Source organism: Thermoanaerobaculum aquaticum (genome assembly GCF_000687145.1).
Classification (GTDB): Bacteria; Acidobacteriota; Thermoanaerobaculia; order Thermoanaerobaculales; family Thermoanaerobaculaceae; genus Thermoanaerobaculum; species Thermoanaerobaculum aquaticum.
In genome coordinates, this window is sequence record NZ_JMFG01000037.1 from 1 (window position 1) to 40,525 (window position 40,525).

The 40,525-nt window shown below is 65.0% G+C and carries 39 protein-coding genes, 4 tRNA genes and 1 pseudogene; 5 read left to right on the forward strand and 39 right to left on the reverse strand.

Translation table 11 applies throughout. The features are described 5' to 3' along the window. Positions 1 to 97 precede the first annotated feature (97 nt). From EG19_RS11220 to EG19_RS12920, 15 genes are all read right to left on the reverse strand, one after another. A tRNA-Thr gene (locus EG19_RS11220) sits at positions 98 to 173 on the reverse strand. A 23-nt stretch (positions 174 to 196) separates the two neighbouring features. After that, positions 197 to 271 (reverse strand) — tRNA-Gly (locus tag EG19_RS11225). Positions 272 to 278: 7 nt separating this feature from the next. Beyond that, positions 279 to 365 (reverse strand) — tRNA-Tyr (locus tag EG19_RS11230). A 47-nt stretch (positions 366 to 412) separates the two neighbouring features. After that, positions 413 to 488, reverse strand: a tRNA-Thr gene (locus EG19_RS11235). A gap of 200 nt (positions 489 to 688) precedes the next feature. Further along, the gene (locus tag EG19_RS11240) at positions 689 to 1,417 is read right to left on the reverse strand and encodes a TrmH family RNA methyltransferase (RefSeq protein ID WP_081800144.1); all 729 of its coding nucleotides are present in this window, start codon (positions 1,415 to 1,417) and stop codon (positions 689 to 691) included. Then, positions 1,404 to 2,546 (reverse strand): bifunctional 2-C-methyl-D-erythritol 4-phosphate cytidylyltransferase/2-C-methyl-D-erythritol 2,4-cyclodiphosphate synthase, encoded by a 1,143-nt coding sequence (locus EG19_RS14325; protein ID WP_038050419.1) that lies wholly within the window; start codon positions 2,544 to 2,546, stop codon positions 1,404 to 1,406. Before EG19_RS14325 ends, EG19_RS11240 begins: the two co-directional genes overlap by 14 nt. A gap of 20 nt (positions 2,547 to 2,566) precedes the next feature. Then, positions 2,567 to 3,121 carry a ribosome recycling factor gene (gene frr / locus EG19_RS11250; protein ID WP_038050420.1) on the reverse strand — a complete coding sequence of 185 codons (555 nt, stop codon included), beginning with the start codon at positions 3,119 to 3,121 and terminating at the stop codon, positions 2,567 to 2,569. A 38-nt stretch (positions 3,122 to 3,159) separates the two neighbouring features. After that, positions 3,160 to 3,900, reverse strand: coding sequence for a UMP kinase (gene pyrH / locus EG19_RS11255; protein WP_038050421.1), 741 nt, complete (start codon positions 3,898 to 3,900; stop codon positions 3,160 to 3,162). Then, on the reverse strand, positions 3,900 to 4,757 hold the full coding sequence (tsf, locus tag EG19_RS11260; protein WP_038050423.1) for a translation elongation factor Ts: 858 nt from the start codon (positions 4,755 to 4,757) through the stop codon (positions 3,900 to 3,902). Before tsf ends, pyrH begins: the two co-directional genes overlap by 1 nt. Before the next feature lie 75 nt (positions 4,758 to 4,832). Next, positions 4,833 to 5,657, reverse strand: coding sequence for a 30S ribosomal protein S2 (rpsB, locus tag EG19_RS11265; RefSeq protein WP_038050425.1), 825 nt, complete (start codon positions 5,655 to 5,657; stop codon positions 4,833 to 4,835). A 20-nt stretch (positions 5,658 to 5,677) separates the two neighbouring features. After that, entirely contained in the window at positions 5,678 to 6,064 is a 387-nt protein-coding gene (gene rpsI / locus EG19_RS11270; RefSeq protein ID WP_038050426.1) for a 30S ribosomal protein S9, read from the reverse strand. Between the two features lie 16 nt (positions 6,065 to 6,080). Further along, complete coding sequence (gene rplM / locus EG19_RS11275) at positions 6,081 to 6,515, reverse strand: 50S ribosomal protein L13 (protein ID WP_038050427.1); 435 nt, start codon at positions 6,513 to 6,515, stop codon at positions 6,081 to 6,083. Between the two features lie 192 nt (positions 6,516 to 6,707). Next, entirely contained in the window at positions 6,708 to 9,839 is a 3,132-nt protein-coding gene (locus tag EG19_RS11280) for an efflux RND transporter permease subunit (protein ID WP_053335261.1), read from the reverse strand. Then, positions 9,836 to 10,861 carry an efflux RND transporter periplasmic adaptor subunit gene (locus EG19_RS11285; RefSeq protein WP_038050428.1) on the reverse strand — a complete coding sequence of 342 codons (1,026 nt, stop codon included), beginning with the start codon at positions 10,859 to 10,861 and terminating at the stop codon, positions 9,836 to 9,838. Before EG19_RS11285 ends, EG19_RS11280 begins: the two co-directional genes overlap by 4 nt. A gap of 80 nt (positions 10,862 to 10,941) precedes the next feature. After that, entirely contained in the window at positions 10,942 to 12,342 is a 1,401-nt protein-coding gene (locus tag EG19_RS12920; protein ID WP_161685591.1) for an RsmB/NOP family class I SAM-dependent RNA methyltransferase, read from the reverse strand. Between the two features lie 52 nt (positions 12,343 to 12,394). Between EG19_RS12920 and malQ the strand changes: the two genes are divergently transcribed. The 4 genes from malQ (at position 12,395) to serC (ending at position 17,233) form a co-directional block, all read left to right on the forward strand. Next, entirely contained in the window at positions 12,395 to 13,867 is a 1,473-nt protein-coding gene (gene malQ, locus EG19_RS11295; RefSeq protein WP_038050429.1) for a 4-alpha-glucanotransferase, read from the forward strand. Positions 13,868 to 13,968: 101 nt separating this feature from the next. After that, positions 13,969 to 15,207, forward strand: a complete 1,239-nt coding sequence (locus EG19_RS11300; RefSeq protein ID WP_038050430.1) for a DUF1015 domain-containing protein — start codon at positions 13,969 to 13,971, stop codon at positions 15,205 to 15,207. Between the two features lie 33 nt (positions 15,208 to 15,240). Next, positions 15,241 to 16,125: a hydroxyacid dehydrogenase gene (locus tag EG19_RS11305; RefSeq protein WP_038050431.1), complete on the forward strand. Its 885-nt coding sequence runs from the start codon at positions 15,241 to 15,243 to the stop codon at positions 16,123 to 16,125. 19 nt (positions 16,126 to 16,144) lie between these two features. Then, positions 16,145 to 17,233, forward strand: a complete 1,089-nt coding sequence (gene serC / locus EG19_RS11310; protein ID WP_038050432.1) for a 3-phosphoserine/phosphohydroxythreonine transaminase — start codon at positions 16,145 to 16,147, stop codon at positions 17,231 to 17,233. 46 nt (positions 17,234 to 17,279) lie between these two features. Here serC and EG19_RS11315 read toward each other — a convergent pair whose 3' ends face one another. Beyond that, positions 17,280 to 18,083 carry a hypothetical protein gene (locus EG19_RS11315; RefSeq protein ID WP_038050433.1) on the reverse strand — a complete coding sequence of 268 codons (804 nt, stop codon included), beginning with the start codon at positions 18,081 to 18,083 and terminating at the stop codon, positions 17,280 to 17,282. 58 nt (positions 18,084 to 18,141) lie between these two features. Here EG19_RS11315 and EG19_RS11320 point away from each other — a divergent pair, with 58 nt between their 5' ends. Continuing rightward, positions 18,142 to 18,603: a PaaI family thioesterase gene (locus EG19_RS11320; RefSeq protein WP_200867155.1), complete on the forward strand. Its 462-nt coding sequence runs from the start codon at positions 18,142 to 18,144 to the stop codon at positions 18,601 to 18,603. A gap of 79 nt (positions 18,604 to 18,682) precedes the next feature. On the opposite strand, the gene EG19_RS11325 is transcribed toward EG19_RS11320, so the two are convergent. The 23 genes and pseudogenes from EG19_RS11325 to EG19_RS12940 form a co-directional block, all read right to left on the reverse strand. Next, positions 18,683 to 19,573, reverse strand: coding sequence for a glycosyltransferase family 2 protein (locus tag EG19_RS11325; protein ID WP_038050435.1), 891 nt, complete (start codon positions 19,571 to 19,573; stop codon positions 18,683 to 18,685). A gap of 5 nt (positions 19,574 to 19,578) precedes the next feature. Next, positions 19,579 to 20,892: a hypothetical protein gene (locus EG19_RS11330; protein WP_152544050.1), complete on the reverse strand. Its 1,314-nt coding sequence runs from the start codon at positions 20,890 to 20,892 to the stop codon at positions 19,579 to 19,581. Positions 20,893 to 20,997: 105 nt separating this feature from the next. Beyond that, positions 20,998 to 21,822, reverse strand: coding sequence for an alpha/beta fold hydrolase (locus EG19_RS11335; RefSeq protein WP_038050437.1), 825 nt, complete (start codon positions 21,820 to 21,822; stop codon positions 20,998 to 21,000). Beyond that, entirely contained in the window at positions 21,822 to 22,712 is an 891-nt protein-coding gene (locus EG19_RS11340; RefSeq protein WP_038050438.1) for an Ig-like domain-containing protein, read from the reverse strand. Before EG19_RS11340 ends, EG19_RS11335 begins: the two co-directional genes overlap by 1 nt. After that, complete coding sequence (locus EG19_RS11345; RefSeq protein WP_038050439.1) at positions 22,709 to 24,742, reverse strand: protein kinase domain-containing protein; 2,034 nt, start codon at positions 24,740 to 24,742, stop codon at positions 22,709 to 22,711. The genes EG19_RS11340 and EG19_RS11345 overlap by 4 nt, the downstream gene beginning before the upstream one ends. 40 nt (positions 24,743 to 24,782) lie before the next feature. Next, a complete protein-coding gene (gene trpA / locus EG19_RS11350; protein ID WP_038050440.1) occupies positions 24,783 to 25,586 on the reverse strand; it encodes a tryptophan synthase subunit alpha in 804 nt (267 codons plus the stop codon). Next, positions 25,583 to 26,776, reverse strand: coding sequence for a tryptophan synthase subunit beta (gene trpB / locus EG19_RS11355; RefSeq protein WP_235208738.1), 1,194 nt, complete (start codon positions 26,774 to 26,776; stop codon positions 25,583 to 25,585). The genes trpA and trpB overlap by 4 nt, the downstream gene beginning before the upstream one ends. Beyond that, on the reverse strand, positions 26,757 to 27,377 hold the full coding sequence (locus tag EG19_RS11360; protein WP_200867156.1) for a phosphoribosylanthranilate isomerase: 621 nt from the start codon (positions 27,375 to 27,377) through the stop codon (positions 26,757 to 26,759). The genes trpB and EG19_RS11360 overlap by 20 nt, the downstream gene beginning before the upstream one ends. Beyond that, positions 27,374 to 28,135, reverse strand: a complete 762-nt coding sequence (locus tag EG19_RS11365) for an indole-3-glycerol phosphate synthase TrpC (RefSeq protein WP_038050443.1) — start codon at positions 28,133 to 28,135, stop codon at positions 27,374 to 27,376. The genes EG19_RS11360 and EG19_RS11365 overlap by 4 nt, the downstream gene beginning before the upstream one ends. Next, positions 28,128 to 29,150: an anthranilate phosphoribosyltransferase gene (gene trpD / locus EG19_RS11370; RefSeq protein WP_038050445.1), complete on the reverse strand. Its 1,023-nt coding sequence runs from the start codon at positions 29,148 to 29,150 to the stop codon at positions 28,128 to 28,130. The genes EG19_RS11365 and trpD overlap by 8 nt, the downstream gene beginning before the upstream one ends. Positions 29,151 to 29,162: 12 nt before the next feature. Further along, complete coding sequence (locus tag EG19_RS11375; RefSeq protein ID WP_038050447.1) at positions 29,163 to 29,735, reverse strand: anthranilate synthase component II; 573 nt, start codon at positions 29,733 to 29,735, stop codon at positions 29,163 to 29,165. Continuing rightward, positions 29,732 to 31,207 (reverse strand): anthranilate synthase component I family protein, encoded by a 1,476-nt coding sequence (locus tag EG19_RS11380; protein ID WP_038050449.1) that lies wholly within the window; start codon positions 31,205 to 31,207, stop codon positions 29,732 to 29,734. The genes EG19_RS11375 and EG19_RS11380 overlap by 4 nt, the downstream gene beginning before the upstream one ends. Beyond that, complete coding sequence (hisIE, locus tag EG19_RS11385; RefSeq protein ID WP_200867157.1) at positions 31,204 to 31,827, reverse strand: bifunctional phosphoribosyl-AMP cyclohydrolase/phosphoribosyl-ATP diphosphatase HisIE; 624 nt, start codon at positions 31,825 to 31,827, stop codon at positions 31,204 to 31,206. Before hisIE ends, EG19_RS11380 begins: the two co-directional genes overlap by 4 nt. Beyond that, positions 31,818 to 32,585, reverse strand: coding sequence for an imidazole glycerol phosphate synthase subunit HisF (hisF, locus tag EG19_RS11390; RefSeq protein WP_038050451.1), 768 nt, complete (start codon positions 32,583 to 32,585; stop codon positions 31,818 to 31,820). Before hisF ends, hisIE begins: the two co-directional genes overlap by 10 nt. Position 32,586: 1 nt before the next feature. After that, positions 32,587 to 33,321 (reverse strand): 1-(5-phosphoribosyl)-5-[(5-phosphoribosylamino)methylideneamino] imidazole-4-carboxamide isomerase, encoded by a 735-nt coding sequence (locus EG19_RS11395; protein ID WP_038050454.1) that lies wholly within the window; start codon positions 33,319 to 33,321, stop codon positions 32,587 to 32,589. Further along, positions 33,318 to 33,917, reverse strand: a complete 600-nt coding sequence (gene hisH, locus EG19_RS11400; protein ID WP_038050456.1) for an imidazole glycerol phosphate synthase subunit HisH — start codon at positions 33,915 to 33,917, stop codon at positions 33,318 to 33,320. The genes EG19_RS11395 and hisH overlap by 4 nt, the downstream gene beginning before the upstream one ends. After that, complete coding sequence (gene hisB / locus EG19_RS11405; RefSeq protein WP_053335263.1) at positions 33,914 to 34,510, reverse strand: imidazoleglycerol-phosphate dehydratase HisB; 597 nt, start codon at positions 34,508 to 34,510, stop codon at positions 33,914 to 33,916. The genes hisH and hisB overlap by 4 nt, the downstream gene beginning before the upstream one ends. After that, entirely contained in the window at positions 34,500 to 35,531 is a 1,032-nt protein-coding gene (locus tag EG19_RS12925) for an aminotransferase class I/II-fold pyridoxal phosphate-dependent enzyme (protein WP_053335264.1), read from the reverse strand. The genes hisB and EG19_RS12925 overlap by 11 nt, the downstream gene beginning before the upstream one ends. Beyond that, positions 35,528 to 36,352, reverse strand: a complete 825-nt coding sequence (gene hisD, locus EG19_RS14490; protein WP_407702158.1) for a histidinol dehydrogenase — start codon at positions 36,350 to 36,352, stop codon at positions 35,528 to 35,530. Before hisD ends, EG19_RS12925 begins: the two co-directional genes overlap by 4 nt. Before the next feature lie 12 nt (positions 36,353 to 36,364). Further along, a pseudogene (locus EG19_RS14495) lies at positions 36,365 to 36,827 on the reverse strand (histidinol dehydrogenase); the annotation flags it as partial. After that, positions 36,805 to 37,440 carry an ATP phosphoribosyltransferase gene (gene hisG, locus EG19_RS11420; protein WP_038050459.1) on the reverse strand — a complete coding sequence of 212 codons (636 nt, stop codon included), beginning with the start codon at positions 37,438 to 37,440 and terminating at the stop codon, positions 36,805 to 36,807. The gene hisG and the pseudogene EG19_RS14495, both read right to left, overlap by 23 nt. After that, on the reverse strand, positions 37,434 to 38,312 hold the full coding sequence (locus EG19_RS11425) for an ATP phosphoribosyltransferase regulatory subunit (RefSeq protein ID WP_081800148.1): 879 nt from the start codon (positions 38,310 to 38,312) through the stop codon (positions 37,434 to 37,436). Before EG19_RS11425 ends, hisG begins: the two co-directional genes overlap by 7 nt. Beyond that, positions 38,309 to 39,799: a type I 3-dehydroquinate dehydratase gene (locus EG19_RS12940; RefSeq protein WP_053335267.1), complete on the reverse strand. Its 1,491-nt coding sequence runs from the start codon at positions 39,797 to 39,799 to the stop codon at positions 38,309 to 38,311. The genes EG19_RS11425 and EG19_RS12940 overlap by 4 nt, the downstream gene beginning before the upstream one ends. Between the last annotated feature and the right edge of the window lie 726 nt (positions 39,800 to 40,525).

Sequence of the window (40,525 nt, forward strand, 5' to 3'; positions counted from 1 at the left end):
TCAAACTTCTGCTTGGCCATTGTCCTTGCCTCCTTTTTTGTTTCCCTTCCTCATCCTCGGCGGCTTTTTAGCCAGCCATCTTGCTCCCGAACGTCAATGGAGCCCACGACCAGACTTGAACTGGTGACCCCGTCCTTACCAAGGACGTGCTCTACCGCCTGAGCTACGTGGGCCCAACCGCTCGTTGCCCTCACAATGGAGCGGGAGACGGGATTCGAACCCGCGACCAACAGCTTGGAAGGCTGTGACTCTACCCCTGAGTTACTCCCGCCAGAAAATGGTGCAGGCGGATGGATTCGAACCACCGTAGGGCTTAGCCCGGCAGATTTACAGTCTGCTGCCTTTGACCGCTCGGCCACGCCTGCACCTACCAAAGTCCCAAACCTTCCCCGCGGGATGCGACCGCAAACACTGGAGCTGGCGAGGGGACTCGAACCCGTAACCTGCGGATTACAAATCCGCTGCTCTACCAGTTGAGCTACGCCAGCGCTTGCGCTCACGCCTCCGCCTCCGACACTACCAAAGATCTCCCGCGGTGCACACCTACACCGACAGGGACGAAGACTTTACCACCGGGCTTGGGAAAAATCAAGAGCCTAGAGCTGGGGTGCGGTCCGAACTTCCGCCGGGAGCTGGCTCTGGCAGCGTCGCCGCCGTGGATCGACAAACCTTTGGGTTTTTCGCCAGGTCATGTCTCGCCCCAGCGGCGGCGCCACTCCCAAGCCAGGATGCCGCAGGCGACGGCCAGGTTGAGGGACTCCACCTCCCGGGCAATGGGAATGGCCACCACGCCGTCCAAAAAGCGCTGGGTTTTGGCCCGCAGGCCTTCCTCCCCGCCCAAGCACAGGAGCAACCGGTCCGGCAACTCCACCCGGTGCACGGGCTCACCCCGGGCATCGGCCCCCAGCACCGTAAACCCGGCCTCCTGAGCCTGCCGCGCGAAATCGCCCAGCGCCCCCACCCGCGCCACCCGAACAAGCGGCAAGGTGCCGGCAGCAACTTTGGCCGCCGCCCCACCCAACGGCGGTGGGTGGGGACCGGCCACCACCACCCCGCCCAGGGAGAAAGCCGCTGCCACCCGAATCACCGCCCCCAGGTTGTGGGGGTCTTGCACCCCATCCAGCCCCAAGAGGCAAACGGGAGAGGCGGTCGCCAGCAAGGCTTCGGCGTCAGCGAGCGGCGCCGGCGCCAGGCGGGCCGCAAAACCGTTGTGCGCCGCCCCTTCGGCCACCCTGTCCAGCTCCCGGCGCGGTACCACCGCAAACCGCACCCCGGCCTGGCGCGCCAGCTCCAAAACCGTGCGCGCGCGGCTGCCACCCACCCCCTCTCCCAGCCACACCACCTCCACCCGCGCCGGCTCCCGCTCCAAAGCCGCCGCCACCGCGTGGAAGCCCACAACCCAGTTAGTCCCCGACAAGCAACACCACCGCTAGTGCGGCAACCCCCTCCCCCCGACCCACAAAACCCAGGTGTTCGGTGGTGGTTGCCTTGATGTTCACCGCAGCCGGCAAAACGCCGAGAATGCCGGCAAGGTTTTCGCGCATGGCCTCCCTAAACGGGGCCAGCCGTGGCTCCTCCGCCAGCACGGTAACGTCACAGTTGGCCACCGAAAGCCCCGCCTCCCGGGCTCTGGCCACCGCAAACTCCAAGAACACCCGGGAAGGGCCTCCCGCCCACTGGGGATCCGAGGGGGGGAAGTGCTGGCCAATGTCACCGCCGCCGCAGGCCCCCAACACGGCGTCGGTGACGGCGTGGAGGACCACATCGGCATCGGAATGCCCGGCCAAACCCTTCCCGTGGGGAATGGTGACACCAGCCAAAATCAACGGCCGCCCCTCCACCAGCGGGTGCACGTCAAAACCCTGCCCCACCCGCATGGCAGGCGGGAAAACCCCCCGCAAAAACGCCAGATCTTGGGGCTGCGTAACCTTGAGGTTTCTGGGGTCCCCGGGCACCGCCTTTACCCCCACACCGAGGCTTTCCAGCAGGGAAGCCTCGTCGGTCCACAGGGACGGCCCCGTCTGCTGCCAGGCTTTTCGCAACAAACCCACGCGGAAGACCTGAGGGGTGAGGGAACGCACCAGCCGCTCCCGGGGGAGGGTCCGGAGCACACGCCCGTGGGGGTCCACTTCCTTGACGGTATCGGCCACCGGCGCCGCCAGCACCGCCGCCCCTGTCTCTTCGGCTGCGGCCACCACCTGCCGCAGGTCCTCAGCTGGAACAAAGGGCCTGGCCCCGTCGTGAATGGCCACCAGCGCCTCGTCCCCCAGTGGCAACGCCTCCACGCCAGCCCGCACCGAGTCCTGGCGGTGCTCCCCTCCCGGCACAAATGCGCTTACGCCCAACTCCCGAAGCTCCGCGGCCCTGGCCTCCAGCTCCTCGCCCCGCACCACCACCACCAGCGGCGCCTGGGGAAAAACCGCGCGCAGACACCCCACCGCCCGTTGCAGGATGGTTCGGCCCCCCAAACGCACGCTGAGCTTATCTGAACCGAAGCGGCGGGAAGACCCCGCCGCCACCACCACAAGCCCAAGGGAAGGGCTCACGTTCGTTTTCGCCGAAGTACTCACACTTCGAGGATTTCCTTTTCCTTGGCTTCGAGGATCTTGTTGATGGCCTCAATGTGCTCGTCGGTGAGCTTTTGCACCTCGTCCATGCCCCGACGCATGTCGTCTTCGGAAATCTTCTTGTCCTTTTCCAGCTTCTTGATGGCCTCGTTGGCGTCGCGACGGACGTTGCGCACCGCCAGGCGGGCCCGCTCGGCGTACTCGTGGGCCAACTTCACCAGCTCCTTCCGCCGCTCCTGGGTGGGCGGCGGCACCGGCAGACGGATCACCTTCCCGTCGTCCACCGGGTTCAACCCCAGGTTGGACTTCTGAATGGCGTGAACGATGGCCGAAAGCACCGAAGGATCCCAGGGCTGGATGAGGATGAGCGTGGGCTCCGGGATTGACAGCGTGGCCAGCTCGTTAAGAGGGGTGGGCGTGCCGTAGTAGTCCACGCGGATGTGGTCCAGGATCCCCAGGTTAGCCCGACCGGTCCGCAGGGTCTTGAGCTCGTCCTTGAAGACCTCCACCGCTTTGTCCATATGGGTTTTGGCGTCCTTGATTACTTCCTTCATCCTCAAGGCCCTCCATTCCCGCCTTGCGCCTTACGCGCTCATTCTATCGGCCCCGAAGAGGTATCGGAAACCGTGGAGCCCACGTCCTCGCCCAGCACCACCCGCTTGATGTTTCCGGGAACCCGGATGTTGAAGATGCGGATGGGGATGTTGGCGTTTTGGCAAAGCGAAACCGCCGCTGCGTCCATGATCGAAAGCCCCCGCTCCAGGAGGTACTGGTAGGTGGCTTGCTTGACCAGGCAGGCGCCCACGTCCCGCACCGGATCGGCGGTGTACAGGCCGTCCACCTTGGTGCCCTTCAGCAGCGCGTCGGCGTGGATTTCGCTGGCCCGCAACGCGGCTGCCGAATCGGTGGTAAAGAAGGGGTTGCCGGTCCCCGCGGCAAAGATCACCACCCGCCCTTTTTCCAAATGGCGAATGGCCCGCCGGCGGATGAAAGGCTCCGCCACCTGCCGCATTTCAATGGCGGTGAGCACCCGAGTTTGGCAGCCTTTCTTTTCCAAAGCGTCTTGCAGCGCCAGGGCGTTGATGACGGTGGCCAGCATCCCCATGTAATCACCGGTGACCCGCTCCAGACCCTGCTCGGTAGCGGCAATGCCGCGGATGATGTTGCCGCCGCCGATGACGATGGCCACATCCACCCCCAAAGCCCGCACCTCGGCCACCTCCTGCGCCAGCTGCGGCAGCACCTCCGGGGCGATGCCAAAGGGCTGGCTGCCCATGAGCACCTCCCCGGAGAGCTTGAGCAGGATCCGACGGTACACCGGCGTTGGCGCCATCACTCCTCCTGGCTCACCGCCTCACCCAGCCGGAAACGGGCAAAGCGGGCCACCACCACCTTGCCGCGCTCGGCCAGCACGTCCTTGACCTTGCGGTTGGGGTCTTTTACGAAGGGCTGCTCCACCAGGCACACCTGCTCGTAAAACTTGGCGAGCTTGCCCTCGGCGATTTTTTCCTGCACCGCTTCCGGCTTGCCGGCCGCAGCCGCTTGAGCCTTGGCAATTTCCTTTTCCTCGCGGATCACATCGGCCGGAACCGAAGCGGGATCCACGAAGCGCGGCTCCGCCGCCGCCACCTGCATGGCGATGTCCTTTACGGTTTCCTCATCCGCCGAAGCGGAAACCTCAACGACCACCCCAATCTTGCCACCCATGTGCAGGTAAGAGCCGAGCTTCATGCCCTCGCCGGCTTCCCAATGGAGGGCCCGGGAAAGCACGATGTTCTCGCCAATGGTGGCGATGTTGGCGGCAATCACCTCGGCCACCGTGTGCCCGGGGTCCCCCACAAAGGGGCGTGCGGCCAAGGCCGCAGCATCCGCCACCGCCTCGTTCATGGCTTGCTCGGCAAGCGTCTTGACCAGCTTTTGGTACTGCTCGGTGCGAGCCACAAAGTCGGTTTCGCAGTTGAGCTCCACCATGCCGGCCTTCTTGCCGTCCGGGGAAACCGCAATGGCCACCAAACCGTCCTTGGCGACCCGTCCCGCCTTCTTGGCCGCTGCCGCCAGCCCCTTCTTGCGAAGGATCTTGATGGCCTCTTCCATATCGCCGCCGGCTTCCACCAGCGCCCTTTGGCAGTCCATCATCCCCGCTCCGGTCTTTTCCCGAAGCTCCTTTACCGCTTGTGCCGAAACGCTCATTGTCCCCTCCGTGTCTTCGCCAAAAAGCCCTGCTTAAAGCAGGGCCTCTTGTTCTTCCGTTACCAAGCGCCGCCCTTAGCGCTCGTAAAGCTCCGTCTCGTCGTACTCGTCCAGCGTGTCATCCAAGGAAGGCAGGACGGCTTCCGCCACCTCCTCTTCCTTGACGGTCACCGGGCGCGCCGCCAGCTTCGCCCGCACCTCCTCCTCCTCCCGCCCCTCGATCATGGCCAAGCCCTCGAGGATCGAATCGGCTATGCGGGAGGTGAAGAGCTTGATGGCGCGGATGGCGTCGTCGTTCCCAGGTATTGGGTAATCCACAAGCTCCGGATCGCAGTTGGTGTCCACCAGCGCCACCACGGGGATCCCCAGCTTGGCCGCTTCCTTCACGGCGTTGTGCTCCTGGTTGGTGTCAATGACGTACAGGGCGTCCGGCAAGCGCTCCATTTCCCGGATGCCGCCCAGGTTCTTTTCCATCTTGGCCCGGAGCCGCTCCAGGCGGATTCGCTCCTTCTTGGTCATCTGCGAATCCTCGGAGGCCAGCTGCCGCTCGATTTCCTTGAACTTCTCGATGGAGCGACGAATGGTGGTGAAGTTGGTGAGGGTCCCGCCCAGCCAGCGGTTGGTGACATAAAACATCCCGCAGCGGGTGGCCTCTTCCCGCACCACATCCTGGGCCTGCCTCTTGGTACCCACAAACAGCACGGTACCGCCGGAAGCCGCCAAATCACGCACAAACGCCGAGGCTTCTTCAAAGAGCTGCAGCGTCTTTTGCAGGTCCACGATGTAAATCCCGTTGCGCTTCCCAAAGATGTACGGACGCATCTTGGGGTTCCAGCGCCGGGTCTGGTGGCCAAAGTGAACGCCAGCCTCGAGCAGCTCTTTCATGGAAACTGATGCCACGTCTCTCTCCTTTCCTCGCCTTAACGCTTGGAGAACTGGAACCGACGGCGGGCCTTGCGCTGACCGTACTTCTTGCGCTCCACCTCGCGGGCATCCCGGGTGAGGAACCCAGCCGCCTTAAGCCGCGGCCGCAGCTCCGGGTTGAACTCCACCAGCGCCCGGGAGAGCCCGTGGCGGATGGCACCAGCTTGACCGGAAATGCCCCCGCCCGCCACATTCACGTAAATATCGAACTTGTCAGCCGTCTCGGTGATCAAAAGCGGCTGCTTGATGATCATCTTTAAGGTACGGCTGGGGAAGTAATCGTCAAAATCGCGCTTGTTGACCGTGATCTTTCCCGTACCCGGGCGCAGGTACACCCGCGCCGTGGCTGTCTTTCGTCGTCCGGTTCCGTAGTACTGGATCATCGCTTCCCACTCCCTCTTACGCCTTCACCTTGATGGGCTGAGGTTGCTGCGCCTGGTGGGGGTGCTCAGGCCCGGCGTACACCTTCAGCTTGGACAAGAGCTTGCGCCCCAAGCGGTTCTTAGGCAGCATCCCCCACACCGCGTAACGAATCAGACGCTCAGGCGTCTTTTCCCGCAACTCGCGGGCGGTAGCTTCCTTGAGATGGCCGGGGTCGCCGGTATGGCGGTAGTAGCGCTTGTCTTCCCACTTCCGGCCGGTCAACTTAACCCGCGAAGCGTTCACCACCACCACAAAGTCCCCCACATCCATCCCGGGGGTAAACTCCGGCTTGTGCTTTCCCCGCAACAGGCGGGCCACCAGCGTGGATAACCGCCCCAACACCACATCCGTGGCGTCCACTACGTACCAGCTCTGCTTGACTTCGCCTTCTTTCGGCACGTACGTTTTCATCCGTCGCTCCTCACCTTACAACCGCATAGCCCGACTGTGGTTCCCCCACAGGGGGACGCTATCTTAGGCCACCCCGCCCTGCTTGTCAACAACGCGCGCTTAAAGCCTTCCTTGGGAGGGAGGCCACAGGGCGCAAACTGCGGCGCCGCTCGGGTCCCCTAAGCGGGTGCTTCAACCGCTCCCCTTTGGCGCTCACCCCAGCCAGCGCCGGCTGAAAGCTTCGCGCATGCGGAACAACTCCAGGTACAAGCTGGGAACCACAAAAAGCGTGAGCGCGGTGGAAACCGTAAGCCCGCCAATCACCGCCACCGCCAGCGGGCTCATGAGCTCCGCACCTTCGGCCGGATTTAGGGCCAAGGGGAGCATGCCCACCACGGTGGTGCCCACGGTCATGAGGATGGGACGCACCCGCAGGGGAGCGGCCTCGAGGATGGCGGCCACCGGCTCCAGGCCGGTCTTGCGCCGCAGCTCGATGTACTCCACCAGCAGAATGCCGTTGTTCACCACAATCCCCGCCAAAAGGATCATGCCCAGCATGACCGGGGCGGATATCGGCAGGCCTGCCAGCGCCAGAGCACCCACCACCCCCACCAGCGCCAGGGGAATGGCGCCCATGATGGCCAACGGCAGCGAAAACGACTCGTACTGCACCGCCATCACCGCAAACACCAAAAACACTGCCAGGCCAATCATAGTGAGGAAGATCCGCCGGTTTTCGGCAATGGTTTCCTCCTGCCCGCCAAAGCGCACCGTGTACCCCTCGGGCAAGGCAAAGCCCGCGAGCACCTTTCGCACGGCGGCCGTGGCCTCGCCGGTGGACCACACCGAAGGCAGCGCTTGCGCGGTGACCCTCACCAGGCGGTTTTGGTTTTCCCGGAGGATGGTCTGCGGGGAGGAGCTTTCGTAAATTCTGGCCACGTCCCTTACCCGCACCGGCACGCCGGTACGGGGAAACAGCGGCACCGAGCCCAGCTCCGAGGCGGACTGCACCAGCTCCCGGGGGAAGCGCACGCGCACGTCGAACTCCCGGTCCTGCTCGGTGAGCCGGGTGGCCACCGTGCCGCCCACCGCAGTGCGCACCGTGCGCCCCACCTCCCCCACGTCCAAACCGAGGGTGGTAGCCCGTACCCGGTCCACTTCCACCCGCAGCTCCGGGGCCGTGCGCTGGTAGGAGCTGTCCACGTTTACGAGCCCTGGCAGGCGGGCCAGCTGCGCCGCCAAATCGTTCCCCAACCGCTCCAGAGTGGCCAAATCCTCGCCGAAGATCTTCACCTCGATGTCCTCGGTGGAGGTGCCGGTGCGCAGACCCCGAATCCGCGGCGGGGACACCCGCACCTGGGCGTCCTTCAGGGCTGGCAGCTCCTTGAGCCTTTCCTGGGCCATTTGCACCCACTGCGCCGCCGACATGGACCGCTTCCGCCGGGGAGTGAGCTCCACCACCATGGACCCCACGGCGGGGTTGACGTTGACGCCCCGCCCCCAAATGCCGCCACCGGCCACCGCAAAGACCTGCTTTACCTCCGGCAAGCTTGACACCAGCCGTTCCGCTTCCTTCACCGCCCTGTTGGTTACCTCCACCGAGGTATCCGGCGGAAAACGCAAGAACACCCGCACTCGACCGTCATCCACCGGGGGAAGGAACTCGTTGCCCAACTGGCCCATGCCCCACAGGCTCAGGAAAAACGCAAGAAAAGCCCCGGCGAGTACCCATCCACGGTGTCGCAAGACCCACGGCAGCTGCCGCCGGTACAGGCCCTCCAGGCGCTCCACCACCGCAGGCACCCAGCGCAAAAACGCCACCTCCTCCAGGCGCGAGCGGCGCGCCTTCAGCCGGAACAGCTGGCCTGAAAGCATGGGCACCAGCGTCAAAGCCACCAGCAGCGACACCAAAATGGCAAAAGAAATCGTCAACAAAAGCTCGCGGAAAATGAGAGCCGCCAACCCGGAAATCAAAAGGAACGGCACCACCGCCGCCAGGTTGGTCAGGGTGGAGGCGGCCACCGCCGAGGCCACCTCCGCTGCCCCCTGGTGGGTAGCCTCCAGCGCGTCCTCACCCCTGCGCTGGTGGCGGTCAATGTTTTCCAGCATCACGATGGCGTTGTCCACCAGCATGCCAATGCCCAGGGCCAGGCCCCCCAGGGACATGAGGTTTAAGGTCATGCCCGAAACACCCATGAGCGCCAGGCACCCGAGGATGGAAAGGGGGATGGCCAGACCGATGATGACGGTGCGGCGCAGGGAGCGCAAGAAGAGGAACACCACCACCATGGCCAAAGCACCGCCCACCAGCGCAGCGTTGCCCACGCCGGAAACCGCGGCACGCACGTAAAAGGCCTGGTCCTCCACCACCTGGGATGTCACGTCGGGGGGGAAGAAACCCTCGGCGTGGAGCCGGGCCAACACCCGGTTGCAGCCATCCACCACCGCCACGGTGTTGGCGTCAGGCTGCTTGGAAATCGCCACCTGCACCGCGGGTTTGCCGTTCAAGCGCACGTACACGCGGTTGTCGCGGTGGGTGTCCAGGACCCGGGCAATATCGGTGAGCGCCACCTCGCCCCCCGACCGCAGGGGGATGCGCACCCGCTCGATGTCCGCCACCGACCGGAACTTCCCCTTGGTCTTGGTGAGCACCTCCCGGGTTGCCGAGGAAACCCGGCCACCGGAGATGTCCACGTTTTCCTCCTGGATGCGGCTTAGAAGCTCGGAAACCGTGAGACCGTAAGAGCGCAGCCGCTCGGGGTCCACCACCACTTGAATTTCGCGGTCAAGACCCCCGGCCACGTCCACGGAAGCCACCCCTTCCACGGTGAGCAGCTGCTTGGCCAGGGCGTCCTCGCACCAGCGCTTGAGCCAGGCCTCATCGCGGGTGGGTGAGGAAACCGCAAACTGCAGCACGGGGATTTGCGACGGGTCAAACTTGAAGATGACCGGCGGGTCCACATCCCGGGGCAACGCGCCCCGCGCCTGGTCCAGCTTGGTGGAGGCGTCCCGCAGGGCAAAGTCCACATTGGTGCCATAGGAGAAGTGCAGGTCAACGCCGGAGCGTCCCTCCGAGGATTCCGAGGTAATGAGGATGGCGTTTTCGGTGGTGGCCAAGCGGGTTTCCAAAGGCTTGGTGACGGTTTGCTCCATCACCTCGGGGTCCACCCCCGGATAGGTCACCGAAGCCCGCACCTGCGGGTAGATGATCTTGGGCAGGAGGTCCACCGCCAAGTTGGTCCCCAGGGCCAGACCCACCACGCAAATCCCCAGCGAAATGGTGATGGTCCCCACCGGGTGGGTAATGGCCCAATGCACCAACCCCCGACGCTCCTGGGCTTTCATTGCTCACCCTCCACGATCACCGGTTGTCCATCCCGCAACAACGAAGCCCCCTCCACCACCACCCGCTCGCCGGGCGTCAACCCCGAGCTCACCAGCGCCTTGCCCCCCTGGCGCAGGCCCACCTGCACCGGCCGCACCCGGGCCACATCGCCTTCCACCACGTACACAAAAGACGGAAACTCCGAGCCGCGCATGACCACGGTTTCAGGCAGCAGCAAAGCGTTGGGGATGCGCTCCAACAGCAGCTCGGCGCGGGCCAGAAAGCCCGGGCGCAGCCCGGCGGGGACCTCTTCCAGCACCAGCTCCACCGTCACCTGACGCGAGGCGGGATCGGCCGCCGGGAAGATGCGCTCGATGCGCGCGGAAAGGGGCGTGGCCGCCAGGGCATCCACCACCACGCTGGCGCGGTCCCCCACCTTCAGCTTCACCACATCCAGCTCCGAGACCGGCACCCGCAACACCATGCGACCCGCCGCCAGCTCCACCACCGGGGAGCGGCTAGCCACCAGGCTGCCAATTTCCACGTGCCGAGCCGTCACCACACCGTCCACCGGCGCGGTAATGCGGGTAAACGAGAGGCGGGTCCGCAGCGCACTGACCCGGGCCTGCGCCACCTGGAAGCTGGCGCGGGCGGCGTCGGCTTCCGCAGCGGTAATAAGCCCCTCCTTAACCAGCGACTGCGCTCGCTGCCACTGGCCGGAAGCTTCGGAAAGCCGCGCTTCCGCCTCCTCCAGTTGTGCCAAGAGCTCCCGGTCGTCCAGCCTGGCCAGGAGCTGCCCTTTTCTGACCCGATCCCCTTCCCGCACCAACAGCTCGGTCACCACCCCTTCTTCCTGGGCGGCCACCAGCACCCTGTGCTCCGGCTCCACGGTGCCCACCGCCGTTGCCCGCACCTCCAGCACCTCGGGCTTTACCGCGGTGACCTTCACCCGAACCGCCTGGGGGCCCCTGGGGGCTCCCTCCCGTCCACCCCCGCAGGCCACGAGGCCCACAAGTCCCAGAACTGGCCAAAAACGACCCATGCCCTCCTCCGACCTTCTAGCGTACGCGCAAGCCAGGCAAAGGTTAATGCGGCCAAACGCGGCCCTGGGAAAACCGACTCTCAGCCCACCTGCACCTGCAGGGCCTTGGGCATCAGCGAGTGCAGCTGACCTCGACCGTAAAGCCCGCAGCCCAGGGCAAAGGCACCAAAGCGCACCAGCACGTAACCGGGGCTAACCCCTTCCGCCACCAGGTTTTGGCTTTGTCCCGAAACGAACCGCCAGGCGGCGGCTTCATCGGCAAGCTCCACCACCGAGGCTCGAATCCGCGGCGCCAGGAACTGCAAAGCAAAGGTCTTGGGCTTGGGACCCCGGGGGGTGTGCTGCAGCAAGGGCATGCCGAGCCCTTCCACGGTGACCCCTTCGAGAGGCCGCACGTGGGGAAGCGCCACCCAAAGCAGGCGGTTGCCCCGCTGCCAAAAGCGATAGCGCTGGAGGAGCTCGGGTTCAATACCAAAGCGTTGGGCCAGGGTGTCCACCGGCTCCCAGGACGCGGGAGCAAAGGCCGGGGTTTTCCTTGAAAGCGGGCGGGTCTCCGTGGCCAGCGGTACATCGGTGCGGCGAATGCGGGCTACGAAAAACCCGCCGGTGTCGTTGAGGTGCGGCCAGAACCGCTTGGCGTGAACCACATCGGGGCGGAAGCTTTTCCCCTGCCAGGCCGTGATCCCCGGGGCGGATTGCAACCCGGGGATCTCAAAGGGCTCCACGTAGCCCCAGTCACCCAGGGCCGCATCCAAAACCGCCTCGTTTTCGTCGGGGGAAAAGGTGCAGGTGCTGTAAACCACCACGCCTCCCGGCTTGGCCAAAGCCAGAGCCCGCTGGAGGAGCTTTTTTTGCAGCGCCTGCACCGTCCGGCGAAAGCCCTCCGGCGCCGCCTTAAAGCTCTTCACCGGCTTGCGCACGGTACCCTCTCCGGTGCACGGCGCATCCAGAAGCACCCGGTCCCATTGCCCTTCGGCCAGCGGCACCCAGCGGCCATCCCCCCAGGTAACCACCACGTTTAAAAGCCCCATGCGATCCACGGTGGCGCGCAAACCGGAAAGGCGATCCATTTGCGCTTCGTTGGCCACCACCAGGCCCTGGGGCCCTACCTTTAAGGCAATTTGCGCGGTTTTGCCCCCAGGGGAGGCGCAGAGGTCCACGATCCTCTCGCCCGGTTGCGGGTCCAGGGCCACCACTGCGGTGAGCGCAATTTCCTCCTGCACGTAGTACCACCCGGCCAAAAAGGCCAGCGTTGCCCCAGGACGCTCCCAGCCCCGCACCCGGTAAGCGCCGGGATACCAGCTCACCGGCTCGGGAACAACGCCCACGCTTTGCAGGTAGGCAAGACAGACTTCGGGTTGCGCCTTCAGCGGGTTAACCCAAAAGCTCACCGGCAACGGCGAAGAAAGCGCCGAAAGGAAAGCCGAAGGATCATCCACCAACGGCAGGTACTGGGCAAAGGTCTCAGCCCACGAAGCCAAAGGAGCTCCCCTCTTCTGCCAGCCACGCTGGCGGCAAATGCTAGCATCGGGCATGCGCTGGACCCGTTCTTTTGGGGTGCTTTTGCCGGTAACCTCGCTGCCAGCAAGCCCCCTCTTTGGCGATTTTGGCCCTCAGGCCCGCAACTTCGGGTCGTTCCTTAAAAGCGCGGGAGCCCGCTTTTGGCAGGTGCTCCCTCTAAACCCGCCAGGACCGGGGTTTTCGCCTTACTCTTCCCCTTCGAGCTTTGCCGGAAACCCCCTTTTGGTGAGCCCCGAGCTGCTCTGCCGGGAGGGCCTGCTGGCGCCGGAAGAGCTGGAAGGCATGCCCGCCGGCACCCGCTGGGCCCAGTACGAGCTTTCTCCGCTGCGCCAGCGGCTTTTGGACCTGGCTTTTGCCCGTTTTCAAAAAACAGGCTGGCGTGCCGCGGAATTTACCGCTTTTGGGGAGCGGGAGGCCTGGTGGCTGGAGGATTGGGCGCTCTTTTCGGTAGCAAAAAAGGCCTTTGGCGACCAGCCCTTCTGGCTCTGGCCCGAGGAGCTGGCCCACCGTAAGCCTGCCGCTCTCCAGCGCTTTGCCGCCCAAAACTCCCAGCGCATCGAGCAGGTGAAGTTTGAGCAGTTGCTCTTTGAGCTGCAGTGGCAGGCGCTGCGGAGGGAGCTTTCCCCCATCCAGATCATCGGCGATGTGCCGTTCTACGTGGCCCTGGACTCCGCCGACGTATGGGCCCACCCGGAGCTTTTCAAGCTGGGCCCTGACCTTCGTCCTCTGGCGGTGGCCGGCGTCCCCCCGGACTACTTTTCCCCCGACGGCCAGCTGTGGGGAAACCCCACCTACCGCTGGGAAGCCCATCAGGAAAGCGGCTTTGCCTGGTGGCGTGCCCGCCTGCAGCGGGCCCTGGCGCTTTACGACCTGGTGCGCCTGGATCACTTCCGGGGTTTTGCGGCGGCCTGGGAGGTGCCCGCCGGAGAACCCACAGCCCGCCACGGAGCGTGGGTGCCCAGCCCCGGGGAGGAGCTCTTCCGCTCCCTGGGACACGATCTTCCCCTCATTGCCGAAGATTTGGGGCACATCACCGAGGACGTGGAAAAACTGCGGGACTGCCTGGGCATTCCGGGCATGGCGGTGCTGCAGTTTGCCTTTGACCCCGGGAGCCGCTCCAGGTTTCTCCCGCACTTTCACCGGCAAAACCTGGTGGTTTACACCGGCACCCACGACAACAACACCGCCCAGGGCTGGTGGGAAGAGGAAGCAACCGAGGAAGTGCGCGCCTTTTTCCGCGTTTATGCCGGCAACGATGAGCCGCCCCACCGGGCTTTGATCCGCCTGGCGATGGCTTCGGTGGCCAACCTCGCCATCCTCCCCATGCAGGACGTTTTGGGCTTGCCTTCATCCTGCCGGCTGAACCGGCCGGGGACCGCCTCCGGCAACTGGCGCTTCCGTCTGCTGGAAGAGGAGCTCCATCCGGACCCCGCTGCGTGGCTGCGGCACTTGGCCTGGGTTTACGATCGGCTCGCCGACGTTTAGCGCCGCCGTTTCCGGGCTAGGAGACCCCAAAAGCCCTTGTAGCACCTGGGAACTTCGTGATAGATTTCGCAAGCGACGGGGATCCGTCGGGAGGTGTGCTTATGTCCGATGTTCGACCGTTTCGCGCGCTACGTCCCCGCCCGGAGCTGGCAGCCCAAGTGGCGGCGCCTCCGTACGACGTGGTTTCCTCCGAAGAAGCGCGAAAGCTCGCGGAAGGCAAGCCCTACTCGTTTTTGCACATCAACAAGCCGGAAATTGACCTCCCTCCTGACGTGGACCTCTACGACGACCGGGTGTACGCCCAGGGGGCCAGCAACCTGCGAAAGTTCATGGCCGAAGGGGTGTTTTTCCGGGAACAGGAGCCCCGCTTTTACGTGTACCAGCAGAAGATGGGCAACCACGTGCAGGCCGGCGTGGTGGCAGCGGTGAGCGTGGCCGAGTACGATGCCGGGCTCATCAAGCGCCATGAGCTCACCCGCAAGGATAAGGAAGACGACCGCACCCGGCACGTGGACGAACTGAACGCCAACGACGAGCCGGTTTTCCTCACCTACCGCCAGCTTGCAGCCATTGATGCCCTGGTGGATCAGGTGCGGGCCGGTGCGCCGCTTTACGATTTCGTGGCGGAGGATGGCATTGGCCACACGGTGTGGGTGGTGCCGTCCGAGCTCGCCGCAAACCTGCAACAGGCTTTCCAGCAGGTGCCGGCCCTTTACGTGGCCGATGGCCATCACCGTACCGCGGCGGCAGCCCGGGTGGGGCGGGAACGCAAGGCCAAGAACCCCCAGCACCGCGGGGACGAGCCCTACAACTACTTCATGGCCGTGCTTTTCCCCCACAACCAGCTGCAAATCTTGGACTACAACCGCGTGGTGAAAGACCTGGGCGGGCTTTCGCCTGAGGCTTTTCTCAGCAAAGTGGCAGAAAAATTCAGGGTGGAAAAGGCCAGCAGTGGGCGTCCCGAAAAGCGGCACCAGTTTGGCATGTACCTCCAAGGGCAGTGGTACCGTCTTGAAGCCGTTCCCGGAAGCTTCCGGGAGGACGACCCCATCGGCAGCCTGGACGTTTCCATCCTGCAGGAAAACCTCCTGGCGCCGGTTTTGGGGATCACCGACCCGCGTACCGACAAGCGCATTGACTTCATCGGCGGCATCCGGGGCCTTTCCGCCCTGGAGCAACGGGTGGCGGAAGGCTGGGCGGTGGCTTTTGCCCTCTACCCCACATCCTTGGAGCAAGTGATGGCGGTGGCCGATGCCGGCCTCATCATGCCGCCCAAGTCCACATGGTTTGAACCCAAGCTGCGGTCCGGGCTTTTGGTCCGCACCTTGGACACCTGGTAATTGCCGGTTCGCCGGCAGGAAAGGAGAAGCACCATGCTCATCCTCATCTGTGATGCGTTTGATCCCTCCTTGCCCGACAAGCTCCGCCGTTTTGGCGAGGTCACCGAAGACCCCAACCGCTTGCCGGAAGCGGAGGTGGCCCTCGTGCGGTCCAAGACCAAGTGCACCGCCGAGTGGATGGCCCAGGCCCGCAAGCTCAAGCTCATCATCCGTGGGGGCGTGGGCATGGACAACATTGACCTGGAAGCCGCCAAGGCCCGCGGCATCAAGGCGGTGAACACCCCGAAGGCTTCCGCCGTGGCGGTGGCTGAGCTCACCATGGCCCTCATGCTGGCGTTGCCCAACCGCCTGGTGGAGGCCCATAACTCCATGAAGGAAGGTAAGTTCCTCAAAAAGGAGATCAAGCGCACCGAGCTTTTGGGCAAGACCCTGGGGCTTGTGGGCATCGGCAACATCGGTCACGAGGTGGCGGTGCGGGCGCGGGCCTTTGGCATGCGGGTTTTGGCCTACGACCCTTACGTGAAGCAATCCCAATCGGCCATCTTGGTGGCAAGCCTCAAGGAGCTTTTGCCGCAGGCAGATTACGTGTCGCTCCATGTGCCGCTCACCGAAGAAACCAAGGGCCTCATCAACAAGCAGACGCTTTCTCTCATGAAAGACGGGGCCTACCTCATCAACACCGGACGGGGCAAGTGCGTGGTGGAGGAAGACGTGGCCGAAGCGCTGCGTAGCGGCAAGCTCGCCGGCTATGCCACCGACGTGTACTCTTCCGAGCCCCCGGAACCCGGAAACCCGCTTTTGTCCGCGCCAAACACCCTGCTCACACCGCACATTGGCGCCTCTTCCAAGGAAAACCTTTTGCGCATCGGTGACGAAGTGGTCAAGATTCTGGAGGAATACACCGGCAAGCGGGCGTAAGCTTGCCAAGGAGGCCGATATGAACCGTGCCCACAACTTCAACCCAGGTCCTGCCGCCCTCCCCCTGGAGGTGCTGCAAAAAGTCCAAAGCGAGCTTTTGGATTTTGCCGGTACCGGCATGTCCATTTTGGAGGTGTCCCACCGCTCCAAGGACTACGAAGCGGTGCACAACGCCGCCCAAAGCTTGATGCGCGAGCTCTTGGGAATCCCCGAAAACTACCACATCCTGTTCCTCGGCGGAGGCGCCTCGCTGCAGTTTTCCATGGTGCCCATGAACCTCCTGGGCCCTGGGGTGTCCGCGGACTACGTGATCACCGGTGCCTGGTCGCAAAAGGCTTTTAAGGAAGCCAAGCTGGTGGGAAACCCGCGAGTTGCCGCTACCACCGAGGAAGACGGCAAGTTCACCCGCATCCCCAAGCAGGAAGAGCTGCAACTGGACCCCCAGGCTCGTTATGTGCACATCACCTCCAACAACACCATCTTCGGCACGCAGTGGCACACCTTCCCCAACACCGGCAACGTCCCCATCGTCGCCGATATGTCCTCCGATTTCCTCTGGCGCCCCTTCGACATCAAACCCTTCGGCCTCATTTACGGCGGGGCGCAAAAGAACCTGGGGCCGGCGGGTGTCACGGTGGTCATCATCCGCGATGACCTCCTTGCCCTCTGCCGCGAAGACATTCCCATCATCCTGCGTTTCAAAACCCACGCCAAGGACAATTCGCTGTACAACACCCCACCGGTTTTTGCCATTTACATCGTCAAGCTGGTTCTGGAATGGATCAAGGAAAAGGGCGGCCTGGCCTGGATGGAGCAAGAAAACCGGGCCAAAGCCGCGAGAATTTACGGGGTCATTGACTCCTACCCCGAGTTTTACCGCGCTCCGGTGGCCAAGGACTCCCGTTCCTTTATGAACGCGGTGTTCCGCTTGCCCAGTGAGGAACTGGAAAACAAGTTCCTGGAAGGCGCCAAGGCCCACCGCTTCGTAGGGCTGAAAGGCCACCGCTCGGTGGGGGGAATCCGCGTTTCCATGTACAACTACGTGCCGAAAAGCTCGGTGGAAGAGCTGGCCCGCTACATGGAGGAGTTCGCCCGGGCCCATGCCTGACCCTGCCAGAAGAAATCACCAGGGGCGGGATTGCTCCCGCCCTTTTTTATTTGGCCTCTTTTGTCCAGTCAATTTCGCTGCCAAGCGCCGAATGGGGAATGGCAAAAACCGCCAAGGTCAGCACCGCCGCCACCAGCACCGGCCAGCGACGCGCCCCCTGGCTGCGAACGGCCGCCCAAACCCAGGCCAGCACCACCGCCAACGTCTTGGTGTCGGTGAGGTCCTGGCCCACGGGAAAACCCGTCCAGTAGGCACCAAACGCTGCCTTTTGCACCAGCGGACCCATCACCAGCCCACCAAAAGCCAAAAGCAAAAGCGTTGGCCAAACGTACCGCCGGGGCTCCTCCTCACCGAAAACCACGGCAAAACCGGCACGGTTGGCGGTGAGCATCCCCAAAAACATCGCCACAATATGGGGGAGCAAAAGCCCCAGGGGCACATGACCCTTAAACCGCACCACCACGGGCTCGGGAGGCACCGCCGACCTGCCCCCCATGATCCCATCCCGCGCCAGCATGAACTGGTAAGCCAGCTTCCCCGCCGGGGGTTGTTCGGGGAGAAACGCCGAAAGCTCGTTCCCCTCCCGGGCCAGGGCCAGAAGCTGCCAGTCATCGTGGCTGGGCACCCGCCGGCAGCGCACAAAGCCGGTCACCGGCCCCCCTTCAACGGTCACCGAAACTTGCAGGTCTTTGCCTACCTCGGCAGAACGGGGCAAGCGAAACCGCACCTTCTCTCCGGTTAAAATCGTCACCTCGCCCTTGATCGGCCAGGTAGGCCCGGAAAGGCGTTGCCACACCGCTGCGGCTGCCGTCAGCAGAAATGCCAAAACCCAAAGCGCGGTCTTCTTCATAGCGGCGCATTCTGCCACGAACACCGCCGCAGTGGCTACAATGCCGCCGGGAGGGAGCATGGAGCAGGCACTGCAGGACAAATTCGCACCGGAAACCCGCTGTTTTGGCTGTGGTCCTTCCAACCCCAAGGGCTTGCACATCAAAAGCTTTCCCGAAGGCGATGGGCTTGTATGCCGGTTCACCCCCGAAGAGCACCACGAGGGCTTTCCGGGCTTTCTCAACGGCGGCATCATCGGCACCCTCTTCGACTGCCACATGAACTGGACCGCCGCTTACTTCCTCATGAAGCGGGACAACCTCCCCTCGCCCGCCCCCACCGTCACCGCCGAGTTTTCCGTGCAGCTTCTAAAACCCACACCTTCCCGCCAAGAGCTCCTCATTCGCGCCAGGGTTGTGGAGGCCCAAGGCCGGCGGGTCAAGGTGGAAGGGGAGCTTGTGGCCTCCGGCGAGGTCACCGCCCGCGCCTCCGGCACCTTCGTAGCCGTCAAGCAAGGCCACCCCGCCTGGGGGAGGTGGTGAAAGGGCAGGCGCAACGTTGCTGTGAGAAGCGATTCTAGACGGCGATTTGGCTACCGCTCCGGCTGTGTTACCCGATCTTCTAAGCAGTCTTGCGCCCTCGCACCATGCCCACGAGGTAATTCCAGCGAAAATCAAAATCCCAAAGCTTCTGGCGGTAGCTCTTGGCGGGTAGCAGCAACGTCAAAGCCCGGGCGGCGCAGGCCAGCAGCGGCTTGACCATGAAGATCCACACGAGCTCCGGGTGCCGGCGGACCACCAGCCTGGCCCCCGCTCCCGCCATGCGTGCACGGGACCGGAAGTCCTTCGGCCCCGTGTACGGGTGGTCGTGAAAGCAAACAGCGTCGGGGAGGTACAGGATTTTCCATCCCCGCCGCCAAAGGCGATAGCCCCACTCGCTGTCCTCCGCTGCCGCCCCTGGGAAGCCCTCATCCAGCGGCTCGTCCAAGACCCACGACCGCGGAACCGAAAGGTTGGTTGTCCAACAGGCATCCCAGGGGATGACTTCGTAAGGCTTGAGCCTGGAGAAGTTGAACTGATGTCCGGCAGGGGCCAGCCACCGCATGTAGGGAGTTACGGGGGCCTCCGGGTCCCAAACCGTGAACCCAAGGGCGCCCGCTGGACCAAACTTCACATGCGCCTCCCAGTGGGCGCGCAAACACGCCGGGTGCGGCCTGGTATCGTCGTTAACAAACAAAACCGTCGGTGCATGAGCCACCCGGCAGCCCAAATTGCGGGCGGCAGCAGCACCAAGCCGTGGCTGGGCCACAACCACCAATGGAAAAGACCACGGCCTTTTCAAAGCTTCGCGGGTTGCTGGGTCCTCGCCGTCCAGAACCACCACCACCTCGAAAGATGGCGTTCCCTCAGCCATTTCTCCTAGAGCTTGCAGTGTGCTGGCGAGCTTGGCGGCCCTCCCGGCCGTTGGAATCACCACGCTGAGTTCCACACCACCGTTAGCCATTTCCGGCATAACTTTCAGCTTTTTGCCCCTGATCTTCCGTCCACCCCTTTCCCAATTTGCGGGAACAGACCAGCTGCCAGCACACAGATCGCCGGCGCTAGCGGATAGCGGTAACGGTCCATTACCCCCGCGATCAGGAATGGTGCCGAGTAGGCCAACGAGAAGGCGACTACTAGCCACCACGCCGGAGTTTTACGGAGAAAGCCCACCACCGCACCCACCAACAACAAACAACCCGGTACAAACCAAAGGACCCTTTTAGCCCACAAACGAGCACCGGGCCGATCCCAACTCTTCGTATCGTACAAAAAATAGAACGAAAGCATCCGCCGCATCGTATTCCCAAGGAACTTGGCCGTGGAGAAATTTGCAAGCATCTCCCTCAACTTTGACCGCACGTACCTTACCTCACCCAGGTCTCGATATTTACGGAACTCACTTGCACTTTGGCTGGGGTGATACTTGGCGAGAACCCGCTCGGTAAGAATCCCGCCTGCCTCTGGCGCGTTTCCCAAATACAACTCAAATCCAGCGTTCGACTTAACCGGAACCCAAATACCCAGCCAACCCCTTTGCCACAGGACGTATGGGGCCACCAACGCCCCTGCCACAAAACACACAACACATAGGTCCAATCCCTGCTTGCTTGTTCTTTTCGATAGCGCTGTAACCAACCAGGCACCAAGCGCGCACAGAATGAACCCCGGGAAAAGCAGGATAGAGGCTCCTGCAACGGCTCCAAGAATTGCCGCCTTTGGCACCCCGGGACGGCGGTAGTACAAAACAGAGGCCGCCAATAGCATGGCAAAGCCTAAGGTAACAAAGTTAAAGTCAAGGTGTCCGGTTACGCGGAAAATCCAGGCATCGTAGGGCAGAACCGCAAACAACAGCGCTGCCATAAGCGCCCTATCGACGGATCCAAAAAGCACCTTCGTAACCCAGTAGACCGTTAAGCAGATGAGTGCGGAACATAACAAAGAAACCATGAAGACAGCGAAAATTGATTCAAAAGAAAAACATCCAAACACTGCAAACGCCGCAGCGAAAGGAACAACGACACCTGGAGCAATCCAAGCTGTAGGCCCCGATTGCGCACCAAAGGGATCGGAAAAGCCTCGATCTTTGCAAACCAGGGCGCAAGCTATACTAGAGGCTTCCCAGCCAAAAGGGTGTAAATAGGGCTCATCGCTCTGAACGAAACGGTCCAGGAGCTCTTGTCGTTTCGGAAAAAAATAACCGTAATGCTCAGGAATTGAATAGGACAGGAAGAGGAGACGAACGAGAACTGCCAGCGCCGTTATCGCAAAAATGGAAACCCTTGCGCGCACGTTGCAATATTACTCCATTTGATGGGTTATGGGCCCATCACTATGATGAGCCCAAGAAACTCGCAAGACCTGTGCCGGACGAAAGCGCTGGTAACGGTGGTTGGGCTAAAGCGAGCTATGTCTTATCCGGACAGACTCAAAAAAGCGTAGCAGCAAGGCGGTCAGGCGATCCGGTTGTTCCAACGGCACCAAGTGACCGGATTGGGGGACGGTTTCCAGGTGAGCCTGGGGGAGTTTGTTTGCTACAAACTCTGCCATTTGGTGAAATTCCGGGATGTCGTGTTCGCCGCGAATCACCAGCACCGGGCAGGAAATGTCCTGCAGGCGTTCGGTGAGCTTCCAGTCGCGATCGGGGGCGTCTTTTTCGGTGGCGAGGTACTCGCCAGCCGGAAAATTAAAAACAATTGTTTCGAGTTTTTCGCGGGATTTGGGGTTTTCCCAGGCGGAACGCAAAAGCGGATGGGAAAGCCAGAGCTCCTGGGCTGCGTGCTTGACGCCTTTTTCGCGAATGGCTTGAGCCAAGCGCTTGAAAAAAGCCCAGAATTCGCCAGGCAAAGGGTAGTCAGGTACCAGCGGGCCCACCAGCACCAGGGAACGCACGAGGCTGGAAAAGCGCAGGGCCGCTTCCAGCGCAATGCCGCCGCCTTTGGAAAGCCCCACCACGTGCGCCGGGACGGCGTCTAGCTTTTCCAAAACCACCCGCAGATCGGCGGCGTGGTCACCCCAACGGTAGCCCCCCGGCGGTGACGAGGAACGGCCATGCCCGCGCTGGTCGTACCGAACGACGCGAAAGCCGGCGTCCACAAGCGCCGGCACAAGGTCGTCAAAAACCGTCAGGTCCAGGGAATGGCCGTGGAGCAAGACCACTGGCTCTCCCTGCCCTTCCACGACCACCCGCAAACGCACCCCGGGGGCAACGTCCAGGTCCATCACCGCACCCAGAAGGAAAAGCTTACCGCCCGCTCCAGCTCGTTGCCGGAGGCATCCTCCACGGCATCGGCATCCAGGGTGGCGTGCACCTTTTCACCGCTTACCTGCGTTTGGCTTTCCCACACCACCCACCAGCGGCTCGCATCGTAGCTGGCCACTCCCGGAATGAGGCCGGAGCGCTCGCCCAAAACCCGCAGCTTTTGCGGGTCGAGAGAAGTGGGAGACAAACGTTCAGAAAAAACCCAGACGAGCTTCAGGCGCCCCGGGGGCACCTGGGCGCCCGCCGCCGGAAAGTGGGAGGTCACCACCGGTGCGGCGCGGTCGGCAGCTTCCGGGTAAGCGGCGGCCCATTCCCAGGTGAGGTGAAAGGCCACATCCACAAGCTCCGGTGGGGGCAAGGGCGGCTCGGGGAGGTCCGCATCCTTCAGCCACTTGGAAAGGGCCACGGCCACCACTGCCACCACCACTACGCCAGCCACCACCAAAGCCACCGGCATGTGCTCCAGCACCGCCTGCACCTGCACCATTTCCCCGGCCTGGAGGTTGAACTTCTTGGGCTTTTCCGAAAGCGGGACCACCCTGCCAGCTTCGTCCAGGCGGGCGGGGAAGCGCAGGCGGTAGCGCCCCGGGGGAAGGCCGGTGAGCGACCAGCGGGGGGCCAAGGAGCGAAAAACCGGCTGCCAGCGCCCGTGCTCCCGCCGCTCCAGCTCGGATAAAACCCCCGCCGGACCGGGTTCGCCCTTCCGCCGGGCAGCATCGTCGACAAACACCACCACCGCGACTCCGGCTTCCGGGCGTCGTCCCTTTTGGCTTTGGGTTTGCACGGAAAGGCAACCGGAAAGCTGAAAGGCCAAAAAGACCGCCAGAACACGGGCGGCCAAGGGCCTCACACCCCCTCCCGAATTACCTCCACCTCGCCTGGCAAAACCAGCTTTTCTTCCGGCTGCCACACCCGCCGCACCCCCACCTCCAGGGGAAGCCCTCCCAGCCTCAAGCCCGACGTGGTGGCTTCCACCACCCAACCTTCGGGGGTGGGGTCGGCCAGGCCGCAGTCCCCCACCTCCGGGTGCAGCAGCGAAAGGGGGAGCCGTTGCAGCACCCACAGTGCCTTTTTGCCGGCCGCCACGCCTTCTGCAAACTCCACCCAAAGGGCCAGGACCTCGCCCTCCGGGGATTGCACCAGCCGGTACACCCCCTTGGTGGCACCCCGGGCCACCACCAGGCTTCCCTCCAGGCGGATGGGAGCCGACTCCCCCCGGGCGAGGGTGACGCCGTCCAGGGTGATGCCGTGGGTTCCCAGGCAAAAGGCCTCCAGGCCCTGGGCACCAATGCGGAACTCCACATGCCCGGCGCGGGAGATGCTTTGCGCCAGAAGCAAAAGCGCCGAGTCCTCGGCCACCTTTTCCAGAGGCGGCGCCAGGTCCACGTGGTTGCCAAACTGCGTAAAGCTGCCCCTTCCCAAGCGCATGACCGGTCCCAAAACCACGGTTACCGGCTGATCCTGCACCCGGAAGGTCTCCACCACCTGCAGCTTGCCCTGCGGCTTGACGAAGCCCACCGGGGCCGCCACCACCACCCCGCCCAGCAGGCTTTCCAGGGCCTCCACCACGGTGAGGCGGGCGGCAAAGGAAAGCTCGGGTTTTTTCAAGAAGCCCAAAAGCGCCTTGACCGCCTCCGGGGTTTTTCCGGGGGTGGCTTGGGCGCGCTCCCGCTCCAGCCGCACGTAGTGCTCCACCACCTCCTCCCCGGGGAGCTCCTCGGCCACCCGGTCCAAAAAGCTCTGGGCGGCGGTGAAATCCCGGTCCTCCAAAAGCTTCTTGAAGGTGGACGCCAACCGCTGGCGCAAGCCCGCCTGGGCTCGGTGGGCCAGCTCCGAAAGCTCCCGCTCCAGGCTGGAGCTCAGCGACAACAGCCCCCTTTGCGCTTTGGCCTTTTGCGCCAGCGACAGCACCAGCTCGTAAGGGGGGTAGGTTTGCTCTAAGAGGGTTTCCGCCCATTCCTTGAGCTGCTTTCCGGAAACCTTGTTGCGGGCCTTGCGGTCGCGGACGTTTTGGTCGTAGCCAGCCTCCACGTCCCGCAGCTGGGCCAAAAACTCCAGCGCCGAAGCCGGCCGCAGGTCGGGGTCCCCCAGGCACTTTTGCAAGAGCTCGTCCATGGCCAGTGGCATGTAGTCCACCATGTCGGAAAGGAGATCGGGAGCGGTCCAGCGGGGATAGGGAATGCCGGCAAAGGCTTCGTAGGCCAAAAGCGCCAGCTGGTAGACGTCGGCGTTGGGCTCCACGGTTTCCCCATCGGAAGCCAACCGTTCGGGAGGGGCCCAGGGGGCTGTGGCCCACGCTCCAAAGCCCAGAAGCTCCGTCCGCCGCCGCAGCCGCGGAGGCACGCCAAGGCCAATGAGGGTGGCGTTTTGCTTGCGGTCCAAGACCACCAGGCTGGGGCGCAGCTCCCCGTGCACCACCCCGGTGGCGTGCACCGCCGCCAGGGCCGCCGCCACCTGCCCCACCACGTGAAAGGCTTGCTCCGCCGGCAGGCCCTGCCCTCGACCCTGCAGCATGTGCTTGAGGGTGGCACCCCCCACCCAGGGGCTTTCCGCAAACAGCAGCTCGAAGTTATCGGCGGTCAAGAGGCTTCCCGCCTCCAAAAGGCGCGCCAGGCGGGCGTGCTCCACCCTGGCGCAGGCCTGCGCCCAGGCCAGGAAAAGCTCCCGGTCCGCTTCTTCCGCCGCCAGCTCCGGGCGCAACAGGCGCAGGGCTACTTCCTTGCCCTCGGCGCAGCGGGCCCGCACCACCCATCCGGTGCGGGTGGTGTGCACCGGGCCCAAGAACACAAACCGCCCCTCCTTATCCAGAGGGGCTTCCACCGCCAGGCGCTTGAGCCAAGAGTCAACCTGCGCGCTGGTGAGCTGTGTGGCCAAAACCATAGCCACCTCCTGCTTTTCCTGAAGTTATGTTAGCACGCCCTTAGGACCGGCGGGTGGCTGCGCGTAGCGGTTGCAGAAACCTCTGGATTTCCCCAAAAAGCTCGGGGCGATCGCCGATTTCCGCGATGCGGTTGACGATGGCCGACCCCACCACCACCCCATCCGCCACCTTGGCCACCCGGTTGACCTGCTCCGGCTTGGCCACCCCAAACCCCACAGCCACACGTCTGCCGGTGAGCTTGCGCACCAGACGCACCTGGTCCTCCAGCTCCACCGGCAGCTGCGCTTGCGGGCCGGTGACGCCGGTGTGGGAGACGAAGTACACAAAGCTTTCGGCAAGCTTTTTAGCTTGCTTCACCCGCGCCCGGGTGGAGGTGGGGGCCAGCATGGGGATGAGCTCCACGCCCACCCGCCGCAAGGCCTGGTAATAAGGACCCGCTTCTTCTGCGGGGACATCGGTCAAAAGCACGCCATCAACACCCGCGGTAGCGGCGTCCACGGCAAAACGGGAAAGCCCGTACGCGAGGATGGGGTTGGCGTAGGAGAAAAGCACTATCGGCAGCGAAGAGGAAAAGCGGAGCTCCCGCACGGTTTGCAAAACCCCGGTGAGGGTGGTTCCGGCGGCCAGCGCCCTTTCCGCAGCGGCGCAGTTAATGGGGCCGTCGGCAATGGGGTCAGAAAAGGGAACGCCCAGCTCCACAATATCGGCCCCGCCCCGTTCCAGCGCCCGCAAGACGTCTAGGGTGCGGGCCGGGGAAGGGTCCCCGGCGGTGATGTACGCAATGAAAGCCGCGCGCTTTTCCTTGGCTGCCCGCCGAAAGGCAGCTTCCAGCCGGTTGCTCATAGCCGCACCCCCTCCAAACGCGCCACCTCCGTCACGTCCTTGTCCCCCCGGCCGGAGAGGTTCACCAAAATGGCCTCGGCGGGGGAGTAGCTGCGGGCTACCTTGGTGACGAAGGCCAAAGCGTGGGCGGTTTCCAGGGCCGGCATGATGCCCTCCAGCTCGGAAAGCAGGTGGAAAGCGGAAAGCGCCTCATCGTCGGAAACCTGCACGTACTCCACCCTCCTGGTGTCCTTCCAGAAGGCGTGCTCGGGACCCACCGCCGGGTAGTCCAGCCCCGCCGAAACCGAATGGGTTGGGGCGGTGTTGCCGGAGGCGTCCTGCAGCACGTAGGTGTAGGTGCCGTGCAGCACCCCCGGTGAGCCGCCGGCAAAGCGGGCGGCGTGGTGCCCCAAAAGCGGCCCTCTCCCCCCCGCTTCCACCCCCACCAGCTTCACCTTTTGGTACGGCAAAAAGGCGGAAAAGATGCCAGCCGCGTTGGAGCCGCCGCCCACGCACGCCACCACCAGGCTGGGCAGCGCGCCGTGGGCTTTGCGGATTTGCAGCCAAGCCTCGGCGCCAATGACCGATTGGAACTCCCGCACCATCATGGGGTAAGGATGGGGACCCAGGACCGAGCCCATGACGTAGTGGGTGGTGGCCACGTTGGTGACCCAATCCCGAAGCGCTTCGTTAATAGCGTCTTTAAGGGTCTTGGAGCCGGCATCCACCCCCACCACCTCCGCACCCAAAAGCTTCATGCGGTACACGTTCAGCGACTGCCGGCGCTCGTCTTCGGTACCCATGTAAATCCGGCAGGAAAGCCCCAAAAGCGCAGCGGCGGTGGCCACCGCCACGCCGTGCTGTCCGGCGCCGGTTTCCGCCACCACCCGCACCTTGCCCATGCGCCGGGCCAAGAGGCACTGGGCCAGGGCGTTGTTGATCTTGTGCGCGCCGGTGTGGCAGAGGTCCTCGCGTTTGAGGTAAATGCGGGCACCGCCCAGATGGGCGGAAAGGCGCGCGGCAAAGGTGAGGGGGGTGGGACGGCCGCAGTAGTCCCGGAGCAAGGCCTCCAGCTCCCGACGGAAGCCCTTGTCCCGGGTGGCCTCGCGAAAGGCCTGCTCCAGCTCCTGCAGGGGGGCCATGAGGGTTTCGGGCACAAACCGACCCCCGTAAGGCCCAAAGTAACCGCGTTCATCCGGTAACCGCTTCACGCACCCCTCCCTCACGAACAGCTCGAATAAAGGCCCGAACCTTCACCGGGTCCTTGCGGCCAGGGGACGATTCTACCCCAGAGGACACATCCACCCCCACCGGAGCGCAAACAGCTATGGCTTGCGCCACGTTGCCCGGGGAAAGCCCTCCGGCAATCCAAAAGCGCAGGGCAAGGGGCGGGCTGGCGAGTAGCTCCCAGGGAAAGGTGCGGCCGGAGCCGCCGCCAGCATCGAAGAGGATGCGCGCCACCGGGGCGTAAGTCCTCACCAGCTCCCAGTCCACAGAGGTTTCCACGGTGATGGCTTTGATTACGGCTTTTGGCCCTCCCAGCGCCTGGCAAAGCTCCGGTGGTTCCTGCCCGTGGAGCTGCACTAAGGCAAGCCCGGCCTTTTCCCGCACGGTTTCAATGAAATGCCGGGGTTGATCGCGGAAGACCCCAACCTTGGCGGGAAAAGGCACCGCTTCAATCCACAAACAGTCAGCCACCGAAAGCGTCCGCGGCGAGGAGGGGGCAAACACGAAGCCCAAGTAATCGGCGCCGGCCTCTGCGGCCATGATGGCATCGCCGGCATCGGTAAGGCCGCAGATCTTCACCGTCACCACCGGGCCTCCAAAAGCCCTTTCAGGGCGCGCTCCGGCTCTTCCTGCCGCAGGAGGTACTCGCCAATCAAAAAGCGCCGCACACCTTGGGCCACAAGCTGGGAAAACTGCCCGGGGTCTTTAACCCCCGACTCCAGCACCCCCACCACCCCAGAAGGCAAACCTCGCACCAGAGCTGCTGCCGCTTCTACCTGGACCGTGAACGTCGCCAGGTCTCGCGAGTTGACACCCAAAAGCGTAGCCCCGGCATCCAGCGCCCGCTGCACATCCTCCTCGTTGTGGGTTTCCACCAGCGGCTCCAAACCCAGCTCCCGGCAGCACGCCACCATTTCCGAAAGCAGCGAGCCGGGAAGTACCCGGGCAATGAGCAGCACGGCATCGGCCCCGCTGGCCAGGCCATGGGCCAGGTGTTCAGGGCGGGAAAAGAAGTCCTTCTGCAACACCGGCAAGCTGGTGGCTTGCTTGACCTCAGCCACCCACCGACTGTCCCCGCCAAAGTACCGGGGCTCGGTCACCACCGAAATGGCGGCCGCACCCCCCCGCTGGTACGCCCGGGCCAGCCCCGCGGGATCCATGGGCTCCCGCAGTACGCCGGCGGAGGGGGACTGTCTCTTCACCTCGGCAATGATCCTCACCCCCTCCTCGCTGAGGGCTTGCAGCAAGCTGCGGCGGGGAAACTCGGGATTCGAGGCTTTCGGTGGTTCAGCAAAGCGCGCCGTGCCGGAGGCCACCAAAAGCTCCAGCCAGTTCTTACCCATGGGAAAGCTCCCGCGCCTTGCTCAAAAGCTTTTGCCAAAAGCCCAAAGCGGTGCCGTGCTTTAGCGCCGAGCTGGCCAACTCGTAGCCCTCGGCTACCGTGGCCGCCCGGCCAGCCACCACCAGCGCTGCCGCCGAGGCCAAAGCCACCGCCGGCGCTGCGGGGTCCGCTTCTCCCCCCAGCATGGCCAAAAGCCTCTGGGCGTTCTGGACGGCCTCCCCCCCGAGCAGATCCTCCCGCCCCACCGGGGGAACTCCCAGGGTTTGGGGGTCCAAAAGAAACTCCCGCACCACTGCCCCCTCCCGCACCTCCACCACCCGGGTGGGAACGCTGGGGGAAAGCTCGTCCATGCCGTCCTCGCTGTGCACCACCCACACGTGCTCGGCCCCCAGACGGGCCAACGCCTCCGCCACCAGGTCCTGGGCCGGCAAGGAAAACACCCCCACCACCTGCCGTTGCACCCCCGCGGGATTGGCCAAAGGCCCCAAGAGGTTAAACACCGTGCGCAAACCCAGCTCCCGCCGCACCGGCGCCACCACCTTCATGGCCGGGTGAAACGCGGGCGCAAAGAGGAAGGCAAACCCCTCCTCCTGTAACAACCGCTCCAAAGCTTCCGGCGCCAGGGTCAAAGGCCAGCCCATGGCCTCCAGCACATCGGCGGAACCGCAGCGGGAAGACACCGAGCGGTTGCCGTGCTTGGCCACCGGAACCCCCAGGCTTGCGGTGAGGATAGCGGCAGCGGTGGAGATGTTGAGGGTGCCCGCGCCGTCCCCGCCGGTGCCGCAGGTATCCACCGCCCCCGTTGGGGCGGAAAGGCGCACCGCAAACTCCCGCATGACCCGCGCCGCCTCCGCCACCTCGGAAGCCGTTTCCCCCTTGGCCCGCAGCGCCACCAGAAAAGCCGCCTGCTGGGCGGGCGTGAGCTCGCCCCCCATAAGGGCGGAAAAGGCCTGGCGCATGAGCTCCGGAGCAAGCTCTCGGCCAGAAAGCAGCGTTTCCATGGCAACCTTGAACATCGCTTCCCCCTTTTAGCTTGCCAGCTCCAGGAAGTTGGCCAGCAAGTCCTTGCCGCGGTTGGTGAGATAGGACTCCGGGTGGAACTGCACGCCAAAGTGCGGGCGGCTCCTGTGCTGGAGGCCCATGATGAGCCCGTCCTCGGTCCAGGCGGTCACCAAAAGCTCAGCAGGCAGGCTTTCCCGGCGCACCACCAGCGAGTGGTAGCGCGTGGCCAAGAAAGGGTCCGGCAGCTTCCGGAAGATGCCGACGCCGGCGTGGCGGATTTCCGAGGTCTTGCCGTGGCGCGGCTCGGGAGCCCGCACCACCTCCCCGCCGTAGGCCACCCCCAGCGCCTGATGCCCCAGGCACACCCCCAAAATCGGCACGTGGGGGGCCTTTCGGAAGAGCTCCACGCAAACCCCGGCGTTTTCCGGCCGCCCGGGACCTGGGGAAATCACGATGGCCCGTGGCTTTTTGGCCAGAAGCTCCGGGACCGTGGCTTGGTCGTTGCGCACCACCTGCACCTCTTCCCCGGCGGCCAGCTCCCACAGGTACTGCACCAGGTTGAAGGTGAAGGAGTCGTAGTTGTCCACCATGAGGATCATGGCTCCATCCCTCCGGCCAAAAGGCAGGCCGAAAGCAGCGCCTGCACCTTGTGCCCGCATTCGGAAAGCTCCCGCTCGGGCAGCGAGTCAAACACCACGCCGGCGCCAGCCTGCAGGTGCACCTGTCCACCCGTAGCCACCGCGGTGCGGATGGCAATGCAGGCGTCCATGTCGCCCCCCACGTCAAAGTAGCCCACGGCGCCGCCGTAAATCCCCCGCCGCACCGGCTCCAGCTCCTCAATGAGCTCCATGGCCCGCACCTTGGGGGCACCGGTGAGGGTACCGGCGGGAAAGCAGGAAAAAAGCACGTCCAAAGCGTCTTTTCCGGCCTGCAGGCGGCCGTTTACTTCGCTTACCAAGTGCATGACGTGGGAGTAGCGCTCCACCGCCATGAAGCGCACCACGTTCACGCTACCCGGCCGGCACACCCGCCCTAAATCGTTGCGCCCCAGATCCACCAGCATGAGGTGCTCGGCCCGCTCCTTTTCGTCGTTGCAGAGCTCCCGCTCCAGGGCAGCGTCCTCCTCGGCCGTGCGCCCCCGGGGACGGGTTCCGGCAATGGGACAGGTGGTGGCCACCGCCCCCCGCAGGCGGGCCAGGGTTTCCGGGGAAGAACCCAGCACCTGGGCCTGACCGGTGTCCAGGAAGAACATGTAGGGGGAAGGGTTGGTTAAGCGCAGCGCGCGGTAAAGCGTGTAGGCCGAAGCTTCCAGCGGCAAAGACCAGCGGCGGGAAAGCACAATTTGAAAGATCTCCCCCGCACGGATCGCTTCTTTCGCCTTTTCCACCGCCCGCAGGAACGCCTCATCCTCAGGCACCACGGTAGCCGAAGCAGGAACCGCATCCGCCACCTCGGGAATGGGAGCGGGGGCAGCGGCTTCCAACGGCTTGGCCAGCACCGCGGCCAACTCGTCGAGCTCGGCTAAACCCCTGGCGTAGGCTTGCTCCACCCCTAGCTCCCGGGGGTCCGGGGTGGCCACCAAAAGCAAGCGCTGGCGGACCCGATCCAGGGCAGCCACCACACGGTAGTCGCCAAACCAGGCCTCGGGCAGCGCCAGGGGGTCGGGGAGGCGATCGGGCAGGCGCTCCAGGTAGCGCACGGTGTCGTAGGCCAGGTAGCCCACCGCCCCACCCACAAAGGGAGGGAAAGCCTCCAGCTGCGGGCGCCCGGGGCCCACCAGCAAGCGGTGCAAGCTGGCAACCGGCTCGCCCGGCACGGGCTTGCCGTCCACCGCCACCTGGCCGGCGCGCAGGGTTATGACCCGGCGAGGGTTGGCTCCGGCAAAGGACCACCGCGCCACCCGCTCCCCCCCTTCCACCGACTCCAGGAGAAACGGGTGACACCCCCAGCGGGCCAGGCGCAGCAGCATGCCGTAAGGGGTGACCGTATCGGCGGTGAGCTCCCGCACGATGGGCACCACCGGAAACTCCGCGGCCAAACGGCGGTAGGTGGGCAAATCGGGGACGTTCATGGGCGCCCTCCCAGCCCCCGGGCTTCCAGCTCCCGGTTGACCGCCTCCACCGGAACGCCTTCCGCCACCAGCACCACCGCCAGGTGGTACAGAAGGTCCGCCAGCTCCTGCACCAGCCTCTCAGGCCCCTGGCCGCGGGCGGCCAGCACCACCTCTCCGGCTTCCTCCACCAGCTTTTTCAAAGCCTCATCCGGGGAGGCCAAAAGCCTCGCCGTGTAGGAGCCTTCCGGGGCCTGCTCCTGCCGGGCCCGGATCATGCGCAGCAAGCCCAAAAACGCTGGAACCGGCACCCACCCCTGGCCGTAAACGGGCCGGTGGAAACAGCTCGCTTCCCCGGTGTGACAGGTAGGGCCCTGCGGCACCGCCAGAACCAGCAGCGCGTCGCCGTCACAGTCGGCCACCATCCCCCGCAGCGCCAGCCGGTTCCCGGAGGTTTCCCCCTTTTGCCAAAGCTCGTTGCGGGAACGGGAGAAAAAGTGCACCAGCCCGGTTTCTAGCGTTTTTGCCACCGCTTCGGCGTTCATGAAGCCCAGCATCAGCACCTCCCCAGTTAGGGCGTGCTGCACCACCGCGGGAACCAAGCCCCGCGGGTCGTACCGCAAGCTCTCCTCTACCCCCACGCTTCCTCCCAACGAACCGGGACCCCTGCTGCTGCCAACCTCCGCTTGAGGTCAGCCACCGTCATCTGCTGCTGATGAAAGATGCTGGCCGCCAGGCCGGCATCGGCGCCCGCTTGAAAAGCGGCCACAAAGTGCTCCGGCAAGGTGCCGCCGCCGGAGGCCACAATGGGCACGCTCACCGCCTTTCGCACCGCCGCCAGCAGCTCCACATCGAAGCCCTGGCCGGTGCCGTCACGGTCTATGGAGGTGAGCAAAAGCTCGCCGGCCCCCCGCTCCACCCCCTCCTGCACCCAAGAAACCACATCGCGACCGGTGGGCACCGTGCCGCCGTGGGTGACCACCTCGAAGCCCCAGGGGGCCCGGCGGGCGTCCACCGCCAGCACCACGCTTTGACTACCCAAAAGCGCCGCCAGCTGCGAAAGCAGCTCGGGGTTGGCCACCGCCGCCGAGTTCACCGCCACCTTATCGGCGCCGGCAGCCAGCAGCTTTCGTGCATCCTCCACCGTTCGCACCCCACCTCCCACGCAAAACGGGATGTCCAGCACCTCCGCCACCTGGCCCACCACCCAACGCATGGTTTCCCTTCCCTCCACGGTGGCGGAAATATCGAGAAAAACCAGCTCGTCGGCGCCTTCGTCGCGGTAGCGCTGGGCCAACGCCACAGGATCCCCCATGGTGCGCAGGTCCTGAAAACGCACGCCCTTCACCACCCGGCCGCGGTCCACATCCAAGCACGGAACGACCCGGAAAGCTCCCACCTCAAGCCCCCTGCACCTGGGCGATATCGGCAAAGGTCAGCTGCCCGGTGGCCAAAGCGGTCCCCACCACCACCCCTTCCAGCCCATCCCGGGCCATGGCAGCCAGGAACCGCAGCTCCTCTAACCTCCCCACCCCTCCGGAAGCCAACACCCCCGGGCCAAAGGCATGCAAGACCCTGCGCAGCAAGGGAAAATCCGGTCCATCCCCGGTGCCATCCAGATCCACCGCCGTCACCAGAAGGTGCCGGCACCCCAGCCGCCTGACCTCCCGGGCAAAATCCGCCGGCGACCAGGAGCTGGCCTCCGCCCAGCCGCCGGTGACCACCACGCCCTGGCGGCTGTCCGCCGCCACCACCAGCCCCTCGGGGTCTTCGGCCGCAAGGAGCTGGATGGTCTTGGGCTCCCGCACCGCCAGCGAGCCCACCACCACCCGGGTGGCCCCCAGCGCCCGCAGCTCCCGGTAGGCCTCGGCGGAGCGCACCCCGCCCCCCACCTGCACCGGGACCGAAAGCTCCCGGCACAGCGCCGCCACCACCGGCCGGTTGTGCCCCAAGCCCAAAGCCGCATCCAAATCCACCACGTGCACCCCCGCAACGCCCCCCTCCTGCCAGCGCTGCGCCAGCGCCACCGGATCCTCGCTCACCACCCAGGCGGTTTCGGGTCTGCCCTGGCGCAAGCGCACGGCCTTGCCGCCCAAAAGGTCCACCGCTGCCCAAACGCGAAAGTTGCCGCTCATGAAGCCCGCTCCAAAAACTCACGCAAAAAACGCGCGCCCGCTTCCCCGCTCTTTTCGGGGTGGAACTGCACCCCCACCACCCGCCCCCGCTGGGCCGCCGCGCAAAGGCGCAACCCCTCGTGCTCCACCACCGCCGCCTCATCTTCGGGGCTGGCTTGGGCGGCAAAGGAGTGCACGAAGTAAAACCACTTCCCGTCCAGAGAGCGAAAACCCCGGCGGGTGAGCTCCACCCGCGCCCAGCCCATGTGCGGCACCCGTACCCCGGCGGGCAAAGGCGAAACCACCCCGGAGAGAAACCCCAGGCCGCGATGCACACCGAACTCCGTGAGCTCTTCAAACAACAGCTGGTGCCCGAGGCAAATGCCCAAAAGCCACGCCCCGTTTTCCACCGCCTGCCGGAGGGCTCCCGCAAGCCCGGTTTCCCCGAGCCGGCGCAACGCCGGAGGCGCTGCCCCCACGCCGGGCAGCACCAGGCAGCGGGCCCCGGCTACCTCTCTGGCCTGGGAAACCACCTGCACGTCCGCTCCCAAACGGCGAAAAGCCCGCACTACGTTGGGCAGGTTGCCCACCCCAAGGTCCACCACGGTGACGGTCATAGGTGCAGGGTGCCTTTGGTGGAGGGCACGGTTTCCGAAACCAGCTGCACCGCTTGCCGCAGGGCCAGGGCAAAGGCCTTAAACGCCGCTTCCGCCGCGTGGTGCGGGTCGCGCCCCCGCTCCACGTCCAGATGGAGGGTCAAAAGCCCGCGGCTGGCCAGCGCCTTGAAAAACTCCGCCACCAGCGTGAGCGGAAAGGTGCTGGTCACCAGCGCCAGCTCCAGCCCTTGGGGGAAAGCCACCCAGGCGTAGGGCCGCCCCGATAGGTCCACCACCGCCCGGGCCAGGGCCTCGTCCAGGGGCGCGTAGGCAAAACCGAAGCGCTGGATCCCCCGCCGCTCGCCCAGGGCCTCGGCCAGAGCCTGACCCACCGCCAGCCCCACGTCCTCCACGGTGTGGTGGGCGTCCACCACCAGATCGCCCTCGGCCCGCACCGTCAAGCCCACCCCCGCGTGGTGGGCCAGGGTTGCCAACATGTGGTCAAAAAAACCCACGCCGGTGGTCACCGCGTAACCCTGACCACCCAGCTCCAGCTCCACCACCACGGTGGTTTCACCGGTGAGCCGCTCCACCCGCCCCACTCTAGAGTCCACGGGTCACCTCCTGCAGCACCGCCAGCAAAGTGTCCCCCTCCTCGGGGTTGCCCACCGTGACCCGCACGTACCCGGAAGCCGAAAGCTCCTCCACCGGCCGCACAGCCACCCCCGCCTGGGCCAACGCCTGGGCCAAGCGCGCCCCGTCCCACCCCTGGCAGCGGAGCAGGTAAAAGTTGCCGCGGGAAGGCACGGCTTCAAGTTTGGGCAGCGAGGCCAAGGCCGCCAGCTGGCGATCCCTTTCGGCCACCACCGCTTGCGCCCTCTGCCGCCCCACCTCCGGCAGTGCCGCGGCCGCTTCGAAGGCCGCCCAAACGGCCACCCCGGGGGCAAACGGGAACAGCCGCTTGGCCACCCTCTTCGCCAGCTCCGGGGACGTGCACAGGCAGCCGGCGCGCACCCCGGCCACCCCCCAGACCTTGGAAAGCGTGCGGGTCACCATCAAGTTGGGGAACTCCGTAAGCCACGAACGCATGTCACCGTCGCTTCCAAACTCCCAGTAAGCCCCGTCCCAAATTGTGGGTTTGCCGAGGCTCAACAGCCTGCGCCAGAGGGCCGGAGAGAGCTCGCCGCCGGTGGGGTTGTTGGGGGAGCACAGGAGGAGGAGGTCCGCGTCTTCGGCCAAGCTAAAAAGCTCGTCCTCGGCCACGGCAAAATCCGGCGGCTTCAGCCACAACCGCAGCTCGCTACCGCCGGCACGGCGGATCAGCCAGGGGTAAATGGAAAAGCTGGGCCATAAGGTCAACACCTTGCCGCCAGCGGCAAAGGTAGCCAGGGCCGCCGCTAAAACCTCGTTGGAGCCGTTGCCCACCAGCGTGCCTTCAACCTGCCAACCGTAAAGCCGCGCGGCGGCCTCCCGGGCCGGCCGGGCATCCATGGGCGGGTAGCGCCGCAGCTCCACCTGCTCCAAGAAGGAAAGGAACAGCTTGCGAAAGGCCTCGTCGGCATCCCAGGGGGCCTCGTTGAGGTCCAAACGCAGGGGGGCAGGCGCCACCGCCGGACGGGAATAACCGGTGCTCACAACCTCCCCCGCTCGCCGGCGCTCAGGGCTTCCGCGTGAAGGGGGAGCCCCTCCACTTCCGCCAGGGTGGCCGCCGCCCTGGCCAGCTTGGGGTAGCGGTGCGGGGCAACCTGGATCACCGCGGTGCGGTGCACGAAATCCCAAACCCCCAGGGGCGAGGCAAAGCGCGCCGCCCGGGCCGTGGGCAAGATGTGGTTGGAGCCCACCACGTAATCGCCCAGGGTCACCGGTGAAAAAGCCCCCAGGAAAACGGCACCCGCCGCGGTGATGCGCTCCACCCAGCGTTGCGGCTCTTCCACCAAAAGCTCCACGTGCTCCGGCGCAATGCGGTTCACCACCCCACAGGCGGCCTCCATGTCCTCGGCCAAAAACACCGCCCCCCACCGCTTCAGGGCGGTACGGGCCGGGGAGTCGCCGGGCAGGGAACGCAAACGCGAGCGCAGGCGGGCTTCGACCTTTTCCGCCAGGCTTTCCGAAGTGGTCACGGCCACCGCCAGGGCGTCCTCGTCGTGTTCGGCCTGGGCCAGGAGGTCAGCGGCGACGATGGCGGGATCGGCGTGGCCGTCGGCCACCACCACCACCTCCGAAGGCCCAGCGATGAGGTCCACGTCCACGATGCCGTACAGCGCCCGCTTGGCCGCTGTCACCCAGCGCCCACCGGGACCCACGATCTTGTCCACCGGCGTCACCGACTCGGTCCCCAAGGCTAAAGCCGCCAGCGCATGGGCCCCGCCCATCAGGTACACCTCGCGGAGCTCCAGGCGCTTGAGCAGGTAGCGCAGGTGCGGTGAGCTGAGGTACGCCCGGGGCGGGCAGGCCACGGCAATGCGCNNCAATGCGCTCCACCCCCGCCAGCCGCGCGGGCACCACGGCCATCAGAAGGCTCGACAGGTACACCGCCCCGCCGCCGGGGACGTACACCCCCACCGAGCTCAACGGCCGCACGCGAATGGCCAGCTCGTCCCCCTGCAGCTCCAGCGTGTAGCCCTTAAGCTTCTGCCCCTCGTGAAACGCCTGTAGGTTGGTAAGGGCCAGCTCCACCGCTTCAGCAAAATCCTCGCCCACCTCCGCCTCGCTGGGGGCTTCGGGGGCCAGCTTGAGCTGGGAAACCGACATGCCCTTGAGGTCAAAGCGCCGCACGTAGGCGGACAGGGCCTTGTCCCCGCGCTTGGCAATGCTGGCCACAATGTCGCGGACCTTTTCCTCCAGCCCCGGATCCAGCACCCGCGCCATGCGCCCGTCCAGCTGCTGCAAAAACCTCTCGCCTTTTTCCTCAGTGATCCGAAAGCTCCTCATGGCCACCTCCCAAACGGTGCAAAACCGCTCTCAATGCCTCAAACCCCGTTGCCCATGAGCCCCGGTTGGCCACAAAATAAGGCGCCACCGAAAGCCAGGTTTCCACGATCATCAGCCCATTTTCCCGCAACGTGGTTCCAGTTTCCACCAGGTCCAAAACCAGCGGCGCTAAATCCAACGTGGCGGCCAGCTCCACCGAACCCGCAAGCGGCACCACCTCCGCCCACAACCCCCGTTGCCGCAAGAGCTTTTGCGCCAGGCGGGGGTACTTGGTGGCCAACCGGAAGGGCTTGGTCATCGAAGGCACCGGCCGATCCCCCCGCGCCAGCAAGCACATCCGGCACTGCCCAAAGGAAAAACGCCGCAAGCGCAGCAAATCCGCCCCCGCTTCCAGGATGTGGTCCAAACCCACAAACCCGCCGTCCGCCACCCCCTGGGAAACGTAGGCGGGCACGTCCGCATCCTTCACCACCACCACCCGCAGCTCCCCGTCCTCCAGCACCAACCGCCTGGGGTTGGACCTGAGCGCCGCCGCCACGGCAAAGCCGCCCTGCTCCAAAAGCGCGGTCACCGGCTCAAAGAGCCTGCCCTTGGGCAGGGCCAGGGTCACCATGCCCCCTCCGCCAGCACCTGATCCAGCGCCACCGTGGCACCCACCGCCGGCACAAGCCCGAGCTTTCCCTGCGCCCGGTACTCGCCCCCGGACGCCAAAAGCCCCTTCCCCCTGGAGCCCCACAGGGAAAACACCACACCCCGGTAGTAGTGGGCGGAGGAGCGGGGCACCAGCTCGAAGCGCACTGCCACCCCCTGCGCTCGCGCTGGCGCCGCAGCCGCTTGCAGCCGCTGCCAAGCTTGTTCTTGTCCGAAAAAGCGGACCCAATTACTGCCCTCATCGAAGACCGCCTGGCGCAGGTAGAAAGCCGCCTCACCCCGCAAACCCAAAAGCGACGTCACGCCGTCCGCATCCTTGGCCGCCAGCATCTCCAAAAGCTCCGGATCCGGCGCTTCCTCCGTGAGCAAACCCAGGATCTCCTCCCCCAAACCGGTGTGGCTCACCGTCAAAGCGAGGCCCTCCAGCGGCAAACCAACCTCCTTTAAAAGACCCAACAGCAGCTCCACGGTGGCGGCTGCTTCGTTTTCCACGTTGAAGGACTCAAAGCCCAACTGCATGAACTCCCGCACCCCCCGCAGCCGCGCCGCTTCCCGCCGCGCCACCTCGCCGGCGTAGCAAACCCGCAGCGTGCGCCCCTCGGCCAGCTCCCCACTCACCGCGCGGCCAATGAGCGGCGTAAAGTCGGCCCGCACCCCCCAGACCCTGCCCTCGCCGTCCAGAAAGCGGAACCCCCCGTCTTCCTCGCCGTTAACCGGGTACACCAGGGGGAGCAGCACCGGCCGAAAGCCGCGCTCCACCAGCCACCGCATCCCCAGGTACTGAGCCTCATAGAGGCGCGCGCCTTCCGCCGGCAAAGCGTGGAGCGTCATCATTTCTCTTCCTCAAGCCCCAAAGCGGAAGCCATCGCCTGCACCGGTGGGGCCACGCCGTTCATCGCCGCGAACTGCGAAACTCCTTGAAAGAGCAGCACTTCCTTCCCCGAAACGTAATCCCAGCCGCGCTCAAGCGAAAGCTTCTGCAAAAACGTCGGGCTTTCCCCGTAAGGCATGTCCACCACCACGCACCCTGCAGGCAACGCCAGCCTTGACAAAAGCTCGTCCTCCTCACCCTCGGCCCCGGCCGGTGTGGCGTTAATGAACGCCTGCACATCCGAAAGCCTTTCGGGCTCCACCACCTGGGCTCCAAACTCCCGGGCCAGGGAAGCTGCCTTGGCCGCGTTACGGGCCACCAGGAAAAGCGAGCTCCCCGCTAGCTGCAAAGCCACCAGCGCCGCCCGGGCCGCCCCTCCGCTGCCCAGCACCGCCACCCGTGCCCCCGAAAGCGAAAGCCCCGCCTCCAAAAGCACCCGGGTCACCCCATCCACGTCGGTGAGATCGCCCATCACCTTGCCCGGGCGCGGCAACACCGTGTTCACCGCCCCCGCCCGCTTGGCCCGCGGCGCCAGCACGTCGCACAAAAGCGCCGCTTTTTCCTTCCAGGGCATGGTCACAGCAAACCCGCCGGCCACAAGCCCCACGGCATCCAGCGGTCCAGAGCCAGCCGGCTGCAGCAGGGCGGCAAGCTCCCGCTCGTCGGTCACCGTCAGCGGCACGAAGGCGTAAGGCAAGCCCAGCGCACGAAAAGCCGCGGCGTGCATGCGTGGCGAAAGCGAACGGTGGGCCGCCGACCCAATCACCCCGTACACCCGCCGGGGGCGATCGTTCAGGTGCCCCACCAGCGCTTGCAGCTCCTCCACCGAAAGCTGACCCGGGGCTAGCCGCTGGCCATCGTCCCACGCGGCGTAGGCCACCGGCGCGGCCAGAAACGGCGTCAAAAGGCGGGTGGCAACCCCTGCTTCCCCTTGCGCAAAAACGATCCCCCGCTTATGGCCGTTGCTCCCCCGGGCAAGCGCCTGGGCCAGGCGCAACACCACCACCACATCCGCCCATGAACGAGCGGTGGGCACCACCTTCACGAACCGCGTCCCCACCGACAAAAGGCGCGCCATACGCTCTTCCAGATCGGCCGGCGTGTGGTCGAAGTGCTGGGAGAGGATGGCCTTTTCTTTGGGGATGACCGACCCCAAAAGCTCCACATCGCGCTCCGCTTCCAGATCGTAAAAAGCCGCACCGCAGGCGGCCGCTTCGCGGTAAAACGCCTGCCGACTAGCGGCATCCTCCGGCCCTTGGCCACCTTCAGCTTTGGAGCGCAGCGTCAGGATCACCGGCAGCCGCGAAGCACGCACCAGCTCGCTTACCGGATAGGAAGGCGATAGCAGATCGGCGCGCACCTCCACCAACGTGGCGCCCGCCGGCGGATGGGAGATGGTTTCCTTGGGATCCCCTGGCCCGAGCTTTCCAAACGTTGCAACGATCTCCATAAAACTAACCTCCCCGCCGCTGCCGGCGGGGAGGTGGTTGTGTTCTTCCCAAGGTCCCCGCTCGGCCACGCGGCGCGAGCGGGGTTTTCCGCCCTAACGCCGCTCTGGCGTGTGGAACCAGTACCAATGGCCGTAGGTGCGGTAACCCATCGCGTTCATCACGCCACGACTGTACCCCGCCACCCGCAACCCTGTCAAGGCCCTTCCCTTCGCCCGTCTCCTCCGGCCCAGCTCGGCCGCAACCGACACCCTTGCCCCGCGATGCACTCCCATTCCATGCCGATCCCATCCAACCGCCCTGCCTAACCCCCGCACACGGAGGAAATCGCCTACCAGGACACGCGGTTTAGGAAACCGCTGCTCGACCTCCATTGAGCTCGGAAAAACCGATGACCCACCCAAAAGAGCTTTTAATCCAACTTCTTTAGTTTCTTTAGCTTCTTTAACGTCTTTCCTCTCTAGCTTCGAGCTGCGAACATCATCAGGGGCGAGCGCTTGGTCGCCCCTTCCACAAACCCGCGCGCCCGCGCGGGGCGCGACGCAGATAGGGGACCTGGCCCGCCAGCAGTATGACGAGTTTCAATCCACGCGCCCGCGCGGGGCGCGACTAGGTGTTTATAGGTGTATATCGCCAGCGGCCAAGTTTCAATCCACGCGCCCGCGCGGGGCGCGACCTCAACACGCTCAAAAAGGCGTTCGAGGCCGGTAGTTTCAATCCACGCGCCC

What these genes read in the sequence shown, in the direction of transcription:
- rpsI (WP_038050426.1), bottom strand. Translation starts at nt 6,064, where the DNA reads ATGATCCAGTACTACGGAACCGGACGACGAAAGACAGCCACGGCGCGG.
- trpA (WP_038050440.1), bottom strand. Translation starts at nt 25,586, where the DNA reads ATGAGCAACCGGCTGGAAGCTGCCTTTCGGCGGGCAGCCAAGGAAAAG.
- EG19_RS11305 (WP_038050431.1), top strand. Translation starts at nt 15,241, where the DNA reads ATGCTCATCCTCATCTGTGATGCGTTTGATCCCTCCTTGCCCGACAAG.
- EG19_RS11325 (WP_038050435.1), bottom strand. Translation starts at nt 19,573, where the DNA reads ATGCCGGAAATGGCTAACGGTGGTGTGGAACTCAGCGTGGTGATTCCA.
- EG19_RS11280 (WP_053335261.1), bottom strand. Translation starts at nt 9,839, where the DNA reads ATGAAAGCCCAGGAGCGTCGGGGGTTGGTGCATTGGGCCATTACCCAC.
- EG19_RS11315 (WP_038050433.1), bottom strand. Translation starts at nt 18,083, where the DNA reads ATGAAGAAGACCGCGCTTTGGGTTTTGGCATTTCTGCTGACGGCAGCC.
- serC (WP_038050432.1), top strand. Translation starts at nt 16,145, where the DNA reads ATGAACCGTGCCCACAACTTCAACCCAGGTCCTGCCGCCCTCCCCCTG.
- EG19_RS11380 (WP_038050449.1), bottom strand. Translation starts at nt 31,207, where the DNA reads ATGAACGTCCCCGATTTGCCCACCTACCGCCGTTTGGCCGCGGAGTTT.
- EG19_RS11375 (WP_038050447.1), bottom strand. Translation starts at nt 29,735, where the DNA reads ATGATCCTCATGGTGGACAACTACGACTCCTTCACCTTCAACCTGGTG.
- malQ (WP_038050429.1), top strand. Translation starts at nt 12,395, where the DNA reads ATGCGCTGGACCCGTTCTTTTGGGGTGCTTTTGCCGGTAACCTCGCTG.
- EG19_RS11335 (WP_038050437.1), bottom strand. Translation starts at nt 21,822, where the DNA reads ATGGACCTGGACGTTGCCCCCGGGGTGCGTTTGCGGGTGGTCGTGGAA.
- EG19_RS11425 (WP_081800148.1), bottom strand. Translation starts at nt 38,312, where the DNA reads ATGATGACGCTCCACGCTTTGCCGGCGGAAGGCGCGCGCCTCTATGAG.
- trpD (WP_038050445.1), bottom strand. Translation starts at nt 29,150, where the DNA reads ATGTTCAAGGTTGCCATGGAAACGCTGCTTTCTGGCCGAGAGCTTGCT.
- EG19_RS11365 (WP_038050443.1), bottom strand. Translation starts at nt 28,135, where the DNA reads ATGGGTAAGAACTGGCTGGAGCTTTTGGTGGCCTCCGGCACGGCGCGC.
- EG19_RS11300 (WP_038050430.1), top strand. Translation starts at nt 13,969, where the DNA reads ATGTCCGATGTTCGACCGTTTCGCGCGCTACGTCCCCGCCCGGAGCTG.
- rplM (WP_038050427.1), bottom strand. Translation starts at nt 6,515, where the DNA reads ATGAAAACGTACGTGCCGAAAGAAGGCGAAGTCAAGCAGAGCTGGTAC.
- EG19_RS11395 (WP_038050454.1), bottom strand. Translation starts at nt 33,321, where the DNA reads ATGAGCGGCAACTTTCGCGTTTGGGCAGCGGTGGACCTTTTGGGCGGC.
- EG19_RS11285 (WP_038050428.1), bottom strand. Translation starts at nt 10,861, where the DNA reads ATGGGTCGTTTTTGGCCAGTTCTGGGACTTGTGGGCCTCGTGGCCTGC.
- pyrH (WP_038050421.1), bottom strand. Translation starts at nt 3,900, where the DNA reads ATGGCGCCAACGCCGGTGTACCGTCGGATCCTGCTCAAGCTCTCCGGG.
- EG19_RS11345 (WP_038050439.1), bottom strand. Translation starts at nt 24,742, where the DNA reads ATGGTTTTGGCCACACAGCTCACCAGCGCGCAGGTTGACTCTTGGCTC.
- hisH (WP_038050456.1), bottom strand. Translation starts at nt 33,917, where the DNA reads ATGACCGTCACCGTGGTGGACCTTGGGGTGGGCAACCTGCCCAACGTA.
- tsf (WP_038050423.1), bottom strand. Translation starts at nt 4,757, where the DNA reads ATGAGCGTTTCGGCACAAGCGGTAAAGGAGCTTCGGGAAAAGACCGGA.
- frr (WP_038050420.1), bottom strand. Translation starts at nt 3,121, where the DNA reads ATGAAGGAAGTAATCAAGGACGCCAAAACCCATATGGACAAAGCGGTG.
- hisG (WP_038050459.1), bottom strand. Translation starts at nt 37,440, where the DNA reads ATGGTGACCCTGGCCCTGCCCAAGGGCAGGCTCTTTGAGCCGGTGACC.
- EG19_RS11320 (WP_200867155.1), top strand. Translation starts at nt 18,142, where the DNA reads ATGGAGCAGGCACTGCAGGACAAATTCGCACCGGAAACCCGCTGTTTT.
- EG19_RS12940 (WP_053335267.1), bottom strand. Translation starts at nt 39,799, where the DNA reads ATGGAGATCGTTGCAACGTTTGGAAAGCTCGGGCCAGGGGATCCCAAG.